The following is a 57671-nucleotide window of genomic DNA, read 5'->3' as shown; positions in this document are numbered from 1 at the left end:
AATCTAATCCACTAGCTTTGTAATGTTTGATGGCTTTGTTGACATTCAATTTTTGAGACTGTCCCACCATTTCTTTAAGTGTTCTAAAACCTAATTGCGCCATAATTTCTCTTAACTCTTCCGCAATAAAATACATGAAGTTAATGATGTGCTCCGGAGTTCCTTTGAAATTCTTTCTCAATTCAGGATCCTGCGTTGCGATACCAACTGGACAAGTATTCAAGTGACACGCTCTCATCATAATACAACCGGATGCGACTAAAGGTGCTGTTGCAAAACCAAATTCTTCAGCTCCAAGTAACGCAGCAATAGCTACATCACGTCCTGTTTTTAATTGTCCGTCACATTCTAGAACTACACGACTTCTTAAATCATTTAAGATTAAAGTTTGTTGCGCTTCTGCAAGTCCAAGTTCCCAAGGAATACCTGTATGTTGTAATGAAGTTAATGGTGCAGCACCTGTTCCTCCATCGTATCCTGAAATCAAAATCACATCGGCTTTTGCTTTAGCAACACCGGCAGCGATTGTTCCAACACCAACTTCAGAAACTAGCTTAACGTTAATACGAGCTTCACGATTGGCATTTTTTAAATCAAAAATCAATTGAGATAAATCTTCAATGGAATAAATATCGTGATGTGGCGGAGGCGAAATTAATCCAACATATGGTGTTGAATTTCTTACAGCGGCAATCCATGGCACTACTTTTTCTCCGGGTAATTGTCCACCTTCTCCAGGTTTTGCACCTTGAGCCATTTTTATTTGAATCTCTTTGGCACTTGTCAAATAATTGATAGATACACCAAATCTTCCGGAAGCGACTTGTTTAATGGCACTATTTCTAGAATCACCATTTAAGTCTTTTTGGAAACGTTTTGAATCTTCTCCACCTTCTCCAGAATTACTTTTTCCTCCAATTCTATTCATGGCAATGGCCAAGTTTTCATGGGCTTCCTGACTGATAGATCCATAAGACATGGCTCCAGTTTTGAATTTTTTTACAATTTCGGTCCAAGGCTCTACTTCGTCAATAGATATTGGGTCCAAATTATTGAATTCAAATAAACCTCTAATAGTCATTAGGTTTTTACTTTGGTCATTGACCATATCAGAGTATTCCTTATAACTTTCCGGACTGTTTAATCGTACAGCCTGTTGTAATTTAGAAATCGTTGTTGGGTTGAACATGTGTTTTTCACCAGTTCTTCTCCATCTGTAGACACCTCCAATTTCAAGCGGCAATAAATTGGCAACTTTTGAATTTGGGAAAGCTTTTTGATATCTTTTTTTGATTTCTTTTTCTACTTCATTTAACCCAATTCCTTCGATTCTAGAAGGAGTGTAAGGGAAATATTTAGAAGTGAATGTTTTATTTAATCCTAAAATTTCAAAAATTTGTGCCGCTCTATACGAATGTAAAGTAGAGATACCAATTTTGTTCATGATCTTAAGGATTCCTTTTGCAATCGCTTTATTATAATTTTTGATAGCATAATCCGCTTTTATACCAGTAATAAAACCTTGGTTAACTTGGTCATGAATGATTTCATTTACCATATAAGGATTTATTGCACTTGCACCATAACCAAATAATAGTGCAAAATGATGCGGTTCACGTGGTTCAGCAGATTCAATTATGATTCCAAATTTCGAACGAACTTGTAGAATATTTAGTGAATGATGAATATATGAACAAGCCAATAGCATTGGTATTGGAGCCATTTTTTCGCTTACACCCCTGTCAGAAATGATTACGATGTTACATCCTTCTGAAACCGCTTTAAAAGTAGCTTGAACTGCTCTTTCCAAAGCGCGTTCCAATCCATTTACTCCTTTTTCGATATCATATAAAGTAGAAATAGTCACCGATTTGAAATCAGCATGATCGATATTTCTTATTTTATCTAAATCTTCATTCGAAATAACTGGATTTTGAATCTTTAATTTTTTACAATGTTTAGGATCAACATCAAAAATATTATAATCACCACCAATTGCTAAACTGATATCAGTAATAATTTCTTCCCGAATACCATCCAATGGTGGGTTGGTAACCTGGGCAAATAATTGTTTGAAATAGTTGTATAAAAGTTGTGGCTGATCTGATAAAACTGCTAACGGAGTATCATTACCCATAGAACTTAAAGCTTCATTACCTTGAGCTCCCATTGGGTTTATGATTGTTTTTAAATCCTCAATAGTATATCCAAATAGACGTTGTCTTGTTTCAAAGTCAATGTTTTCAGTAGGTATTGGATTATTAGTGTAAGGAATTTGAGCTAATTGTAATAAATTCTCATCTAACCATTTTTTGTATGGACGTTTGGTAACTACTGAGTTTTTGATTTCATCATCTTCAATGATTCTACCTTCGTTCATATCAACCAAAAACATTTTCCCTGGCTCTAAACGACCATGTTGCACTACATCTTCTGGTTTGGTATCAAGAACACCAATTTCTGAAGACATAATTACGAAACCACTTTTTGTAAGTGTATAACGAGAAGGTCTCAAACCATTTCTATCTAATAAGGCACCGATAACGTTACCATCTGTAAACGGAATCGAAGCTGGACCATCCCAAGGTTCCATGATACAAGCATTATATTCGTAAAATGCTTTTTTGTCTTCCGACATGGTCTGGTGTTTTTCCCAAGCTTCAGGAACCACCATCATCATTGCTTCAGGTAAAGAACGTCCGGTCATCAATAACAACTCGACAACCATATCCATAGAAGCTGAATCCGATTTTCCTTCTAGTATGATAGGGAATAATTTTTTCAAATCATCACCAAATACATCACTTTGCATCAATTCTTCACGAGCACGCATTCTGCTAATGTTACCACGAAGTGTATTGATTTCTCCATTATGACACATGTATCTAAATGGTTGTGCTAATTCCCATGAAGGAAACGTATTTGTTGAAAAGCGTTGGTGAACTAAAGCTAATCTGGTAACTAAGTCAGTATCAGATAAATCAGTATAGTAACGACTAATGTCTTCTGGCATCAACAACCCTTTATATATAATGGTAGTTGTTGAAAAACTAGAGAAATAGAACATATGACTTTCTGAAGTTCTAGAATTTATTATAATATGCTCTGCAATTTTTCTTGCAGCAAACATTTTGGCGTTAAATTGTTGTTCCGTAAGGTCCAATCCATTTTTACCAACGAATACTTGTTTTACTGTTGGTTCTTTTTCAGCTGCAATTTGTCCTAAATTAGAAACATCTACAGGAACATCTCTCCATCCTAGAATTTCTAAATTTTGATTGCGAATAGAATCCTCAAAAGTTGTTTTACAAAAAGCTACTTGGTTTATGCTTTTTGGCATAAAAACCATTCCTACTGCATATTGTCTTGCTTCTGGTATTTCAAAATCACATACTTTTTTAAAAAAGATATGAGGGATATCAAATAATATTCCAGCTCCATCTCCAGTTCTTCCATCTGCACTTACAGCTCCACGATGCTCTAGCTTTATTAAGATATCAAGTGCTTTATGAATAATATCATTAGACTTAATTCCATTCAAATTACAAATAAATCCTGCGCCACAATTATCATGTTCAAATTCGGGCAAATAAAGGCCTTGTTCTTTAACTTTCATGCTTAATATTTTTTTTACAAAATTAAAGATTTAGTAACATATAATGAGTGTAAAAGCCAAATTGAATGTATTTTTACAGTAATAGTAGAAAAAGGTACGATAAATCACAATAATTGTATTTAAATACAGTTCAATTGATTTTTCTATAAAAAGAAAACAGATTAAAAGGACTTATGTCAATTATTTTGAGAGAATTATTTTACTGATGATTTTTGTTTTAGAATTATAACAAAATGTTTGTTATTTTTTATATTTTTTGCATCGACCAATGATTAGCCAGAAATATACAAATTTAGGCGCTACATTTAATAAAAAAAAATAGCAGTTAAGTTTAATTTTGCTATTTTTGTGCCACTTTTATTCTGAAATAAATTCAGAATCCAGACAAATTCTATATTATGAACATACACGAATATCAAGGAAAAGAGATTTTAGCTAGCTACGGAGTTCGCATTCAACGCGGAATCGTTGCTAATAGTCCAGTAGAAGCCGTTGCTGCTGCAAAACAATTAACTACCGAAACCGGTACAAGTTGGTACGTAGTAAAAGCCCAAGTTCATGCAGGTGGACGTGGAAAAGGTGGTGGAGTTAAGCTTGCCAAAAATTTACAACAAGTAGAAGAAATTGCAGAACAAATCATCGGAATGCAATTAATAACGCCTCAAACTTCTGCCGAAGGTAAAAAAGTACATAAAGTTTTAATCGCTGAAGATGTTTATTATCCTGGCGAAAGTGAAACTTCTGAGTTTTATGTTTCTGTTTTATTAAATAGAGCTACAGGTCGTAACATGATTATGTATTCTACTGAAGGTGGAATGGATATTGAAGAAGTTGCGGAACACACTCCACATTTAATTTTTACCGAAGAAGTTGATCCTTCTGTTGGATTACAAGGTTTTCAAGCAAGAAGAATTGCTTTTAACTTAGGTCTTTCAGGTAATGCTTTTAAAGAAATGGTAAAATTCATCGATTCTTTATACAATGCATATATTGGTTCTGATGCTTCGATGTTTGAAATCAACCCGGTTTTGAAAACATCTGACAATAAAATCATGGCTGTAGATGCTAAAGTAAATATCGATGATAATGCTTTATACAGACAAAAGAAATATGCTGATATGCGTGACGTTCGTGAGGAAAACCCAATCGAAGTTGAAGCAAAAGAAGTAGGTTTAAACTATGTTGATCTTGACGGTACAGTAGGATGTATGGTGAACGGAGCTGGTTTAGCTATGGCAACTATGGATTTAATTAAATATGCTGGTTTTGAGCCTGCTAACTTCCTTGACGTAGGTGGAACTGCTGATGCAAAACGTGTTGAAACTGCTTTCCGTATTATCTTAAAAGATCAAAACGTAAAAGCAATTTTGATTAATATTTTTGGGGGAATTGTTCGTTGTGACCGTGTGGCGCAAGGAGTTGTTGATGCTTACAAAAATATGGGTGATGCAATTAAAGTACCAATCATTGTTCGTTTACAAGGTACAAATGCAGCTATTGCAAAAGAATTAATTGATAATTCAGGAATGCCAATTTTATCTGCTGTTGAATTTCAAGAAGCAGCTGACCAAGTAAAAGCGGCACTTTCTTAATTAGAAAATTGTTATATATTTTTAAAAAATCCTGAGTGAAAGCTCAGGATTTTTTTATACAGTATACTTTACGGATGATGCTATAAATGGAATTTTAATATTATAAGCGAAACGATTTTAGTTATAAATTAAAATTATCAAAAGAGTTCTATTTAATGTAGGGTATCGAATATCTTTACATTATAATACCTACTGATTTTTATTTAATTCTTTTTAAAGATATGAAACTTCATTTGCAAAATAGTTTTATAAGCGAGTTGCCTGCTGATCCAAGTGAAAGCAATACGCCGAGACAGGTCCAGCAAGCTTGTTATTCGTTTGTACTACCTAAAAAACCTTCAAATCCTTCACTAATTCATGCTTCAACTGAAGTAGCAAATGCTATTGGTCTTTCTCAAGAAGATATACTTTCAACTGATTTTTTTAATATTTTTTCAGGAAGCACCGTTTATCCGGGCACGAAACCGTATGCTTTGAGTTATGCCGGACATCAATTTGGGAATTGGGCCGGGCAATTAGGTGACGGTCGTGCCATCAATTTAACCGAAGTTGTTCATAACAATGAAACATATACTTTGCAGTTAAAAGGAGCAGGGCCTACACCGTATTCCCGAGCAGCGGATGGTTTTGCAGTTTTACGGTCATCTATACGAGAGTATTTATGTGCAGAAGCGATGCATTATTTGGGTGCTCCAACAACACGTTCACTTTCACTAATGCTTTCTGGCGATCAAGTACTGCGGGATGTATTGTATAATGGAAATCCTGCCTATGAAAAAGGAGCAATTGTTTGCAGAGTGGCACCATCTTTTATCCGGTTTGGTAGCTTTGAATTGTTTTCTTCTCGAAAAGATTATGTTAATCTCAAATTATTAGCTGATTTCACCATTAAACATCATTTTCCTCATATTCAAGGGGATGGTGTTGGGAAATATCTGGACTTTTTTCATGAAGTTACCCAAACTACATTGAATATGATTGTGCATTGGCAACGCGTTGGTTTTGTTCATGGTGTTATGAATACCGATAATATGTCCATTCACGGCATTACCATCGATTATGGACCTTATGGTTGGTTAGAAGATTATAACTCGAATTGGACTCCCAATACAACCGATAGGCAGCATAAAAGATACCGTTTTGGCAATCAGCCTGAAATTGCGCTGTGGAATTTGTATCAATTGGCCAATGCTTTGTATCCTTTGATTCAGGATGCTAAACCTCTTGAAACTATTTTGGATGCTTTTAGTACGGATTACGAAAAGGAGTATTTGAATATGATGCAAAATAAACTAGGTTTCCAAATCAAAAAAGAAGAGGATGCTTTTTTAATTGAGAACCTGATTCAACTACTTGAACGTGCAGAAACGGATATGACCATTTTCTTTAGAAACCTGAGTAATGTCACTAAAGCAGATAATGCTACAACAGCTTTCAATACCATAAAAGACGCCTTTTATAATGAAAAGGATTTGAATGAAACGATCTTGAAAGAGTGGCACGATTGGTTTGAGAAATACAGTATTCGAATCAATGAAGAAACACTTTCGGATTCTGAAAGAAAAGGTCAAATGAATAACGTAAATCCAAAATACGTATTGCGAAATTACATAGCACAATTGTGTATTGATGACGCAGATAAGGGAGATTATTCGTTGTTAAATGAACTATTTGAAATGCTTAAAAATCCCTACGATGAACAACCGGATTTTCAGAAATGGTTTGCCAAAAGACCGGATTGGGCCAGAGATAAAGTAGGGTGCTCTATGTTAAGCTGTAGTTCTTAAAGTATTTTTTTGATAGAATATTATATATACTAAAAATCCTGAACTCTCGTTCAGGATTTTCTTGATTTATAGATTTATCGTAGAGAGGCACTGCAGTGCCTCTCTACATATTTACGATTTTTTATTCTTTCCGAAATTAAATTTCACTTTCTCCACTATTTGAACTTTTGGAGCTCCTTTTGAAAATTGTTTTTTGAACGGTTTCTTGGCAGCAGGTTTCGATTTTGAAGGACTTTCGTCACCTCTTGATTTTTCTTCGTCTCTTGGCTTTGCTTTAAATTCAGCTCTTTCAGAAGCTCCTTCTTTTACAGGAATTTGAGCTTTGTGTTTGGCTAAAACATCATTTGGGTTTTTTGGATTTTCTTTCGTTCCACGCAAGTGAATTACTAAAGCATTTAGGAAATTGCGCAACACTTGGTCGCCACATTCCATATAATTCTCATGTTTTTCATCACGGAAAAAAGCACCCAATTCTGATTTAGTGATTCTAAAATCTACTAATTCTAATATTTCAACTATTTGATCGTCACGCAACATTAAAGCTACGCGAAGTTTTTTAAAGATATCGTTGTTTGTCATCATATTCTAATTTTTTACAAAGGTACGGTTAAAAAGCAATTGCACCACAATTTTAGATTTAGAATTGGTTTTGGTTCAGAATGTGAATTATTTTATCCAAATCTTCTTTTTTGTGATTGGCAGTAATTACAATTCTATTTAAATCCTTAGTGTCAGTCGGGTATTTAAAATTGGTTACTATAATTTTATTCGCAGTGAAAATTTTATTTATTCCTTCGATTTCAGGATAAATTAAGGGATAATCTGGATCAAAACGAACTGCTTTATTTTTAATCAAATGAGCTTCTATATATTTTAAATTGTCTTTTAATTTTTGATGCTGTTGCAAATAGATTACTGACGCATCAGCCATAGTTTGTACAAATGCCGCATTCATTCCGGCACTGGAAACAAAAGTATCGTGAGCTGCCATCTGATTAATAAATTCAGAATCGCTGGCAATTACGCCTCCCGTCAATCCGAACGCTTTTCCCAAAGACGCTATCATGATTTTTCTTTTAATATTTGGAAGATTAATATTCGAAAAAATCCCACAACCATTCGTCCCTAAAATTCCAAGCGAATGGGATTCGTCTACAACCAAAGTAATTTCTTTATTGGGAGGAATTAAATTTAGAATAGAAAGATCAATTGGTTCTACATGAAAAGAAGGAACCACATCAGTTAGAATCGTAATTTTTTCGGTTGCGTTATCCAGCAAACGAGGATTTAATCCATTTCCAATAAAAAAAGGAAGACTATTTCCCGCTTTGATGGCAGTATGTGTATCAGGAAAATGAAAAAAGCAATCGGTTTGAGGAGTTAATTCCTCTATTACTAATTTCCCCGCCAACATGCCGGATGAAACGGTAAGAGCTGCGTCTGCTTTGATGTAATTAGCTAAAAAACGCTCTCCATTTTCATAAGCTGTCAGTTGAATGTTGGCGCTTCTGGAACTTCCGTAAGCCGTTCCCCATTGTAAAATATTTTTGATGAGCAGCTTTTGGAATTTAGGATGCGTTGGTAAACCCAAATAGGCCGTTCCGCCAAAATACAAATAGTCTTCATTGTTTATTTCTATTATTCGATCTGGAAATTGGTTGACTTTCATTTAGAACTACATTAAAGTTACACCCGTACCATTTAAGTCGGAATAGCTTATTTTTCCAAAATCTATGGTTACACCAGTTGCAATATCTTCCGCCAAAAGCAATGCGCCGTCCATATCGACATAATCCAATTGAGGCAATAAATGCGCAATCGCCGATATCCCTACAGTAGATTCGGTCATGCAACCCACCATCGTTTTCAACCCTAATTTCTTGGCTTCCTCAATCATTCGTCTTCCGGGAGTTAATCCGCCACATTTTACTAATTTGACATTTACGCCATGAAAATGATGGTGACATTTGGCCACATCTTCTTCTATGATGCAACTTTCGTCCGCAATTATAGGTAAAACCGAATGTTTAAAAACTTCCTTGTGTCCTTCCCAATTGTCCGCTTTCATGGGTTGTTCCAAGAATTCTACGCCTAGTTTTTTTAGTTCAACGGCATTATTTATGGTTTCTTCTACTCCCCAACCACAATTAGCGTCAATTCTAAAAATGGCATTAGTATGTTTTCGAAGTTCAGTTACAATGGCAATATCTTCTTTGGTTCCCAATTTGATTTTATAAATCGGCCACGGCAATTCCTTCATTTTAGCAACCATTTTTTCGATGGGTGCAATTCCAATGGTGTAATCGGTTAATGGATTTTTATCGATGGAATAATTCCATAACTCGTATAATTTCTTTCCTTTTTTACGAGCATACAAATCAGTATATGCCATATCCAAAGCGCACAAAGCAAACATATCGTCTTTTAAATAAGAATGAATTTTTGCCCAAAATTCTTGGGGTGTTTCATTTGCTGTAGTTTCAATTACAGAGCGGATTTTTTCTAAATCCTGCATCATCATTGGAACGGTTATCTTATAATATGGATTAGATGTCGCTTCGCCAAAACCTGAAAATCCTTCACTTTTTAATATTACAATCAAGGAAGGCTGGAAGTCAATCGATTCTCTTGAAATCGTAAACGTATGTTTTAATTTAAGGTTGTATTCTCTTAAGATTAGTTCCATTTGAATCTGATTTAGTACTTAAAATTAATGTATTTATTTTTTAAATTAATAACCGAGCCATAAAACTGCTTTGACAAAACCATCGCGCCATAACATTTCATTGTGTTGTCCTCCTTTTACTATTTTCTTTTCATTCAAATTTAAGCAATAACATCTTTTAGTATTTATCAAATATTCCATTTTATTGAGGTCGCTAATCATAGAATCATCATCACCTTCTTTATCTCCACAAAGGAAATAATATTTCGTTTTTTGCTTTTTATTTTTTTCTTCTAATTCGAAAATTTCCTTGCGATTAATCCATAAAGCGGGCGAAAAAATACCTGCTTTACCAAACACTTCAGGATATTTTAAAGTAGCGTAAAAGGAAGTCAAACCACCCAAAGAACTTCCCATGATAGTGGTGTTTTTTTTCTCAGATTTTGTTCTGTAAGTTTTATCAATTTTTGGTTTCAACGTTTTTACAATGAATTCTAAATAATCAGTTGCTTTTCCGCCACCATATTTTTCATTTTTATAAGGCGTTAATTCCTCTAAACGTTTGTCATTTCCGTGTTCGATTCCTATGACAATGACTTGTGCATTGAGACTGTCCATTTTTTCATCAACATTCCATTCACCAGAATAGGAAGTTTTAGCATCAAATAGATTTTGGGCATCATGCATGTATATCACGGAGTATTTCTTTTTTGAAATTAGGTAATTTTTAGGTAGATATACCCAGATTTTCTTTGACGTTTTAAGTTGCGGTGCCTCAATAGTAAAGGTAGAAACTTGTTTTGATGCGGTGCTTTGTTGAGCAAAACTTTTTACTGCCGCAAAAAGCAGTATAGTAAGAATTAACTTAAGCGGTTGAATCATTACTGATATTTTGTGTTTTTATTTAAAAAAATTAATATTTTAGCTAAAAATAATAATTTCATGGATACTTACGAGGAAAAAAGAAGCTTACTTTTAGAGATGATTGCTTTTTCTACTGTTGACGGACAATTGCATAAGAGAGAATACGATTTTTTGTTTATTGTTGCCAATGAATTAAACTTAGTAAAAGGAGGATTCAATGATTTGTTTCATCAGGAATTACCCCAATTACCCATTAAATCAGATTTTCAACGCATTCAACAATTTTATAGATTAGCTTTATTGATGCATTGCGATGGAATTTTGCATAAAAAAGAAACTATCGCTATCCAACAAATAGCAATTGACATGGGACTCAATCCAGAGGCAACAAAACGCATTCTTAAGTTAATGAAGGAAGCTCCAAATGCAATTATTGACGGCGAAGTTTTATTGAATATTTTTCAGGAAGAACAGAATTAAGTTAATTGTCCTTGCAACGCTTTTATTTCATCACGTAATTTTGCAGCTTGCATAAAGTCCAATTCCTTTGCCGCTTTTTCCATGTTTTTTCGTTTTTCACGAATGCGTTTTTCTATTTCTGTTTTTGATAAATATTCAATAACTGGTTCGGCTGCGGATGAAAGAGTATACCCTAATTCATAATCTGCCAAAGGATTTTTGGTAAAGGCGCTCTCGATTTTTTTATTTAAGGCTTGAGGAACCAAATTATTTGCAGTATTGTGATTAATTTGTTTTGTTCTGCGATAATTGGTTTCGTCAATGGTTTTTTGCATGCTTGCCGTAATTTTATCAGCGTACATAATTGCTTTTCCATTCAGGTTTCGTGCTGCACGACCTATTGTTTGCGTTAGCGAACGATGGCTTCGCAAAAAACCTTCTTTATCTGCATCTAAAATTGCCACTAGAGAAACTTCGGGTAAATCCAAGCCTTCACGAAGTAAATTCACGCCAATTAACACATCAAAAATTCCTTTTCGCAAATCTTGCATGATTTCTATGCGTTCTAAAGTATCTACTTCTGAGTGAATATAACGGCAACGAATATTGACTTTGGTTAAATATTTGGCCAATTCTTCCGCCATTCTTTTGGTTAAAGTCGTCACTAAAACCCGTTCGTCAATTTCTGCTCGAACCTGAATTTCTTCAATTAAATCATCAATCTGATTTAAACTTGGTCGAATTTCAATAATTGGATCCAATAATCCTGTTGGACGAATTACCTGCTCGACAACGACACCTTCAGTTTTTTGCAATTCATAATCGGCTGGTGTTGCCGAAACGTAAATAACCTGATTTTGCATTGCCTCAAATTCCTCGAATTTCAGCGGACGATTGTCCATCGCAGCCGGAAGTCGGAAACCATATTCCACTAAATTTTCCTTTCGGCTTCTGTCCCCGCCATACATGGCGCTAACTTGAGAAAGTGTCACGTGACTTTCGTCAACCACCATTAAGTAGTCTTTCGGGAAATAATCCAATAAACAAAAAGGTCTTGTTCCTGGTAAACGACCGTCCAGATAACGGGAATAATTTTCGATTCCGGAACAATAACCGAGTTCGCGAATCATCTCCAAATCAAAATTGGTGCGTTCTTCCAATCGTTTTGCTTCGAGAGGTTTTCCTATTTCCTTGAAATAATCGACTTGTTTGACCAAATCTTGTTGAATTTCCCAAATTGCACCTTGCAAAACATCTGGTGAAGTCACAAACATATTGGCTGGATAAATCGTCAGTTTATCAAATTTTTCAATGACTTTAGAATTCTTTGTGTCGAAACTTTCGATTTCCTCGATTTCATCACCAAAGAAATGAACTCGATACGCCTCATCCGCATAACTGGGATAAACATCCACTGTATCTCCTTTTATTCTGAAACTTCCGGGGTTAAAATCGGCTTCAGTTCTAGAATATAAACTTTGTACCAGTTGATGCAATAATTTGGTTCGGGAGATGATTTGTCCTTTCTCAATCGGAATTAAGTTTTTCTGAAATTCTATTGGATTTCCAATACCGTATAAACACGAAACCGATGCCACTACTAAAATATCTCTTCTTCCGGAAAGCAACGAAGCGGTTGTTGACATTCGCATTTTTTCCAGTTCTTCATTGATGGATAAATCCTTCTCAATGAAAACACCGGTTACGGGCATGAATGCTTCAGGCTGGTAATAATCGTAATAAGAAACGAAATATTCCACGGCATTATTCGGGAAAAATTGTTTGAATTCTGAGTACAATTGCGCTGCCAAGGTTTTGTTGTGTGCCAAAACTAATGTTGGTCTTTGTACTTCCTGAATCACATTGGCCACCGTAAATGTTTTTCCAGATCCGGTAACTCCCAATAAAGTTTGGAATTTTTCACCATCAATAATCCCTTGTGTCAATTTTTCAATCGCTTGGGGTTGGTCGCCTTTGGGCTGGTAATCGGATACTACTTGGAAATTCATTTAAAACAAGGGACAAAGGTTAAGAGAAACAAAGGTACAAAGTTTGGGTTCTTTTTTTACTAAAGTTTAAGCCAAAAAAAGCCATCAACAAAAGTTGATGGCTTTCCATGATGTAAAATGTTTTTCTAGAAGCTGAAGCTTAATCTGGCAAAAACAAAACGACCGTTTTGACCAAATTGAGATGTGTTTCTTGAATATACAAATTGATTTGCATTAGACAAATCGATTGAATTGTTTGAAGATGTAGTTGTTGAATAAATAACTGCTCCATTAGCATCAACTCCAGAAGCTCTTTTTGCAATTGTTTGAGGTCCTAAATTGTAAGTTGGATAAATATCAAAAATGTTATTAGCTCCTACAACAATTTTTGTTGCACTTGTAATTTTAAATCCTATAGACAAATCGGTAATGATTTTCGCTGCCCATACTGGGTGTTCGTTTTCAACTGCTTGATTATTTACAACAATAGCATTGATAGTCCCGTCATTATTTGCGTCAGCAATGTTTGGGTCAGTTACTTTACCAAAATAAACGTTTCTCAAGAAGAAATCGAATTTTTTGTAAGAAAGTGAGTTCGTTAAATTAGCTTTAACTCTTGGCACTGCTTCTTGAAGATAAATTCTTGAGGATTCAGAATAGTATTTGTTGATCTGACCTGCTGCTTCTAGTATTGGAGATGCATGGATGTCGCCTACTTTTTGGGTTTTAGAAATGGTACCAGATAAATCCGTTTTTAAAGATACCCCTTCACCAAAACTTGTTTTATGGCTAATTACAACATCAATTCCTTTTGATTCCGTGTCAATTGCATTCGCAAAGAAAGTTGCTGCAGTTGCTCCAGCGGCATCAAAGTAAGGTTTTGTAACAGCATTAGAAGTAAATTGATCGGTAAGAACTACTCTGTCATCAATTTTCACAACATAGGCATCAGCAGTTAAAGTAATATTAGCAGCTGGTATTTTTGCTGTAAATCCAATACTGGCACTTTTAGATTCTTCTTGTTTTAATGTTGGAATCCCCAAAGCCTTTGCTACTGGAGAGTCATTACTGAATGTACCAACTTCAAATGGCACACCACCTACGAATTGTGTAGCAGTTGAGTTAAAATAGATTTGGTGTAACGATGGTGCTCTAAATCCAGTTGAAACAGCACCACGTAAATTGATGTTATCTGTTAATTTATAACGAGATGCAACTTTGAAATTAGTTGTATTTCCAAAATCAGAATAATTCTCAAAACGAACCGCTCCATTAACTAACCATTTGTCAGTAAGATCTAATTCTAAATCGGTATAAACAGCTACACTGTTACGATCTTTGTCAATTGCATTTGCCGGTCTGAAACCAGGAAATACTTGTGAGCCATTTGGTCTTGCTGAACCAAAAAAGTCTGTAACTTTAATGTTTGCAGGAGTTGTTGCTGTAACTACACCTCCGTTGATATCATATAAATTATATGATTCTGGCTGACCTGCTGTGATAGCGAAATTTTCATGACGGTATTCCGCACCAAAAGCAACGTTCAGTCCTTTTAGTACATCAAATTTTCTGTTCATGTCAAAGTTAGTTGTGTTTTGGGCGAAAGCCAAACCACCAGCATCAAATTCAGTTGGAGAATTTTCTCTTAAAGAAGCATTTACTGTATTTTCAACTCCATAATCAAAAGCATTTCTTCCAAAAGTATTACTCAAGTCAAAATTCCAATTTTCGAATATAATACCTCTAAGACCAGCGGCAACAGAGGCGTCGTTGATTGTAGAATGTATTTCAGGTAAAAAACCGTTTGGATACAGACCTGTGTATGATCTGGCTTGATTAGGTCTTCTGTAAAAACCGGCTGCTTCTCCAGTTCTATAACTGGTTCCGCCAAAAGCATATACTTCCAATTTATCATTGATTGGATAAGCAGCGTTCAAAAAGAATTGAGCACTTTTCAAAGAAGATTGTCCCACTCTCATGTTGAAATCTTTTCTTTCAAGACTTCTATACGCTAATTCTCCTGCAGTAGCATCAAAGTTTAAGGCGCTTTGCATTTGAGAAATAGTAGCAGCACCAGTTATAGCAGTTTGTTGTGCCGTTGTAAAATAACCTACTTGTGGAGCATACTGTTTTATTGTGGTAAGTATTTGTGTCGTATTTGGAGTATTATTTATGTTTCCAAAAAGAGCATTAATATTTGTTCCGGCTTCGGCGGCTCTTTGTTCAACTGCATTATAGGCATTGAATAAATTACCCGTCACATCTTTTGCTCTGCTTGTAGCATCTCTAAGTTGAAAACTGGCCGTTGCATTAATAAAGCTTTTCTCTTTACCAAGACCAGTTCCGTAGTTTAAGTCTAATTGGTAATTACCACCATCAATGCCACCATCATGGTCGTTAGCACCTTTTGAAAGATTTCCTCCTCCAAAAAGGGCAACATCTAATTTGTTGGTGTTTTTCTTTACATTAATATTGATTACACCTGCAATAGCATCAGAACCATATTGTGCAGAAGCTCCGTCTCTTAATACTTCAATTTTTTCGATAGCAAAAGCAGGAATAGCATTTAAATCCGTTCCTACAGATCCTCTTCCAGGTGAACCATTAATATTTACTAAAGATGAAGTATGTCTTCTTTTTCCGTTTACCAATACCAATACTTGATCTGGTCCTAAACCTCTTAATTGTGCAGGGTCAATATGATCCGTTCCATCAGCTACAGTCGTAGTATTCGATGTAAATGATGGTGCAACCATGTTCAAGATTTGATTTAAGTTGACTTGAGGTCCTTGTGAAGCAATCTCTTTCATGCTGATTACATCAATTGGCACAGCAGATTCTGTTACTGTTCTGGTAGGGTTACGTGAACCTATCACAACAACATCTTGAAGTGTTTCACCGCTTCCTGTTAAAGTAACATTTACAATGTTTCCAGTTACAGTTACCGATTTAGTTTCTAATCCCACATAAGAAAATTGTAAAACATCTCCCATTTGAGCAGTAATGGTATAATTTCCATCTGCATCAGTTGTAGTTCCTTTTGTAGTTCCTTTTACAAGAACTGTTACACCGGGTAAAGGTTGTCCTCCATCATCAACTACACGACCTTTAATAATTTCAGCTGCTATATTTTCATTTAGTGTTGACATAGGGTCTCCATTCATACCCACTTTTTGGATACCTTCCTTTTGTAAAACAATTTGATTGCTTACTTCAGTATAATTAATTTTAAGTGGTTTTAAAATGCGCGTCAGCACACTTGATAATGCTTCATTATTAGCATAAACACTCACTTTTTGATTCAATTGTGACATTCTCGAATTGTACGAAAATTTCACATTTGCCAATTTTTCAAGTTTAGTTAACGCAGTATCTAAGTTCAAATCGGTTAGGGTAACAGTTACCTTTGTATCCAATTTTTTTTGTCCTCTGATAGTATTCGCTGTAGTGACACTTGAAAAAACAAGGGCTAAAACAAATTGAAATAAGGTTATTTTCATGATTCGAAAGAGTAATCTTTGTTTAAGGATAGTTTTTTTCATAATTTTGGTTTGTGTTTGTTAATATTCTTTTGTTTGGTTATTGAGAACGCAACAATTACTCTTTACAGAGAAGTAATTGATTTAATTCAAGGCGTCGGGAATGTTACAGCATTTTCGGCGCTTTTTTTTAGTGTTTTAATTCATAGGCTAAATAATGTTAATTGCATCCATCTGATATAATAATTATTTGGTTTCCATTCATTTCATAACTGCTGTTATTTCCAAGACTTTTACAGATAATTTTGAGTTTTTCTGGTAAAGGTTGGTCTCCCAAAGACGTGGTAAGATAACAGTCTTTTAGTTTTTCCTGAGAAAAATCAATTTTTACCAAATAAGCTTGCTCAATAGTTTTGAAAATTTGTGCAACTGGGATATCTGTAAATTCAAATCCCAATTGTTCGATAGTACTTGTGGAATGACTTAATGATTCATCTTGCGTTATATCGGTAATTTTATTAAAACTTAAGTTTTTTCGGACGAATCGTAAGGCTTGATTGGGTAATAATACAATCAATTCGTTTTTTGCGTTTGTAATTGATTGGTTTGATATTATCTTAACTTTACCGGTACGAACTACAACCTCTATATTTGGCTGATTAGCGTATGCTTTTATTTTAAAACTGGTTCCAACTACTTTAGTGACAATTTCATTTGCAAAGACAAAAAATGGCCTCTGAGGATTTTTACTAATTTCAAAAAAACCTTCACCAGATAAGTAAACCTTTCTTTCATTGCCAACAAATATTTTTGGATAACTCAACTTGCTATTAGGTTGTAATAATACGGAACTACCATCTGATAATGTTATTATTTGGGGTTTGTCGGAATTATTTGTTTGCTCAACCAGACCCTCGTCATTTTCATTGATCAATTCATTATAGGTAAGTGTCGAATTTTTAGTGCCGAAATGTTGGTTATAAAACCAGCCCGATAAAAGACCTATAACTAAAATGGCAGCTACTCTTTTAAACCATTGGTTTCTCCAAAGTTTTAGAATTGGCTGAGCTAATGCGTTTTTATTTTCTTCTTTTGTTTCAATTTTCATCCAAGTAGCTTCTAATGCATTTTGAACGGCCTCCGAAGATAAGTCACTATCAGGAGTTTTCATTGCTAACAGCCATAAACGGGCTTCTTCTACCAATTTAGCACGACTGGAGTTTTCTAAAGTCCATTCTTCCCAGTCTTGTTGGTCGTCTTTGAAACACACCCATAGATGGAATGATTCATCGGCTAAAAAGTCTTCTATTTCAGTATAATTGTTACGGTGTTGCATCAAAAAAAAGGTTACAATTATATAGAGGACAGTTTTTTTACTGGATACTCATTAAATCCTATTTTTTTTTGATTTTTTTTTTAAACCTAAAAAGCAGTTGAAAATAGTAATAAAATAAGGGAAATACTTCCTTTCCAATCTTTGCGCAGACACAATAAAGCACGATGTAAAAGATTGTTTGCGGATTGATAATTAATATCAAGCGTATGTGCTATTTGGTCTACAGTAAGTTCCTGGTTGTAGCGGAGATACAAGGCTTCTTTTTGGCGAGAAGGCAAATTATTAATTAATTGATTGAGGCGAGAGACTTTGTCAGCAGTTATTTCATCGGCAATGAGATGATATTCTATAGAAAAATCAAATAAAAATTTAATGGAATCTATAGAAGTACTTACGCGGAAAATACGATCACGTTCTTGCAATCTAGTAATGCGTTTACGAACACTGGATAATAAGTATGCTTTTACTACCACTGAATCATTTAGTTTATTTCTATAAACCCAAATATCTGTAAAAACATCTTGTACGCAATCCTGGACTTTTTCAGGAAAAGGAATAAATGAATTTCCATAACGAACTAAATGGGAATAATGCTTTTTAAAAAGTATTGAAAAAGCTTTTTCATCCCCTTTTTTTAGATTGCTCCAAAGTATGGAGTCATCTTGTGTTTCGGTATATAGTAGTTGCCTTTTCACAATTTAGTTGGATTAGTTCATTTTTTTTAATGTTTCTCTATTTAAAAATGAATGATTTTTTTGCTAATGTTTTGATGAATCGTAAAAAAAAATATCTTTTTGATTATTTAAGATTTTCGTAGCAAACTTACGTAAAACTATGTTAAAATTTATTTTTAAGCATAAAAATATAAAGAAATTCGATTTATAGTGAATATTTATATTATTTTTTTTGAAAACAATTTTTTTAGAACTTTAATTATTGATTTAATAATAGAAGCTTTTATTTATGGTTCATTATAAATAAATATTTTTTGTGGGTATCAAAAAACTACATGCCAATAAGTAAAGAGTATTATCGTCTAAAATGATTTAAAAGTATTTATAAGTGTTTTTTTAATTCTAAAATTTCCAAGCTTTTTGTTGTGCGTCGCTCAAAAATGTCCACGCTAAAATGCGGCTTGTTTTTTGGCCTTGAGCCATGTCAATTGTTTTTACTTCTACAGCACTAACTTTGTTTAAGGTTTTATAAAGACTGGAAAGATTTTCTTTTTTGGAAACCAAAGTTGTGAACCATAAACATTGCATAGGGTATTTTGCACTTTCGTAAATCATTTGGGTTACGAAACCTAATTCACCGCCTTCGCACCATAATTCAGTATTTTGACCACCAAAATTCAATACCGGATTTTTAGTTCTGGTATTTTCTAAATTATTGATTTTTCTTATGGAAGATTTTGTGGCTTCTTCTTTTGAATTATGAAAGGGAGGATTACAAATGGTAAAAGTAAATTTATCCTCGGGTGTAATTATGTTTTTAAAAATAAACCGACTTTCAGTTTGTAATTGCAGGCTTATGGCATCCATAAGATTTGGATTGTCTTGGATTATTTTTTTGCAATTTTGGATTGCTTTTTCATCAATATCAGTTCCTACAAAGCTCCATCCGTAAGTCGAATTTCCTATTATTGGATAAATACAATTGGCACCAATACCAATGTCTAGACCTTGAACCGTTTCACCTTCCGGGATGATTCCGTTGTTGCTGGACGCTAATAAATCAGCTATATAATGAATGTAATCAGCCCTTCCGGGTATGGGTGGGCAAAGGTAGTTTTTAGGAATGTCCCAATCCTGAATGTCGTAATGAGTTATCAGTAAGGCTTTGTTTAGCGATTTTACCGCTTCGGGATTGCTGAAATCAATAGTTTCTATTTGGTGTTCATTGACAGCGACAAAATGCTGCAATTCAGGATAATTTTTGATTAATTGTTCAAAATCATACCCAAATCTATCCAGATTTCTAGGATGCAAATTGGTTTTTTCGGTAATCGTTTTTGGTTTTATTTTTTCCATTTCGGCGCAAAGATAGTCAATCTCTTTCTGTCAAATTATAAGTTGGGATTATAAATAGGTTTTTCGGTATTAATCAATGCATTCCATCAACAGTAAATCGCCTTCACTATGTTCAATTGTAACGATGCCGTCCTTGATGACATGATTGCTGCTTCCGGTTCTATAGCCTATAGTTAGGCTGTCATCTTTTAAAGGATAAAATAAATTATCAGAATGAATTCCGGTAACATGTCCAATGGGTATTAGCGAAATGGGAGTATTTGAGGTGTACCATTTTTCGAATTTGTTAGGCAATAAAAATATCTTTGAATGGTCGTCTAAAATCACAATTTTCAATAGATTTCTGTATCGAACTATATTGGTAAGATTGGTAATGGTATGATCGGCTCTTCTTCCTGTTGCCCAAACGACATTTACAGCTGGGATTTTTCGGTGAATTAAATAATCAAAAGCTTTTTCTAAATCGGTTTTATTTTGATCTGGTGCATGGATAATCTCAATTGGATACTGCGAAGTTTGGTATTGCTCCGGATCGAATCCTCTGTCAAAATCCCCTAAAAGGACATCCACTTTTATGTCTAATTGCATAACTCTTTCCATGGCCGAATCTAATACAATTACCAGAGGGGACCATTCTAATAATTGTCCTAATAATTCTGGATTGCAGGATGCACCATTGGCAATTATTAAAGCCGGTTCTTGGTCGTCTCGAACGATGTGATGTGAGGACATGAAGTTTTTTGATTTAGGAATTTTGAATTTAGATTTCAGATTCTAAATTTGTTGTAAATGTATGAAAAATCTAAAATCTAAATTCAAAATTCCTAAATCTAAAATCCATAGTCCGGATTACTTTACTATACTTTTATTTTCATCGGAGTTCAGTGAACTTCGTTTGTGATGGATAGCTGGATTGGCTCCTAATTACTTAATTGTATAATTTTTAATATCAACTTCGCTAAGTGAAAAATAACCCAATGGATAATTTATTGAATTTGTGGTGTTGATTATATTTCCTCTTACCGTTGCTGGAGGGGATTGAAACGGACCTCCGCCGTTATTGCCTGCGATGCTTACTAAAACGATCATGTAATTGTAATAGGATTTTGAAATTCCATAATGACTGACTTCTATAACATCATCTGATTTTAAATCATCCTTTTGGGAAATACTAAAGAATTTATTTCCATCAAAGAACTCATCTTGATCCACGTAAAAATTAGATTTAACCTCATTAGAATAGATGTATCTGTACAAATAATAATTAGCTTCGTTGGCTGGATCCGTGTAATACGATTTGATTTCTTTATTTTTCCCGGTAAAGCCTCCTTCGTTATTTTGAATAATTTCAGTTATTTGTGCCACTGATTTTAATATTTCGGAGGCTTTGTATGTTACGCCTTCACTAATAACGGTTAAGGTGTAGGATTGATTGATGACTGGGATGAAATTGTTGCAGGTGTATTCTCCTTTGGTAGCTGATTCGGTAAATTGAAATGTAGTATTAGTGCTATTTTTAATGAAAATAGTGGCTCCGGAAACTGTTGGAATTTCGGTGCCGAAATAATCGGTGGTTGTGGTTAGTTTAATTTTTTGTTGGTTTCCATCTGTTCCTTTTTTCCAATTTATGGAAGCCTCAATAACTAGTCTTGGCGGTGCGGTATTTAGAGCTATTGGAACCACATCTTGGCAACTATTTAAAAAAAGTGCGACTGCAATCCCCAAAATATATATTATTTTTCTCATAATCATTAAAATTTGAAGTTATAGCTAACTGCAGGAACCACTCCAAAGATGGAAGTTTTAACAGCCTCATTAGTACCGGTATCTATATTTTGTCTGAAATTGATTGAAGCGGCATTTTTTCGGTTATACAAATTGTAAATGCTGAAAACCCATTCTCCCTTCCAGTTTCTGTCGTTGTTTTTGCGAGGGGTCAATGTTGCTGCAATGTCGAGATGATGATAAGCCGGAAGTCGGTTTTCGTTTCTTAAACCATAACTGGGAACGGTTACCCCAAGGTATTCGTATTGTCCATTTGGATACGTTACGGGTTGTCCGGTTTGTAATGCGAAATTAGCTCCAAATGACCACTTTTCGTTTAAATTATAAGAACTGGTAATAGCAATATTGTGCAGCTTGTCATAAACAGAATTATACCAATTTCCGTTGTTGATTCCTGTTTCGATTGGCGTTCTTCCCGGAGTTTGTTGTTCGGATTTAGATAAAGTATAGGAAATCCAACCGCTCAATTTTCCTTCGTTTTTACGGAACATGATTTCCAAACCGTAAGATCTTAATTGACCGTTTAAAATTATCTGCTCGATTGCTTTATTCGCAATTAAATCAGCGCCATCAATATAATCCAATCTGTTTTTTACTTTTTTATAATACGTTTCTACTTCTAAAGAATAGACTCCTTCTTTAAAATTTTTAAAATATCCCAAAGCCACTTGATCCGCAATTTGAGGTTTGATGAAATTATCACTTGGTGTCCAGACATCAAGGGGAGTAGGAGAGGAGGTATTGGAAATCAATTGTAAATATTGTACCATTCTGTTGTAACTGGCTTTTACAGATTGTTCATCGTTGATTTGATACGCCAATGAAAAACGAGGTTCCAAATAATTATAGCTTTTTAGGACTTTATTTTTCTCATAAAACTGGGTGCTTATTGGCGTCGCTTTTTCATAAATCTGTAAATCAGGATTGAAGGTTACAGGATTATTATCAGCATAAATATTTACAGTAGATTGCCCTAAACGGTAAAACATACTGTAACGAAGTCCATAAGAAAGAGCAATTTCATCTGATAGTTTATGATCCGCATTCATATATAAGGCTGGTTCGAATGCGTATTTTTTATCCAATTGATCAAAATTAATTCCAGATTCCATATCAGATGGTTTTATAGTTCCTGGATTAAAATCGTAGTAAATAGCGCTTACGCCATAATTTAATTTAAATGTATCAGAAATATAATTCTTGAAATCGTATTTAATATTGTAATTCTTGATTCCAGAATCCCATTTGAAACCTACGAAATCCAAATCCAATCCGTAATAATAGTCACTGTAGATTAACGATAAATTCGAAAATAATTTATCTGAAAATAAATGATTCCAGCGTAAGTTTAGAGTGGAGTTTCCATAAATATTAGTAAAGCTTTTATTTAGGCTAAAAACGTCTCTTCCAAAATATCCTGACAAATATAAATTGTTATTTGGATTCAATTTATAGCTCAACTTGGTGTTCAAATCATAAAAATAAGCGGTGTTGTTCTTTTGATCTTTGGATAGTTTCAAGAATAAATGAGCATACGAACTTCGACCGCCAATAAGGAAAGAACCTTTGTCTTTCACTAATGGTCCTTCGGCCAAAATTCTACTGGAGATTAATCCAATTCCTCCATTCACGTGAAATCCTTTACTGTTGCCATCTTTTTGATAAATGTCCAAAACTGAAGAAGCCCTTCCTCCAAAACGAGCCGGAATTCCACCTTTGTATAACTTTAAATCCTTTATCGCATCAGGATTGAAAACGGAGAAAAAACCAAAAACATGGGAGGAGTTATAAATAGTTGCTTCGTCCAACAGAATTAAATTTTGGTCTGCACCACCGCCACGTACATTGAAACCTGATGCGCCTTCGCCAGCATTAGTAACTCCGGGAAGTAATAAAATAGATTTGAGAACATCCACTTCACCAAGTACAGCCGGCATTTTTTTAATAGCAAAAATAGAGAGTTTGTTAACACTCATTTCTGGTTTCCGAATATCAGTTTTCGTTTTAGTATCAGTAATAACTACTTCTTTTAAAGCTGTTTCATTGCTTAATAATTTAAAGTTGTTTTTTGTGTTTTGGTCTAGATTTATGGATTCTTCAATAGTTTGATATCCTAAATAGGTGATTTGAACAATGTAATTTCCTTTTGGTACTGTAATCGAGTAAAAGCCATATTCATTGGTGGTCACGCCAGTTTTTAATTCTGGGATAACGATGTTTACGCCAATCAAAGTTTCGTTGCTGTTAGCATCAATAATAATTCCGCTGAGTGTGAATTTTTGTTGAGCGAAGGAAGAAATAGTGATTAATAATAGAATTAAAAAAGCACTTATTTTTTTTGGGGTCATTGTTTTGTTTTTTTCTAAATGAAGAAATACAAATTACACAAAATAGAGTGTCAATTAGTGTATAACAAATGTTAACGTATTGCTAAGGTAAAAAAAAAAGACGACCGTTTCCAGTCGTCTTTTTTACTATATGAAATTACTTTATTAAGCGATTTTTGCAGGAATAGCGATTCTGTTTAAAATAGTATTAAATGTTTCACTTGGACGCATTGCTTTTTCAGTCAATTCAGGATTTGGTTGGTAATGACCACCAATAGCTTGAGGTTTACCTTGTGCTCCAATTAACTCTGCATTGATTTTGGCTTCGTTTTCTTTGAACTCCACTGCAATAGGAGTAAAGATAGCTTTCAATTCGGCATTTTTATCTTGCGCTGCTAATGCTTCTGCCCAGTACATTGCCAAGTAAAAATGAGAACCACGGTTGTCAATTCCTCCAAGTTTACGAGCTGGGGATTTATCATTTGCCAAGAATTTCTCTGTAGCTACATCAAGAGTTTCAGCTAAAATAATTGCTTTAGAATTATTCAAAGTCTGGCCTAAATGTTCTAATGAAGCACCTAAAGCTAAGAACTCACCTAGAGAATCCCAACGTAAATAACCTTCTTGTGTAAATTGTTCGACATGTTTTGGAGCTGATCCGCCTGCACCAGTTTCAAACAAACCTCCACCATTCATTAATGGAACGATAGATAACATTTTAGCTGATGTTCCTACTTCCAAAATAGGAAATAAGTCAGTTAAGTAATCACGCAATACATTTCCTGTTACAGAAATAGTATCAAGTCCTTTAATGATTCTTTCTAATGTGAAGTCAGTTGCTTCAATAGGATTAAGGATGCGAATGTCTAAAGCTGTTGTATCGTAATCTTTTAAATATTTTGTTACTTTTTCGATTAACTCTCTATCATGCGCTCTGTTTTCGTCTAACCAAAAAACGGCTGGAGTATTGGATAAACGAGCTCTGTTTACAGCTAATTTAACCCAGTCTTGAATCGGAGCATCTTTTGCCTGACACATTCTGAAAATATCTTTTGCTTCAACTGCTTGTTCCATTAAAACGTTTCCATTAGTATCTACAACACGAACAACGCCGTCTGCACTCATCTGGAATGTTTTGTCATGTGAACCGTACTCTTCGGCTTTTTGTGCCATCAAACCTACGTTTGGAACACTTCCCATAGTTGTTGGGTCAAAAGCACCATGTTTTTTACAAAAATCAATAGTAGCAGTATAAATTCCAGAATAGCATCTGTCTGGGATAATGGCTATAGTATCTTGTTGTTTTCCGTCCTTATTATACATTTGTCCCGAAGTACGAATCATTGCCGGCATAGATGCATCCACAATCACATCCGAAGGAACGTGAAGATTAGTAATCCCTTTTTCAGAATTTACCATGGCCAATGCAGGTCCGTTTTCTATTGCTTGGTTTATTGCAGCTTCCACTTCAGCTTGCATAGGATGTCCTGCAATTTTTGCATATACATCACCTAAACCATTTCGGGTGTCAATATTCAATTCATTAAATAAAGCGGCGTATTTTTCGAAAACAGCGGCGAAATAAACTTCTACGATGGCACCAAAAATAATTGGATCAGAAACTTTCATCATCGTAGCTTTCAAGTGAACCGAAAGTAAAACGTTTTGCTCTTTGGCTGCTGCGATTGTTTTAGCAACAAAACTTTTCAAAGCATTCAAGTTCATAACAGAACTATCGATTATTTCGCCTGCTTTTAATGGAGTGCTTACTTTCAAAACAGTAGTTGAACCATCTTTGCCAACAAATTCTATTTTTACATCAGTAGCATCGGCAACTGTGATTGATTTTTCACTTCCGTAAAAATCACCACTTTCCATAGAAGCTACTTGTGTTTTTGAGTCAGATGACCAAGCTCCCATTGAATGTGGGTTTGCTTTAGCGTAATTTTTAACCGCTTTAGGAGCTCTACGATCCGAATTTCCTTCACGTAAAACTGGATTTACAGCAGAACCTAAAATTTTTGAATATTTAGCTTTGATTGTTTTCTCCGCTTCGTTTTGCGGTTCTTCAGGGAAGTCCGGCAAATTATAACCATGAGATTGTAATTCAGCAATTGCCGCTTTTAATTGAGGAACAGATGCCGAAACATTTGGTAATTTTATAATGTTAGCTTCTGGAGTTGTTGCTAATTGTCCAAGTTCTAATAAAGCATCTCCTGTTTTTTGATCTTCAGTCAAAAACTCTGGAAAGTTTGCTAAAATTCTTGCAGCTAAAGAAATATCTCTAGTTTCAATTTCAATATCAGAAGTTGATGTAAATGCTTGTACAATAGGTAGAAATGAATAAGTTGCCAATAAAGGCGCTTCATCAGTAAGGGTGTAAAAAATTTTTGATTTCTGTGTCATTTTTTTATTTTTATAATCGAATCACGGTTAAATGTAGCTTAAGTAAGGTGTTTCACTTGAAATAAGGCGGACAAATATATGAAAATCAGATGTAATAGAAGGCGCATTTTATATAGAAAAATACGAATTTTTAGATTACTAACTAGTTATTCTGAATTTGTTAATTTTATAAACCCTTAAATCCTAAATTATGAATTTATATGGGAAAAAATTAGCAAAAAAAAGTCCCAACATTGTTGGGACTTTTTTATAGTAAAGAGACAGTTGACTATCTTCTTTTGTCTTTAATTTTAGCTTTTTTACCAGTAAGTTCTCTGAAGTAGAAAATTCTAGCTCTACGAACTGCACCTTTTTTGTTGATTTCAACTTTTTGTAAAGCAGGTAAGTTTACTGGGAAGATACGCTCTACTCCAATAGCACCTGACATTTTACGAATAGTAAAAGTTTCTGTGTTACCAGAACCTCTTCTTTGAATAACAACTCCTTTAAAAAACTGTGTTCTAGTTTTTTCACCCTCTCTAATTTCGTAGTAAACTGTGATAGTATCACCAGCTCCAAAAACAGGAAAATCTTTTCTAGCTACTAATTCGTCTTGAACGAATTTCATTAAATCTGCCATGATAATTTTAATTATGGTTTTTATTAAATCAACATTCACGGATCTCGCCAGAGGTTAATCTAATCTGGGCGCAAAAGTACAACTTTTGTTTTAATCTACAAGTTTTTTTAGTCAGTTTTCAGTCGCAGTTTCAGTCTCAGTATATTTCGACTAAAAGAAATGACTAAATTTTACATCCAAATTTGTCAGGGTTATTAATCATATAATTAATTAGTCTTCCAATTTCAATAGTTTTGTTATTCAAATCATTATAGGTTTCAATATTTATATATTCGCATTTTAAAGAAAATTCCAGCCAGACATTTGTTTCTGAATTTTCAGCATCACTGTCTGTTAATTTGCTGATGAAATGATTAATATAACGTCTTTTTCTATATGCCTCAGCAATGTTTGCGGAAACACTTCTCGAAGAACGTCGAATTTGATCTGTGAGGGAATGTTTTTCTTCTTTTGGAAAAGATTTCGATAAGATAAAAATGTCCATTGCTAACTGAAACGACTTTTGAAATGCTAATAATTCTTTAAAATCCATGTTGTGTATTTAAGTTTTTAGTCCCAGTTTCCAGTCCCAGTTTTCAGAGATTACAAATTGTGCTTTGAAAACTGCGACTGTGACTGAAAACTTTTTTATTCATTCCTCCACTGAAAACTGAAAACTGCGACTGAAAACTTTTTTATTCATTCCTCCACTGAAAACTGCGACTGCGACTGAAAACTTTTTTATTCATTCCTACGCTGAAAACTAAAAACTGCGACTGAAAACTTTTTTATTCATTCCTACACTGAAAACTGAAAACTGCGACTGAAAACTGAAAACTACTCCTCCAGCAAATCCGGTCTTCTGGTCTTAGTATGTTCATACGCCATATCTTCCCGCCATTTATCTATTTTGGCAAAATTTCCGCTAGTCAAAACATCAGGAACTTTCCATCCGTTATAATCTGCTGGGCGTGTGTAAATAGGTCCGGATAATAATCCATCCTGGAAACTATCCGTCAACGCTGAGGTTTCATCACTTAAAACACCCGGAATCAAGCGGATTAAAGCATCCGATAATACCAAAGCACCCAGTTCTCCACCAGACAATACATAATCACCAATCGAAATTTCCTTGGTAATAAAATGGTCGCGCACCCGTTGATCTACACCTTTATAATGTCCGCAAAGGATAATAATATTTTCATACATCGACATCGTGTTCGCCATTTTCTGATTCAGGGTTTCCCCGTCTGGCGACATATAAATGATTTCGTCATACGTTCTTTCGCTTTTCAAATGCGTAATGCAAGCATCAATGGGCTGCACTGTCATCACCATTCCGGCACCGCCGCCATACGGATAATCGTCCACACTTTTCTGTCTGTTTGTGGTATAATCCCGTAAATTATGAAAATGGACTTCCACCAATCCTTTGTCGATGGCACGTTTCATGATCGAAGCCTCAAACGGACTTCGTAATAATTCTGGCAGAACGGTAACAATATCAATGCGCATAATTTTAAATCTTAGTTGGAAAGGTGCAAAGGTACAAAGTTTTTGAGACTCAAAATTTCCAAATAAGCGAATAACCAAATAAGCGATTAAACTTTTCATCAGGAGCTATTTCCAGCTTTTCACTCTATCTTTCCTTGCTTAAAGAAAGCAAGGAAAGGATGCCGTTTCAATCTGGGCTAGGATTTTGTGGAATTAGGAGGTTTTAATTTAAAATACGTTCTAAATTACATTCCTGTTTAAACCCCAAAACTTTCAAATAACCAAATCCGCAAATTCCCTTTTTAAAATTAATTTCGTAAATTTGCCCTTCAATAAAAATTATACAAAAATGGAAAACGGAATATATGCTAAATTCAACACCACAAGAGGTGCTATTTTAGTAAAACTAGAGCACGAATTAACACCGGGGACAGTTGGGAACTTCGTAGGATTGGCAGAAGGAAACATAGAAAATAAAGTAAAACCACAAGGGGTTAAGTTTTATGACGGATTAAAATTCCACAGAGTAATTCCTGATTTCATGATTCAAGGTGGTTGCCCACAAGGAACAGGTACTGGAGACCCAGGGTATAAATTTGATGATGAATTTCATCCAAGTTTGAAACACAACCGTCCGGGAATTTTGGCTATGGCTAATTCAGGACCTGGAACTAATGGTTCTCAATTTTACATTACACACATTCCAACAGAATGGTTGGACAACAAACATACTGTTTTTGGACATGTAGTAGAAGGTCAGGATGTTGTCGATGCGGTACAGCAAGGGGATGTTTTGGAATCTTTAGAAATTATCAGAGAAGGAGAAGAAGCTAAAAATTGGAATGCAATTGAAGCTTTTATCACTTTCAAAGGGTCACGTAATAAACGTGATGCCGCTTTAAAAGCAGATGCTGAAGCAGCTATGGAAAAACTGGCTGCAGGTTTCGAAAAAACAGAAAGTGGTTTGCGTTACCAATTCATCCAAAGAGGGGAAGGTAAAAAAGCAGAAAACGGGAAAACTGTTTCGGTACATTACACAGGACAACTTCCAGATGGTAAAGTTTTTGACAGTTCATATCCTCGTAAAAAACCAATCGAATTTCCATTAGGAAAAGGAAACGTTATTGAAGGTTGGGATGAAGGAATTGCGTTGTTGCGCGTAGGTGACAAAGCACGTTTCGTGATTCCAGCTCATTTAGGTTACGGATCTCGTGGTGCTGGAGGAGCAATTCCACCAAATGCTACATTGATTTTTGACGTAGAATTAATGGACGTAAAATAATCTAATTCAGATCACTGGTTTCAGTTGTCAGATAAAATTAAAAAACCCAAAACGAATAGTTTTGGGTTTTTTTGTGCAAATATTTTAAGGAATTCCTTATTTAGTTTTCTGAATTTAAAAATTCAAGCAAATCCTTGTTTAATTTGTCTTTTTCAATATAAAATAAACCATGTGGCGCTCCTTCATAAACAATAAATTTATTATCGGGGATTAGTTTTGTTGCTATTTCAGAAGTGATTTCAATAGGGACGGTTTTATCCTCATCGCCATGAATAATTAATGTGGGCACATTTACTGAAGCCATTTCTCTACGAAAATCGGTAGTGGAAAATGACTTGGCACACTCTAAAGTCGCGCGTGGTGACGCTAAAGAACACAGCATTCTATAATAATCTAATAAGGGAGTGCTGATGGGTTTGCTGATGAAACTCACTCCGAAAAATGTTTTCCCAAAACTATCCAGAAATCCAATTCGGTCGTCTTTAATTTGTTCCGCCATACCATCGTATTTTTCTTGTGGAACACCATCTGGATTAGAATCTGTTTTCAATTGAAATGGAGTTACGGAAGATATTAATACCGCTTTTGAAACTCCTTTTCCACCATGACGACTAAAATAACGTACAACTTCGCCGCCTCCCATAGAAAATCCAACAAGCGTAGCTTCCTTTAAATCTAATTGATCAATAATAGCTTTTAAATCATCTGTCAAAGTATCATAATCATAGCCATTCCATGGTTGTGAGGATTTTCCAAAACCGCGACGGTCATAAGCAATAACTCTAAAATTATTTTGAACCAAAGTATCAATTTGATATTCCCACATTTCATTAGATAGTGGCCAGCCATGAATAAGGATTACTGGCTTTCCTTCACCATAATCTTTTACATATAGTTTTACATTTGGTGCTGTTACAATGTATTTATCCGTGGACATTTTCGATCCAGAAAAATTATCTTCACTAAGTGATTCGCTTCTGTTAATTTGATTTGTTTCCATAATATGTACTGTTTTTCAAGATGAATTTAGTATTACTAGTCTTGTAAAATTAGATGTATTTGACAAAAATGGTATTATAGAATTTCTATAAATAGTTGTAACTTTTTTGTTTTTGCAACAAATAAAAAAATTATCCTATTGTAAGTCAGTGTGTTTTGTGTAAAATGGAATTATTTCCATTTTACATTACAGCCTATACTTGGTTTTTGATTGGGATTAATTATCCGATTATAAACCACGCCGTCAATCGCACCACGCAAATCGTTTCCACTAAGCGGAATTCCATTTCCCGGCCGGCTGTCGTCTAACTGACCGCGATAGACTAATTTATTTTGGTCATCAAACAGGAAAAAATCAGGTGTGCAAGCTGCGTCGTATGCTTTAGCAACTTCTTGTGTTTTGTCATATAGATACGGAAATTCCATTTTGTTTTCGAAAGCGAATTCTGTCATCAATTCCGGGGCATCTTCTGGATGTTTTGAGATATCATTGCTGGAAATGGCAATAACTCCTATTCCCTGAACGCGATAATCATTAGCAATCATAACAATTTCTTCAATTACATGGCGCACAAACGGGCAGTGATTACAGATGAATAGTACCAAAGTTCCTTTTTCGCCTTTTAAATCTGAAAAGGAAAACCATTCGTTTGAATTGGTGTCTTTCAAATAAAATTCTGGAGCAACAGTTCCAAGTGATACCATTTTTGAAGCAGTTTTTGACATTGAAGTTTTTCTCGTTTAGAATTTAAGGTTTAAAGTTAAGAAAAAAGGATTGTGTTTTAAATTTAATATGCTATTTTAGATTATAAAATAGTTTGTTAATAACTTTAAGCTTAAATAAAAATGATGCTAACTTGGTCCGAATTTGAAAGAGTAGAAATGCGCGTGGGAACTATCTTAGAAGTAAATGACTTTCCCGAAGCTAGAAAACCCGCCTATCAGTTAACAATAGATTTTGGTCCAGAAATCGGAATCAGGAAAACTTCCGCGCAAATCACCCAACGCTATCAAAAAGATGATTTGCTCAACCGACAAATTGTTGCTGTGGTCAATTTTCCTAAGAAACAAATTGGAAAATTCATGAGTGAATGTCTCGTTCTAGGTGCAGTAGGAGGTGAGGGAGATGTTGTTTTATTGGCTCCTGATTTTAAAATTGAAAATGGATTACAAATTGGGTAAAAAATTAATTGTTAATTTTATCAATCAATTGTTGCAATAGCATTTGTCCTTCTTCCCAAAATTCGAGATTTGATTCCGAATTCACATGTCCTTTTTGACCAATATTTATAAAATCACTTCCCCACATTTCAGCAAAATATTCTGCTCTTTGTGACGAAATATAGGGGTCATTTTCAGTTGTAACTACTATCGAAGGAAAGGGTAGTTTTGACAAGGGTATAGGTGAAAAGTTCCAAATTTTTTCTGGTGTATGTTCGGGAGAATCTACATCTGCGGGTGCAACCAGTAAAGCGCCTATTATGTTAGGATTGCTATTGGCAGAAGTCCAATGCATCACTAAAGAAACCGCAAGACTGTGTGCAACCAAAATTGTTGGAGAATCTAATTTCAGTATTGCTTCATTGAGTCTTTCAAGCCATTCTTCTCGAATAGGTTCATCCCAATTGTCCTGAACTACCTTAGTGGCATTTTTATATTTTTTGAGCCAATAGCTTTGCCAATGGTCTTCTCTGGAATCACCCAGTCCTGGGATAATTAATAATTTTATTTCCATTCTAAAATATTTAACTAGTATAAATTCGTCTACAAATATAAAAAGTGTTTAGAAGAATTATTTTGGAATAAAAATATATAATTTAAATCGAAATAAAAAAGACAACGATTATTTCTAATAGTTATAGTATAGGTAAATATAAAAAAAGTCCAAAAATCATTAAGATTTTGGACTTTTTCGTTTTGTAAGTAGGCAATTAATAATTAAATATCATCAAATTCTATATCCGTAAAAATTGATGTTTGTGGTAGGATTTCATCATTATCTGTTTTGTCAGATGCGTATTCTTTTTTGAAATCTTTTTGGTGTCTTTCAGAGATTACTTCTTCGCCCTTGTGGTTCAAAACGTAGGAAGTCATTTCGCCAAGAATTTCTGCAAAAGCAGCAAAGTCTTCTTTGTATAAATAAATCTTGTGTTTCTTAAAATGAAACGATCCGTCTTCTTCGGTGAATTTTTTACTTTCGGTAATCGTTATGTAATAATCATCAGCTTTTGTAGCTCTTACATCAAAGAAATAGGTTCTTCTTCCAGCACGTAAAACTTTAGAAAATATCTCTTCTTTTTCTAACATGTCATTTTCTCTCATAATCCTTTCTGTCAATTTTTTTATTTAATAGCAATCAAAAATCATAAAAATTTATTTATTATACAACAATTATAGTAATTCTTTTTCTGAAAGTTGTTTTAAATAAAGGGATGCATAATACCCTTCTTGATTTATCAATTGATTATGAGAACCTTGTTGAATAATTTTCCCGTCTTCAAGAATGATAATGTTATCAGCATTTTTAGCAGATGAAACCCTATGACTGACAATAATCGTGGTTTTGTCCTTGCAAATTTCATATAAGTTGTTCAAAATAGCTTCTTCGGTTTCCGTATCTACAGCCGATAAACAGTCATCAAAAAGTAAAATAGCCGGGTTTTTAATAATGGCTCGCGCTATTGAAACGCGTTGTTTTTGTCCGCCTGAAAGTGTGATTCCGCGTTCGCCAAGAATAGTGTCATACTGTTTATTGAAACCAATGATATTGTCGTGTACGACCGCATTTTTTGCAGCAGTTTCTACTTCCTTATCAGTTGCATTTTCTTTCCCAAATTTGATGTTGTTCTTAATACTATCCGAAAACAAAAAGGCATCTTGCGGAACAATCCCGATGCTGTTTCTTAAATCATAAAGGTTCAAAGTGCTTATTTCATTTCCATCAACTGATATTCTTCCATCAGTAACTTCATACATGCGAGAGATTAAAGAGGAAATAGTCGATTTTCCAGATCCTGTTTTACCAAGAATTGCCAGCGTTTCTCCTTTTTTTACTTTAAAGGAAATGTTTTTTAATGCTTCTATATTAGTGTCTTCATAGGTGTAGCTCACATTTTCGAATGAAATAGTACCTTCAATAATAGACTTATTTGGGTTTTTGTTTTTTATTTCCGGTTCGATTTTTAGGAATTCATTAAGACGCTTTTGGGAAGCTTCGGCCTCTTGAACCATTGACGAAACCCATCCTAATGAAGCAACAGGCCACGTTAGCATGTTGACATACAAAATGAATTCGGCTATAGTTCCAATGCTTTTTATTGTCCCGTTTATATACATTAAACCACCAAAATAGATTACAACTAAGTTGCTTATTCCTATTAGAGCCAACATTAAAGGACCAAATAAAGATTGCACTTTTGCCAAATCCAAACTCTTGCTTTTGCTTTCATTTGCCAAATCGACCATATTGTTCTGATGTTGGTCTTCTAAGGAATACGCTTTAATTACCCGGATTCCAGAAAATATTTCTTGTGAAAAACTGGAAACTTTCGACAGGTATTGCTGGAAAATAGTACTTCTTTTATTGATTTCCGAGCTTAATTTAAAGATGCAATACGATAAAACCGGCAAAGGGAGAATCGTGTATAATGTCAATCGCGGCGATACATTATACATATAACCAATTACAATTGCAAAACGGATAACCGTATTAATTGTATACATAACAGCGGGTCCCACATACATTCTTACTTTGGAAACATCCTCGCTGATGCGGTTCATCAAATCACCGGTGCGGTTTTGTTTGTAGAAATTTTGAGACAAGTTTTCATATTGTCTAAAAACTTCATTTTTTAAATCAAACTCGATATGGCGTGACATCACAATAAGAGTTTGTCTCATTAAAAAAGTAAGAAAGCCAGCAATAATGGTGGTGGCAATAATCAATAAAATATTTGAAACTAATTCCTGTTGGATGACATCCACAGTAACGGATTTGTCCTTTGAAAATGCTTCAATTGCTTTAAATGATTTACTAATCAATTTTGGTGTAAACAAAGAAAATATTTGTGCAATAATTGTAAATAAAATACCAAGGGAAAAGCTGTATTTATATTTGATGAAATATTTATTTAAATAACGTAATTCTTTCATTTTTTTTAAGATATTCTGTGTTGAAAAAGTTTTATTTTTTGATTAATATTCAATTTTTGATATTGCTTAAAATTAATTAGCTGTTTTATTTTATTGTGATATTGATAATTTAATGCATATATATTAGGATATGTTTATTTTTTATGTAAATTTGATTTGTCTTTTTGACGAATCCGTAATTTATCACTATGAAAATCAATACTTATGAATGCAGCTTTCACAACTGGAAAGGAACTTCAAAAAATGGATCCCGTTTTTGGTCAACTTTCATTTGACGATCACGAACAAATTGTATTTTGCAATGACAAAGATACAGGTTTAAAAGCAATTATTGGTATTCATAATTCGGTTATGGGCCCTGCTTTGGGTGGTACACGCATGTATAATTATGCCAATGAATGGGAAGCATTAAACGATGTATTGCGACTTTCTCGTGGTATGACTTATAAAGCGGCTATAACTGGATTGAATATTGGTGGAGGTAAAGCTGTTATTATTGGTGATGCCAAAACCCAAAAGACTCCTGAGTTGATGCGTAAGTTTGGGGAATTCGTTCATTCTCTCAGCGGAAGGTATATTACTGCCGAAGATGTAGGTATGGAAACTAGGGATATGGATATCGTAAGAGATGTTACGCCTTATGTTACTGGAATTTCTGAAGAAAGAGGCGGGTCTGGAAATCCATCTCCTGTGACTGCTTATGGCGTATACTTGGGGATGAAAGCAGCTGCAAAACATCAATTTGGTTCGGATGTTTTGGATGGTAAAAAAGTTTTGGTGCAAGGAGTTGGTCATGTTGGAGAAACTTTGGTTGATTATTTGACAAAAGATGGAGCGCTGGTAACAATAACTGATATTAATGAAGAAAGATTGTATGAAGTAGGAGCGAAGTACAACGCAAAAATATTTACAGGCGATGATTTATATAGTGCCGATGTTGATATTTATGCGCCTTGTGCCATGGGAGCAACTATAAATGATGCAACAGTACATAAAATTAAAGCGAAAGTAATTGCTGGTGCGGCTAACAACCAACTAGCAAATGAGAATATTCACGGAGCAATTTTACAGGAACGAGGAATTCTGTATGCCCCAGATTTCTTGATTAATGCCGGTGGAATTATCAATGTTTATGCGGAATTGGCTCACTATGATAAAGCCGAAATCATGCGTAAAACAGAGAATATTTATAACACTACGTTAGAAATCATTGATTTTGCTATTGCAAATAAGATGACCACGCACCATGCAGCTTTGACGATTGCCCAAAATAGAATAGATCAAAGAAAGATAGAGAATAGTAAGAAGTAGTTTTAATTTTTAGTATACAGTCGCAGTTTACAGTAACAGTTTTCGGGTATAACCGGAAATTATAACTGAATTCTGCGACTGTTTTCTTATAGGATAATCTAAATTAGAACCAAAAGCTTTTTTTAGCGTTTTAATTTTATTTTAAAAAATGAAATTCTTATTTTTGCAGACTAATTAATAAAAGTTCTTACAAGGTGGTAAATAGAAGACACATACGCGTTAAAGTTATGCAATCCATTTATGCGATGCATCAAAGCGGTTCAGATAATCTGGAAAAAGAAGAAAAATTCCTTTTTTACAGTATCGACAATATTCAAGATTTATACCTTATAATGCTTTCTTCCCTGATAGAAATTTGTAAAACAGAAACTGTCTTTTTACATAAATCAAGTCTTAAACATCTAGCAACTCCTGAGGAGCGCAAACCCAACGAAAAATTCATCAAAAATCAAATTTTTCAAATTCTTTCCGAAAACAATTCACTAAGTATTGCGCTGGAAAACCGTAAAATTAATAATTGGACTTTAAATGACGATTATATTTTATTGCTTCTTAATGATATAAAGGCTAGTAAATTGTATGAAAATTACATGAGTAATTCTATCAATACATTTGAAGAAGACAGGCAGTTTATCGTTGATTTGTTCATGGAAGTAATTGTACCTAATGAAAAATTGTACGAATATTTAGAAGATGATAAATTGACTTGGGTTGATGATATTCCTTTAGTGAATACACACATCATCAAGCAATTGAAAGTCATTAAATCTGGCGAGGATGATAATTTCAGAGTTCCAAAATTATACAAAGATAATGAGGATAAAGACTTTGTTAAAGATTTGTTTAGAAAAACAGTCTTAAACGAAAAGGAATTAGCCAAAGAATATGTTGATAAAACTCCAAACTGGGACAGTGATAGAATTGCCGAAATTGACACCATTATTCTTAAAATGGCAATTTGTGAATTTTTGAAATTCCCATCTATTCCTGTAAAAGTTACCTTAAATGAATATTTAGAAGTTGCCAAGGAATATTCTACACCAAAAAGTAGTATTTTTATCAACGGAATTTTAGATAATTTAGTAAAAGAACTGGAGGCAAGTAAAAAAATTATTAAAGCCGGTCGTGGTTTAATGTAATATTTATAAATAAAAAAAGAGAATTAAAATTATGGGACAATTAACTCAATTTGCGCCGTTTCTATTAATGTTTGTGGTAATCTATTTCTTTATGATCAGACCACAACAAAAAAAGGCTAAAAGCGAAAAAGAATTTGAAAGCACTTTGAAAGTAGGAGACAAAATCATTACTAAAAGTGGTCTTCACGGAAAAGTTTCTGAGTTAGCTGATACAACTGTTGTTGTTGAAACGATGTCAGGAAAATTGAAAATGGAGCGTTCCGCAATTTCTATGGAAATGAGTGCTACTCTAAATAAAAAGTAATTTTCACTTTAATGAATTAAAAAAGTCCCAACCGATTATTATTCGGATTGGGACTTTTTTTTAAATAAAAAATAACAAAATTATTTTTTATTCTTCTTTGCTTTCTTTGCTTTTTTAGATTTTGCTTTGGCTTTTTTAGCTTTTAGCTTTGCTTTGACTTTCGCTTTTTTAGCTTTATCTTTTTTGGCTTTTTTTGCTTTCTTGGCTTTTGCTTTCGCTTTTTGTTTTGCTTTTTCTTTAGCGTCGGCTTTTTTAGCCTTTTTCTTGTCTTTGTCTTTCATTTTAACTTTCTTTTTAGTCTCGTTTTTATTTTTTTTCTTAGTAGAAACTTCACTGTCATCCTCGGGATTGATGGCATAAATTTCTATAGTTTCCGTTATGATTTCTTCAATTACCGGTTCTATAATTTCAACTGGTTCTTCCGAGGGTTTGGTCACTTTAGTTTTTTTAGCGCTAACGGGCTTATCAATTTCAGGTTTTTCGGGAGTTACTGGAACAGTTTCCGCTTCTTTCTTTTGAATCATAAATTTGTAGTTTTAGTATTATTTGATACAATTAAACCTATAGTTGTTCTTGGTGTTAATAAATTATTAAGCGATTGTAAGTAAATATAGTGATTTATTACACTTGCTAATGTTAAGTTTTTCAGAATGGTTCGCATAATTTATTCTGATTGCCATAAATACTAAGTAACGAAGAGCGTTTAAATTAGCAAGGTTTCTTTTCAAAAGCTTCAGGAGCTGTTGTTAAAATGAATCTCGTATAGAGAGCTATTGTGCAGTGATTGTGATGAGGTTGAATAAAAAAATCCCAACCTGAAACTTCAGAATTGGGATTAGATTTTATCTGTATTTGTCGTTTAAACCAATGTTGGCTAATATCAGTGGTTTTATTTTATTGATTCTAGAACGTTTGGTTTCTTCTCGTTTCGCGGTTTCAATATATTCTAAAAATTCATATTGTTTGTAAGGGGAGAATTTTAGAAAAGCTTCCGCTAAATTCACATCAGCTTCTAATTCCTTTTGTAAAAGTTGAGAAACGATACTTTTTCCTTTTTCAGGTTTAAGATTTTTTCCTTGATTGTTATTTTCTATGGCTTCATGAATATAATTTAAAACGGCTACTTCATCGACTTCATCTTTGGATGAAAAACGCCATTGTCGCAAAGATTTGGTAACACCTTCTTGCGCATAAACCAAAACTTGTTTTTCATCTTTCAGGAAAACACCATTAAAAAACCAAATCGTGAAATATTTTTTAAATCCCCCAATTCCAAGCACATTCTTACCATTCAGCACATAAACACAACCGCCCCATTTTGTGGTTGCGATGAGTTCGGTTTTAGCAATAATTGATTTCAGAAATTCTAATTCTTCTGACCAACTATTGTTTTTATCCCAAATGTGTGTATTGGTTTTTAGAGGTTCCAATTATTTTTTATTTTTAGCTATTTCTTCCGTTTTAGTGAAATCACCAGCAGCAGTCAATTCGGCAATTTTTACAATTACGTTAACTGCTTTTTGCATACTTTCTACAGGGACATATTCGTATTTTCCGTGAAAATTATGGCCACCGGCAAAGATATTAGGGCAAGGCAACCCTTTATAGGATAATTGAGAACCATCGGTTCCACCACGAATCGCTTTTATAAGCGGTTTTATATCCAATTCTCTCATTGCTTTTTCTGCGATATCCACAATATGTTTTACAGGTAAAACCTTTTCTTTCATATTGTAATATTGGTCTTTTATCTCAGTAATAACGATGTCTTCGCCAAATTGTTTTGCAAATTTCTTATTGATTTTCCGAGTGATTTTCTCAATCAATTCTTTGCGTTTCTCAAATTTTTTCTTGTTATGATCCCGAATGATAAGTTCCAAAACTGTTTCTTCTATACTTCCTGTTAAGTGATGCACATGAAAAAAGCCTTCGTAACCCCTAGTTTCTTGGGGTGTTTCATCTTTTGGTAATTCATTTATAAAATTATTGGCGATCAACATGGAGTTAATCATTTTACCTTTGGCGTAACCGGGATGAACGCTTTTTCCTTTGAAAATAATTTTGGCACCAGCCGCATTAAAATTTTCATATTCCAATTCGCCTACTTGGCTACCATCCATAGTGTATGCCCATTCCGCTCCAAATTTAGCCACATCAAAATGGTGGGCCCCGCGACCAATTTCTTCATCTGGTGTAAAGCCAACTCTGATTTTTCCGTGTTTGATAGTTGGATTTTGGATAAGGAATTCCATTGCGGTGACAATTTCGGTAATTCCGGCTTTATCATCAGCTCCCAATAGGGTTGTTCCGTCAGTAGTAATCAGCGTTTGTCCTTTATAAAGCAACAAATCTTTAAAATAACTAGGTGATAATACAATGTTTTTATCGGCATTTAACACGATGTCTTTGCCATCATAATTAGGAACAATTTGGGGTTTCACATTTGCACCACTAAAATCTGGAGAAGTGTCAAAGTGAGAAATAAATCCAATCACAGGCACTTCATGGTCTACATTACTTGGCAAGGTAGCCATGATATAGGCTTTGTCATCTATTGTTACTTCTTGCATTCCAATAGCTTCCAATTCCTGCACTAGTTTATTGGCTAAATTCCATTGTTTCTCTGTGCTTGGCGTAGTTTCTGAGTTGGAATCAGATTCGGTATCTATAGTTACATAACCAATGAAACGGTCAATAATATGTTGCATAAAGTATATTTTAATGAGATACAAATATACAGTTTATTTAGAGAATCATTTTATTGAGAATAGTTTGTCTTTTCTTTATTTCTAATAAAACAAACTGAAACGAATGCGTTAAAAAAAACGAAGGTTTAATTAAATACTTAGCATAATAAATGAAGATATTACATGCTTTTTTAATGATTATAAAAGCTATAATTGGATCTAAACCGTTTTAATAGATTTTTATTTTGCAGTATTTTTTTTCATTTCTTGCAACATGGTAATAATTACATCTAATTTCTCTACCTCTAGTTTATTTAATTTTATTGTCAAAGCTTCTATTTCCAGTTTTGCTTCTATATTAGTTTGGTAATCCGCTTGCGCTTGAACTCTGTCTCTATCATTTTGTCTGTTTTGGGACATCATAATAATAGGTGCCGCATAAGCTGCCTGAGTTGAAAAAAGCAGGTTTAGTAAAATAAAGGGATACACATCCCAGTGATACATAAACCCAACCAAATTCAATGCCATCCAAACGACTACTAAAATTGTTTGAACAATAATGAATCTCCAAGAACCCATTCCTTTTGCGACCGAATCTGCTAAACGACTGCCAATGTTTAATGTTTCAACGTGTTTTTCGTGCCAGTTTTTTTTGTGATTAATCATATTGGATTGAATTTAGTTTAATATAAAAAAGTATTCGTAATTATAATTTAAAATTAAATTTAGCTAATTGTTTTCTATAGATGTAAAACCTATGTTTATCTAAAGTACAAAATATTTACTCGAAATGTATTTCGAGTAAATATATGTAATTTAACGAATGCAAAAAATCTTATAAGGCATCAGTTTTTTTAGTTTAATAAAAAACACTAATAATAGTTAATTGGATAAAATGTTAAGTGGTGTTTGTGCAATTAATCATTTTTTCAGTAAATGAAAAATGATTTATAAAATTATTTTCCAAATATTTAATTATCGAATAGATAATTCTATTTTTGCACCACCAAAATAACAACCATGTATAAATTACTTATTCGCCCGATACTTTTTTGTTTTGATCCAGAAAAGGTTCATTATTTTACTTTTTCATTGATTCGTTTTTTGTCTAAGATTCCAGGATTTTCATTTATTTTTAAATCGCTTTATGAGGTAAATGACCCAAGATTAGAAACAGAAGTTTTTGGATTAAAATTTAAAAACCCCGTAGGTTTAGCTGCTGGTTTTGATAAAGATGCCAAGTTGTATAAAGAATTGTCTAACTTTGGTTTTGGTTTTATCGAAATTGGTACTCTTACCCCAAAAGGACAAGAAGGAAATCCTAAAAAGCGGTTGTTCCGTCTAAAAGAAGATAACGCAATTATAAACAGAATGGGTTTTAATAATGGTGGTGTTCAGGAAGCTGTAGAACGATTAAAAAGCAATAAAGATATTTTAATCGGTGGGAATATTGGGAAAAACAAACTAACACCAAACGAAGAAGCAACTTCAGATTACGAAATTTGTTTTGATGCGTTGTATGATTATGTGGACTATTTTGTGGTGAATGTGAGTTCGCCAAATACGCCAAATCTTCGCGCTTTACAAGACAAGGAACCGTTGACACAATTATTGCAAACCTTGCAAAATAAGAATTTGGCTAAGCCAAAACAAAAGCCAATTCTCCTAAAAATAGCTCCTGATTTAACGGATGAACAATTACTGGACATTATTGATATTATCAAAGAAACCAAAATCGCTGGAGTTATTGCTACTAATACTACTATTTCAAGAGAAGGATTGCAATCCGTAAACAAAACAGAAATGGGTGGATTGTCAGGAAAACCATTGACAAAACGTTCCACCGAGGTCATCCGATTTTTATCAGAAAAAAGCAATAAAGCCTTCCCTATTATTGGAGTTGGAGGAATCCATTCTGCTGACGATGCTATAGAAAAACTGGAAGCAGGAGCGTGTTTAGTACAGTTGTATACCGGTTTTATTTATGAAGGGCCAACTTTAGTAAAAGCAATAAACAAGAAAATTTTAGAAAGATTATAGGTTTTAAATTACCAAATGATGTAATATTTTTAATTATTACCTATATGTGTAATAATGTCAATTTAGCGAAATTTAAAATTCATAATTTAAAATTCATAATTGTTTTTCTATCTTTGGATTTCTATGGAGCCAATAAAAATTATAGAATGTCCACGCGATGCCATGCAAGGCATTAAACAATTTATTCCTACAGATCGAAAGGTGTCTTACCTACAGTCTTTATTGCGCGTAGGATTTGACACCATAGATTTTGGGAGTTTTGTCTCGCCAAAAGCGATTCCACAAATGCAGGACACCGCAGCAGTTTTGGAACAACTTGATTTGTCTCAAACCAGAAGTAAACTTCTTGCGATTATTGCCAATACGCAAGGTGCATCTTTAGCTTCTGTTCACCCTGAAATACACTATTTAGGTTTTCCGTTTTCAATTTCTGAGAATTTTCAAATGCGAAATACACACAAAACAATAGCAGAATCTTTAATCACGTTACAAGAAATTCTAGAAATTGCTGATAATAGTAGTAAAGAAGTGGTAGCGTATCTTTCTATGGGTTTTGGTAATCCCTATGGTGATCCTTGGAGCACAGATATTGTAGGGGAGTGGACCGAAAAATTATCTGATATGGGGGTGAAAATTCTTTCGCTTTCGGATACGGTGGGGAGTTCTACACCAAATACAATTTCCTATTTATTTTCAAATTTAATTCCAAAATATCCCAAAATAGAGTTTGGTGCACATCTTCATACCACGCCTGATAAATGGTTTGAAAAAATTGATGCTGCTTATAAATCGGGCTGTCGACGTTTTGATGGAGCAATCCAAGGTTTTGGCGGATGCCCTATGGCCACGGATGATTTAACAGGAAATATGCCTACAGAAAAATTATTGTCTTACTTTACTTCACAAAAAGAAAATACAAATAGTAGTCCGATGAGTTTTGAAAGTGCTTATAATGAGGCTTCTAAATTATTTGGAGAATTTCATTAGAAAAAAGAAGGATTTTAAATTTTATCATATCTGTAAATAATAATAATAATAAGAACTTTGATGCGTTCGGAGTTTATAATAATTAGATTGATTTTAATGAATAATAATATGAAACCACTGGTTTTTAATAGGATTTTTGGAATAGTAGTTCTAGTCCTATTTTCCGCTTCATGTACAAGTGATCTTGATTTTAATCAGGTCAATGATTTCAAATTAGAACCTATTTTTATTTCAAATCTGGCTTATTTTGATATTCCCGCAAATCAATTTGTGACTAATGGTGTCGAGCAACCTATAAGTGCTGACACACCAACTATTGATATTTTTAATGATACTTTTTTTAAAGATAATTTAGCAAAAGCTGAATTCTTTTTTGAAATCAATAATACGATAAAGAGAGCCTATACTATAGATTTAGTCTATCTGGACAAAAATAATCAGGCTCTTTATTTTACTAATTTTGCTATACCTGCTTATGCTGGCGTTGAAAATTTGGTCACTAAAACTGATGTGTTTGCAAATGCGAAACTTGATTTGTTGAAAAGAACCACTAAAATTGCTTTTATTCTTAGAATGCTGCCTGGTCCAATATTAAGTGAGAGTAGTACCGGAAGTTTAAAATTGCGTTCAAGTGTAACCGCTTATTTAGTTGTAGAATGAAAAAAATAATATTGCTTTTTGTTCTATTTGTATCGGTTGAATGCATTTCTCAAAACAAACAAATTTTATATAATTTCACTTCGGTTCCTCAGTCTTTGATGACTAATCCTGGTTCTGATGTGAAGTATAAATGGTATTTTGGAATTCCGTTATTGTCAGGTGTTTCTGCAAATATTGGCTCCAGCGGATTCTCTGCCTATGATTTATTTGCAAATGACGGGGTTAATTTTAACGTAAAATTGCGGAATATCGTATTCTCAACTACCAGAAGGGATAAAGCTGCAATAAACGAACAGATAGAATTATTTAATGGCGGTTTTCAAATAGGGGATTGGCAAAACAAAGCCTATGTTTCTTTTGGGATGTATCACGAATTTGATTTTCTGAGCTATATGCCTAAAGATTTAGCTATACTTGCCTTGGACGGAAATAGTGATTATTTAGGAAAAGTGTTTGATTTGGGAGATTTGAATGTAAAGGCTGAAATGGTTTCGGTTCTTCATATTGGATATCATAAAAATATAAATGAGAAATTAATTGTTGGGGTTCGAGGAAAAATTTATTCCAGTGCTTTTAATGCCACTTCGACTAAAAACGCGGGATATATTTATACGATTCCTTCTAATGAAGGGATTTACGAGCAAGTTATTTCTTCTGATTTACAACTCAATACTGCTGGGATTTCAAAATATATCGATGAGAATTATTCCGGAGATGTGGTAAAAGATATTTCTAAAAAAGCGTTATTTGGAGGTGATTTAGGACTTGGTTTTGACGCTGGACTTACGTATTATCCCAAAAAAAATATTCAGTTTACCGCAAGTATTGTTGACGTTGGATTTATAAAACATACTAAGGATGTAGAGAGTTTTACACTTAAAGGATATTACAAATACGATGGAATAACTCCAAAATTTACAAATGGAGGTTCTGCAGGGAATGTATATCAGGAATTTAAAGAAGCTATTCCATTAGATACATTATACACTAAATATACTACTTGGCGTCCCGCGAAGTTTAATTCGTCTATTCAATATTCATTTGACGATTCAAGAAGTGAAGACTGTAATTGTAGCGGCACTGATTCCGAATATCGAAATGCTGTGGGAGCTCAATTATTTGTTATGTCAACTCCACGAACGCCTTTTATGGCTTTTACGACCTATTACAGAAGAAATATTCTCCATAATTTACAAATGAAAGCTACCTATACCTTAGATTCTTATTCTTATAAGAATATAGGTTTGGGATTATCAGCACAACTTGGAAAACTCAATTTATATGTTCTGGCTGATAATCTTTTAGAATATAATGACCTGTCAAAAGCCAATAGTCTTTCTTTTCAATTTGGACTTAATGTTATTTTTAAGGATCATGAAGGATTTTTTAAAGAAGAAAAATAGATTAATATCATATTGTCTTTTGTGTTGACGTAGTTTTAGGTATGATTTTTTCTTTTGAACTATTTGTAAATTGCTGTGCAAGCACCGAAGCAAATCCCACTAAAATACTCCAGTCTATTTGAAACCAGAAACCATTTCGAACTAAAAAAAGGCGCAAGCAGGAAAAAAACCGTAGTAAAAAACTTTTAATTGTTGTTTATTTTCCGTCAGGGAAAAAGAATAAATCAAATTTATAGCTAATAAACAAGTGGGAAAAAGTATCTAATTTAGATGCTTCCTATTGCAATTTTATCATTTATTATAATAGGTAGTGGTTTTTTGCTTAAGATTGTGTATATTTGCACGCAATTTAACTACAACTACAAATTGCAATGATCGCACACAATTCTAAGATTATCGGCGAAGGATTAACTTACGATGATGTACTATTAGTTCCCAACTACTCAAATGTTCTTCCACGCGAAGTGAGTATCCAATCAAAATTTTCAAGAAATATAACACTTAACGTTCCTATTGTATCTGCAGCTATGGATACCGTTACCGAAAGTGCAATGGCAATTGCTATGGCGCAAGAGGGAGGGATTGGTGTTTTACATAAAAACATGACTATCGAGCAACAAGCTGCGAAAGTTCGTAAAGTAAAAAGAGCTGAGTCTGGAATGATTATAGATCCAGTGACTTTACCATTGACTTCTACAGTTGCTGATGCTAAAAATGCAATGAAAGAATACGGAATTGGAGGTATTCCAATTGTTGATGAAAATAAAATATTAAAAGGTATTGTTACCAATAGAGATTTACGTTTCGAAAAAAACAATGCCAGACCTATAATCGAGATAATGACAAGTGAAAACTTGGTAACTGTTGCCGAAGGTACTTCTCTTGAACAAGCCGAAGTAGTTTTGCAAGGGTATAAAATCGAAAAACTTCCAGTAGTAAATGCAGATTATAAATTAGTTGGTTTAATTACGTTTAGAGATATTACCAAATTAACTCAAAAACCAAATGCAAACAAAGACAAATACGGACGTTTACGTGTTGCGGCTGCATTAGGTGTTACTGCAGATGCTGTTGAAAGAGCGACTGCTTTGGTAAAAGCCGGAGTAGACGCAGTTATAATCGATACCGCTCACGGACATACAAAAGGAGTGGTGGATGTACTAAAATTAGTGAAAGCTAAATTCCCTGACTTAGACGTTATTGTTGGTAATATTGCTACTCCTGAAGCAGCCAAATATCTTGTTGAAAACGGCGCTGATGGTGTGAAAGTAGGAATAGGACCTGGTTCTATCTGTACTACTCGTATTGTTGCGGGTGTTGGTTTTCCACAGTTTTCTGCAGTACTTGAAGTTGCTGCAGCGATTAAAGGTACCGGAGTTCCCGTAATTGCTGATGGTGGAATTCGTTACACAGGTGATATTCCTAAAGCGATTGCTGCAGGTGCTGATTGTGTGATGTTAGGTTCGTTACTAGCCGGAACAATGGAGTCTCCTGGAGAAACTATTATTTTCGAAGGTAGGAAATTCAAATCATACCGCGGAATGGGTTCTGTTGAAGCGATGCAAGAAGGATCTAAAGATCGTTATTTCCAAGATGTGGAAGATGACGTTAAGAAATTGGTGCCGGAAGGAATCGTAGGACGTGTGCCTTATAAAGGAGAATTGAATGAAAGTATGCAACAATTCATTGGTGGTCTTCGTGCCGGAATGGGATATTGTGGCTCAAAAGATATTCCAACTTTACAAGATACGGGTCGTTTTGTGCGTATCACTGCAAGCGGAATCAATGAAAGTCATCCACATAATGTGACAATTACTAAAGAAGCTCCGAATTATTCGAGATAAAATAGTCTCAAAAAAAAATGTAAAAAAGTGCAAGATGATTTTCTTGCACTTTTTTTATGTCTAATTATGAACCAAATCCGCTAATAATTTCTTATCACCCACAATCCAAAGAATATCATTTTTTTCAAGAATAATATTGGATTCCGGATTGAGAATTCGGGTTCCTTTCTTTTCTATTCCTACAATCAGTCCACTAGTTTTTTCTCGTAATTGGGATTGACGAATACTTTTTCCTATGAAAGCTTCGTTTTTCAATTCTATTTGACGCAATACGATTTCAGTTTCGGTTAGCGTATCCGGAACATCTATTTCATGCTGGTCTAAATACGATTTAAATGCTGTCACCTGAGAATCTGTTCCTATCACACATATTTCATCGCCAGGAAATAACCGTTCATTCTTATTGGGAATATTGATCATAATATCACCTCGCTTAATAAAAGCAATATTTATTCCTATTTGCTCTCTAATTTTCAATTCTTCCAATGTCTTTCCTGCAATATTTGACTCATTTGCAATATCGAAAAAAGTCATGTGACCGTCCCAAGGGGATAAATCGCTTCGGCTTCTTTTAGCTTTTGTCATTTCTCGGGCATTTAGATTTCTTAAGAAATGACTTTCAATTTTATGGTATTCTGCATTTAATCTTTTTTGGAAAACAAAATAAACGACTAAAGCTACAATCAACGTTAAGAAAGCAACAATTGGAGAGAAGAAAATATTTAATAAAAAACCAATGAAAAAGATGGTTAACAGCACTCTAAAAAGAAACATCATCACAATTGGCCCGCGATATTTTCTTTCTTCCAACAAAATAGCTACTTCATTTACAGCGACACGGCGCAAAGAAAGTGCCCATAAAAAAGGAGAAAGTACCACCAAAGTAATTAATGCTCCTAATGCCTTGCCAAATTTAAAATCAGTAACCAAAGGCAATAGATATTTTGACGAAAGTAAAATGGCTGCAAATATAATTACGGAGTACACAATGACTTGAACGATATAAGCATTTATTACAATTTGCCAATTGCTGACTGATTTAATGGCTTGAGCATTTGCGCTGTAACGTTCAATTCTTTTGATCCATCTTCTAGGTAATTTTTTAGATAAATATTCTGAAAATGGAGTAGACATTTTTATCATAAATGGTGTGGTAAATGTTGTTACCGCCGAAACCGCCACCACTATAGGATACAAGAAAGAACTTGTTACATTCAGTGTCATTCCCAGTGTTGCAATGATAAATGAAAATTCACCAATTTGTGACAAACTCATTCCTGTTTGTACTGATTGTTTTAGAGGCTGCCCGGAAAGTAATGCTCCGATTGTTGAACTTATCGATTGACCAAAAATGGTAACGATTGTCAAAATCATTACAGGAATTGCATGTGCATATAAGGTTTGTGGATTGATTAACATCCCTACTGATACGAAAAAAATTGCGCCAAATAAATCCTTAACAGGCTTCACTAAATGTTCAATATGTTCGGCTTGGGTCGTTTCGGCAATGATGGAACCCATGATAAATGCACCAAGAGCTGGTGAAAAGCCAACATCTGCTGCCAGAATTACCATCATCAAACATAGGGCGAGTGAAATTATAAGCAACATTTCATCTGATAATAAATGCTTCGCTCTTTTGAGTAATGTTGGAATAAAAAAGATACCCCCAACAAACCAGATCGTTAAGAAAAAAACCAATTTTAAAACAGATAAAAACAATTCACTACCTGAAAATTGTTGGCTCACAGCAACAGTAGAAAGTAAAACCATCATCAAAATGGCAATAATATCCTGAACAATAAGTGAACCGATTACTATGCCGGCAAATTTTTGTGCTTTTACGCCTAATTCATCAAAGGTTTTTAGAATAATTGTCGTTGATGAAATCGAAAGAATAACGCCTAAAAAGATGCTGTCCATTTTCGACCAATCCATCCATTGGCCTACAATAAAACCAACTAATAACATAGTTAAAATTTGAGTAATTGCTGTAATAGAGGCAGTTCCGCCTACTTTCATCAGTTTCTTAAAACTGAATTCCAGTCCCAAGCTGAATAATAAAAAGATTACCCCAATTTCTGCCCAAACCTCCACACTCTTAATATCATTCACTGATGGGAAAAAATCAAAATGATTTCCTGCCAAAAATCCAGCAATCAAATAACCCAAAACCAGAGGCTGCTTGATTTTTTTAAACAATAAAACGGCAACTCCTGCTGTCATGAGGATTAGTCCCAAATCGCTTATTAATGGCTTCAAATGATGCGATACTTCCGCCACTGCTGCTGCTGTGCTCATAGATTTTGTTTTTTAGGGGCTATTCCAGCCCTATGTTTCATCCCGACGCTTCGGGACTCAGTCACAATCATTTTTTCTATTGCACTAGCAGGAACTTCCTTTGGTCGCTCTGCCAGTACAAGAAAAATAGCTTTATTTTCTCGCGGCTTTTCACTGCTGTCTGGGCTATTTTGCCAGAAGCATTTGTGTTTTTATAAAATTAATACATTTCACTGTTGGAATGAAATGTTATTTTATTTTAAATTATTTAATTCAGATAAAGTATAAAAGGTCATATTATGTTGTTTGACATAATTGCAAATCAGTTGTAATGTTTCCATTTTGGTCTGATAATTGGCTGTAACATTCACGACGGGTTTATGACCAAACAATAGTAGGATTTTATGTTTTCGTTTGGCATAATCTAATAATTTTATAAGATACGGAATGCTGAAATTAGGATGATCCGTATCAATGCCTATTGCAAAAACTAATTTTGTATTATTAAAATAGCAATTTTGGAAAAAAGGATCTTCAGCGCCGTAAGTTGTTCCTCTGATAATTTTAAATTTTTTAAAAAGGGCAGCATCTATAGCTGAATTTCTATAGCCAAAAGGATATGCAAATGAAGTTACTTTTAAGGAATAAAAATGCATGATGGCAAGCATCGGATTTATTTCCTGATCCATGTAGGCGCCAATTCCATTTTTTGCAACGAATTTAGGAGCATCAAAGTGATTAAGGCTATGTCCTGCAATTTCATGTCCCTCCTTTTGCAATTCCAAGAGTTCCTTTATTTCAGAATGATTTAACGTGTTTATTTTAGAAACACAAAAAGTAGCTTTCCAAGAATATTGCCGCAATATTTTATCCGCCTGGTACCATTCATTGACACTTGTGTCGTCAAATGAGATTACAACTCCAGGATTAATCTCTTTGGGTTTGCTTTTTTGGGAAGGTTTTTTATTCTCACAGGAAAATAAAAAAAAAGTGCAAAGTAATATGAATTTTAAAATTTTTTTGTTCGTATTGCTTTGCACTTTATAGGTGTTTTTTGTTTAAATTCCCAAGAAATTACTTGGAGTGATTTGCATTAATTCGGCTTTAATTTCATTCGAAACCTCTAAGGTTGCTATAAAACCATGAATCGCTTTTTTATCAATCGCTTCATTGGTTCTGGTTAATCCTTTCAACGCTTCATACGGATTAGGATAGGCTTCGCGACGTAAAATAGTTTGAATCGCTTCGGCAACAACTGCCCAGTTTTTCTCTAAATCTTCGTGGAATTTAGGTTCGTTCAATAACAATTTGTTTAATCCTTTCAAAGTAGCTTCAAAAGCGATTATCGTATGACCCATCGGTACACCAATATTTCTCAAAACCGTGCTGTCTGTTAAATCACGTTGTAATCTTGATAATGGTAATTTAGCTGATAAATGTTCGAAAACAGCATTTGCAATCCCTAAATTTCCTTCTGAGTTTTCAAAATCAATTGGGTTTACTTTGTGTGGCATCGCTGATGATCCTATTTCTCCCGCTTTGATTTTTTGTTTGAAATATTCCATCGAAACATACGTCCAAACATCTCTGTCTAAATCAATGATGATCGTATTTATTCTCTTTAACGCATCAAAAAATGCTGCGAAATGATCGTAATGCTCAATTTGCGTAGTTGGGAAAGAGTGGTGTAACCCAAGATTTTCTTCAACAAATTTGCCTCCAAATTTTCTCCAGTCAATTTGTGGGTACGCCACGTGATGCGCATTATAATTTCCTGTTGCTCCGCCAAATTTAGCCGCAAAAGGAATGTTGAATAACAAACGCATTTGCTCTTCTAAGCGTTCTACAAAAACACCAATTTCTTTACCCAAACGAGTTGGAGAAGCCGGTTGTCCATGTGTACGGGCAAGCATTGGAATGTCCTTCCATTCAACACTTAAATCTTTCAATTTTGATGTTAAAGCAATCAGGGAAGGCATGTAAACTTTCTCGAAAGCTTCTTTTGTAGAAAGCGGAATAGCTGTGTTATTAATATCTTGAGAAGTCAATCCAAAATGGATAAACTCTTTGTATTCAGATAAACCTAGTTTTTCAAAAGCATCTTTAATGAAATATTCAACCGCTTTTACATCGTGATTGGTCACTTTCTCCGTTTCTTTGATCCAAAGTGCATCTTCAGTAGAGAAATTTTTATAAATGTTGCGCAAACTTTCGAATAAATTTGGGTTTACATTTTTTAGTTGCGGCAAAGGAACTTCGCACAAAGCAATAAAATATTCAATTTCAACCAATACGCGGTATTTGATTAAAGCTTCTTCAGAGAAAAATGGAGCTAAAGAAAGGGTTTTACTTCTATATCTTCCATCAATAGGAGAAATAGCATTCAATTCGTTTAAAGTAGTCATTGTTTTGTTGTTTGTTCGAAAGGCGCAAATATAAACCTTTCGTGACAAAATAGAAAACGAATGGTTTTTAAATAAAGCTGATAAGCTTCTTTTTTAGTATTTTCATTCCTTCAGAGGCCACTTTAGGAATGACATCCAATTGATTTCTAAGATTTGAGATTTTTATGGGTTTTGGATCAATATAAAAAATAGGTGTTTCACGGGCTATAAAATCGATTAATCCAGCCGCAGGATATACTTGCAGAGACGTTCCAATAACAGCAAAATAATCTGCTTTTTGTGTTAGTGCAATAGCTTCGTCAAGTGCAGGAACTTCCTCGCCAAACCAAACGATATGAGGGCGCAATTGATTTTTTTGTTCATCTAAATCGCCAAAATTTAAATCGTCCTGCCAATCCAGAATGTAACTTGGATTTTTAGAGCTTCTCACTTTCAATAATTCTCCATGAAGGTGCAAGACATTCGAGCTTCCTGCACGTTCGTGTAAATCGTCAACGTTTTGGGTAATAATAAAAACATCAAATTCATTTTCTAATTCTGCTAAAATTTGATGGCCTAAATTCGGTTGTACTTCCTTGAGTTGTTTTCGTCTTTGATTATAGAAATCAAGCACTACAGCAGGATTTTTATGCCAGCCTTCAGGTGTTGCGACATCCATAACGTTTTGCCCTTCCCAAAGTCCGTCACTGTCCCGGAAAGTTTTTATACCACTTTCAGCACTAATTCCCGCTCCTGTCAAAACCACTAATTTCTTTTTCATATTTATCACAACTATACTATTTATTTGATGTATTCAAAGATAATCAAATGATAAATTTTTCAAACTAAATACTTATTTTAGCCACTATCAAATTATATAAAAATTGGCAACAGAACTTAAAGTAAAAATTAAAAGAAGCTTTTTAGACAATTATCATAGACCCTTGCATCTTCATCCTGAATTTATTCAATTTGAAGATAAAGATTTAGTTAATGATAGTTTTACTTCTTTTAAGACTTCAGATATTAAGGATTTTCGGTGGGGAGTTGTTTGGTATAAATATTATTTTGTTTTTGGAAGGGAATATCAGTTTTATATTAGAAATTGTAATAACGAAATTTTAAAAATTAACTTTAATACTTACTTTGGAATAAAGAAAAAAGAATGTCATGATCTTTATGTCAGCATAATTGATTCGCTTTGGGATTTATATTTTAATAACCAAGTGAATGACTTTGTACAAGAATTCGGAACTGGAGAATCATTTTATATAGGAGATGTTGTTGTTAATCCTGAAGGTGTCATAATTTCAGTTTCTAAACTTTTGAAACAGGAAAAGGTTCAAATTCCTTGGGAATATTTGAGATATAGATTATATGGCTCGTATTTTTCTATTTATTCTAAAGAAAACCCAAAAGATATTAATCGAGGATTTTCGTATAAAGAAGATTGGAATACCTTTGTATTATACAATGTGATTAAAACTATTCTTGGCAATAAAAAAATAAATAATGATTGATATCGATTATCTTAACTTTCTTGAAAATATACTAACCGATAACCGTAAAGAAAAATTTCTGAAAGTATTGGAAAACAGAACCAATCATTTTACCATTGCTGTAGAAGATATTTTTCAGATGCACAATACGAGTGCGGTGATGCGCAGTTGTGAGATTTTTGGAATTCAGGAATTGAATGTTATTGAGCAGCGTTATGGGAAAAGTATCGATAAGGAAATTGCGATGGGTGCTCAAAAATGGGTTGATATCAATACATTCGACAGTATTACTAATTGTTTGGATACCTTGAAAAGTAAAGGCTACCAAATTATTGCCACGACGCCGCATGAAAATGATTGTTTAATGGATGATTTTGATATTTCAAAGCCAAGCGCATTGTTTTTTGGGACGGAAAGAGACGGATTATCCGAAGAAATTTTGCAACGCGCCGATGGTTTTCTAAAAATTCCCATGGTAGGTTTTACTGAAAGCTTGAATATTTCTGTTTCCGCTGCGATAATTATTCAAAACTTGACCAATCGATTGCGTAATTCAAACATCGATTGGCATTTATCTGAAAATGAAATCTTAGAAAAGCGTTTAGCTTGGGCCAAAAACTCCATAAAAGATATTAAACGAATTGAGGAACGGTATTTTGAGGAGCATTAAAACGTTGTTTCACTCTCTAATTGTATGTCTTTTATAGTATTTGGATTCATTTTATAGCGATATACGCCGTTGTTGCCAATGGCAAACAATGTGTTTTCTCGTATAATTAAATCAAAACAATTTTTGCCAATAGAATGGACTAAAATAGGTTCTGCAGGATTTTGAATGTTAAATATTTTGATAACATCATCGCAAACCAGTAAATAGTCAGTAGTATAAAAACTGATGCCCTTAGGTTGCGTCAGTGTTCTGCTGTGAATTAATTTTGGATTCGTAAGATTTTTGGTGTCATAAACCTGCAAAACGTTAGTGTTGTTGCCGCAGGTTGTGTTCGAGTTCAATGTTACATAGGAGTGCGTACTATTGGCAATGACAGGATCACAAGCTGTAAAGTGTTGTACGCTTGATAATTTCGTTGGGTTTTCAGGATTTGTAATAGAATAGATAAACATTCCGTTTCGAGATCCAATAAATAAATTATCACCAAATGAAAATAAGGTTTCAATGTCAAAACCTATTGGAATCTCATTGACTTTTACTGGTTTTTCGGTATCGATTAACGAGAATACATTCAATTTCATTTGATCAACGCCGTATAAATAATTGCCTTTTATGGCAAAAACTGCAAGTGAACCAGCTTGTCCTATGTCGCCGTTTTGTGCGCTATCACTTTCCGAGCAACCGATTATAAACACTAATAAAAAGAAGGATATAATTTTTTTCATTTGTTACTGGATTAAAGTCCAATCGATAATTATTTGATTTTCTTTAGTGTAGCCTTGTAAGCCGTTTGGTGCTTGCTTTTGTGGAAACACATTTCTATTTCTGTTGGTAACAGTGAATTTTTTAGTGGCAGGATTGAAAGTCGCAGTGACCAGATCTACTGCTTGATTGATGTACATGGTATTGCCTTTGATGGCTAGGTCTGTAGCACCCGGAGCTTTTAAAAAATGCAGGCGGATAGGTTTATTGGGATCAGTGTAATCATAAACATGAAAACCTTTATTGACATCATTGATAAACATCAAATCGTCCTTGATGTAAATTTTTCCCGCTTTGATAATGGGTTGTGAATTTTGAAAGGCAATGGAACTTTCAAGAGCGGTGCGGGTTATTATTATAGGTTCATATTCTTGGCGTGAAAATTCACCATTATCTATAGTTGGCCAACAAGAAACGAATAGAAATGAGACCAGCAGGAGAAGTACTATTTTTTTCATTGGGAAATGTTTTTATAAAGATAGCAAAAAGGGTATTTGGTTGCGTTATGACAGTGTTATTGTTCGTGATGCGCTTGCAATAAAACTTTAGCTGCTGGCCCAGTATTTTATTTTATTTTTCAATTTTTAGAAAATCCCACATTTTCAATTCTACTATTTTGTTTAATTATTTTTACGAGTTTTTCCAAATTATTACTTTCCATGTTATGGATTTCGAATACTTTTTCGCGTCCGGATTTCTGAATTATTTTTAAATTATTATTTTCTAATTCCGCATTCAACTGATTGTTTGATCGACGATTTTGATATTTCGAAACCAAGCGTTTTATTTTTTGGAACCGAAAGAGATAGGTTGTCAGAAGAAATTTTGCAACATGTTGATGGTTTCTGAAAACTCCCATGGTAGGTTTTACTGAAAGCTTGAATGTTTTTGTTTCCGCTGCGATAATTATTCGAAACTGGACCAATTGATTGCGTAATTCAAGCATCGATTGGTATTTATCTGAAAATGAAATCTTAGAAAAGCATATGGCTAAGGCCAAAAACGCATAAGATATTAAACGAATTGAGGAACGTTATTTTGCTGAAAACTTAAAATTGTTCTTTTTTAGATTGTTATATTAATGTTATTTATTACAAATAATAACATACTACTTGTAATGTTTTAGTAAATTCGTAGCATGAAACAAGAAATAAAATCGGAGTTGACCAGACAATTAATTATCGACAAAGCATTTGTGTTGTTTTATAAAAATGGATTTCATCCTACAAGTGTTGATAAGGTAATGATTGAAACCAAATTGACTAAAGGTGCCTTTTACCATCATTTCAAAAATAAAAAAGAATTAGGAGTCGCAGTAATTAGTGATAGAATTCAAAAACGAGTTTTTGAAAGTATGATAATCCCTTTGTCAGAGGAAAAAGATCCGATTTTAATTTTAAAGGAAGTTTTCTCTACACGAATCCAGTCATTTACTACTGCTGAAAAACAATCCGGATGTCCAGTTAATAATCTGATAAACGAAATTTCAGAGCGAGAAATAGCTTACCAACTTGCATTGCGTAAAATTATAGACGATTGGAAAAAGGCACTTATTGATTTGTTAGAGCGCGGAAAAAAAATGGATTGTATCCATAAGGAGGTTCATTCTCCATCGGTGGCAATTTTTTTGATTAGTGCTTTTGAAGGGGTGAGGGGTATTCGTAAACTGTATACAGATGATAGTATTTTAGATAATTATTTAATTTCGTTAGAAAACTATATCAATCAATTGAGGTAATTTTTTTACACAATAACATACTTAAAGGTATGTTATTATTTAACGCATAATTTAAAAAGAACAGTAATGAAAGAATTTAAAAAGAGCAGACGAAATTTTATAAATAATGCATTAGCAATTGGGGGAGCAGGAGTAATTGCACCAAGTTTGATTTTAAATGCTGATGCAGCTACTATTCCGGTAAATAGTGGTGCTTTTTTGCAGAGACCTAAGGTTTTATTTTTTGATGTAAATGAAACATTATTGGATCTTAGTGTAATGAAAAAAAGTGTTGGAGTAGCTCTTGGGGACCACCCTGAATTGATGTCGTTTTGGTTTACAACAATGCTTCAATATTCATTGGTTACAACAGTAGCAAACCAATATCAAGATTTTGGGAAAATCGGAGCTGCTACACTAACAATGGTTGCCCACAATAATGGTATTGCTTTATCCGATAAACAAGCTAAAGATGCTATTGCACCAATTTTATCATTGCCCGCACATCCAGAAGTGAAAGAGGCACTATTTCTTTTAAAAAAAGAGGGCTTTAAATTGGTTTCCTTCACTAACTCGTCCAATAAATCTGTAGAAACTCAACTTAAGTATGCTGGGATTCATGATTTATTTGACGCTATCTTAAGTATTGAAGATATAGGTAAATTCAAGCCACATATAGATACTTATAATTGGGCATCCAGAAAAATGGGGTTAAAACCTGATGAATGTATGTTGATAGCGGCACATGGTTGGGATGTTGCGGGTGCAAATTGGGCTGGTTGGCAAACTGCATTTGTCAGCCGCCCGGGACAGCAATTGTTTCCTCTTGCGAATTTGCCTGAAATTAATGAAAAGAATATTTTATCCGTTGCGCAAAAACTAATTTTAGTTTGATTTTTTAACCTCTTGGATAAGATTGCCACGACCTTAGCATAGTGCTGCGTTTTTCGCGGTAACTGCAATGAAAAAATCCCCAACTTTCGTAATTGGGGATTTTAATTTTAAGGAATGTCTAGTCCTGAAATAGCGATACACAAAAAAGTATTCTATGGAATCCGCACAAGAAACACGGTATGTTAAGCGTACCCAAAAAGACTACACTATGTCTTTAAAGTTAGAAATCGT

At 34.1% G+C, this 57671-nt stretch carries 49 protein-coding genes and 1 pseudogene (1 of these 50 running past the window's edge); 18 read left to right on the top strand and 32 right to left on the bottom strand.

Annotated features, from left to right (window positions below):
- Window positions 1-3616, bottom strand: the 5' portion of a protein-coding gene (gene gltB / locus ACNQGG_RS15980) for a glutamate synthase large subunit (RefSeq protein ID WP_417965634.1). The gene continues 899 nt to the left of window position 1, outside the view; only the first 3616 of its 4515 coding nucleotides appear in the window; the start codon lies at window positions 3614-3616; its stop codon lies off the left edge, out of view.
- A gap of 398 nt (window positions 3617-4014) precedes the next feature.
- Here gltB and sucC point away from each other — a divergent pair, with 398 nt between their 5' ends.
- Together sucC and ACNQGG_RS15970 are read left to right on the top strand one after the other, a co-directional pair.
- The gene (gene sucC, locus ACNQGG_RS15975) at window positions 4015-5208 is read left to right on the top strand and encodes an ADP-forming succinate--CoA ligase subunit beta (RefSeq protein ID WP_416855251.1); all 1194 of its coding nucleotides are present in this window, start codon (window positions 4015-4017) and stop codon (window positions 5206-5208) included.
- Window positions 5209-5429: 221 nt separating this feature from the next.
- Window positions 5430-6995, top strand: a complete 1566-nt coding sequence (locus ACNQGG_RS15970; protein ID WP_417965632.1) for a protein adenylyltransferase SelO — start codon at window positions 5430-5432, stop codon at window positions 6993-6995.
- Between the two features lie 111 nt (window positions 6996-7106).
- On the opposite strand, the gene ACNQGG_RS15965 is transcribed toward ACNQGG_RS15970, so the two are convergent.
- Genes ACNQGG_RS15965 through ACNQGG_RS15950 form a run of 4 tightly spaced genes read right to left on the bottom strand, consistent with a single transcriptional unit; the run spans window position 7107 to window position 10542 of the window.
- A complete protein-coding gene (locus tag ACNQGG_RS15965) occupies window positions 7107-7574 on the bottom strand; it encodes a DUF1456 family protein (RefSeq protein WP_417965643.1) in 468 nt (155 codons plus the stop codon).
- A gap of 58 nt (window positions 7575-7632) precedes the next feature.
- On the bottom strand, window positions 7633-8664 hold the full coding sequence (locus tag ACNQGG_RS15960; RefSeq protein ID WP_417965630.1) for an aminotransferase class I/II-fold pyridoxal phosphate-dependent enzyme: 1032 nt from the start codon (window positions 8662-8664) through the stop codon (window positions 7633-7635).
- Between the two features lie 6 nt (window positions 8665-8670).
- Complete coding sequence (locus ACNQGG_RS15955; protein WP_417965628.1) at window positions 8671-9681, bottom strand: dipeptide epimerase; 1011 nt, start codon at window positions 9679-9681, stop codon at window positions 8671-8673.
- A 45-nt stretch (window positions 9682-9726) separates the two neighbouring features.
- On the bottom strand, window positions 9727-10542 hold the full coding sequence (locus ACNQGG_RS15950) for an alpha/beta hydrolase (RefSeq protein ID WP_417965626.1): 816 nt from the start codon (window positions 10540-10542) through the stop codon (window positions 9727-9729).
- A 60-nt stretch (window positions 10543-10602) separates the two neighbouring features.
- Here ACNQGG_RS15950 and ACNQGG_RS15945 point away from each other — a divergent pair, with 60 nt between their 5' ends.
- Window positions 10603-11004 (top strand): excinuclease ABC subunit B, encoded by a 402-nt coding sequence (locus ACNQGG_RS15945; protein WP_417965625.1) that lies wholly within the window; start codon window positions 10603-10605, stop codon window positions 11002-11004.
- Here ACNQGG_RS15945 and uvrB read toward each other — a convergent pair.
- The 12 genes from uvrB to trmD all read right to left on the bottom strand — a co-directional run bounded on the left by uvrB (window position 11001) and on the right by trmD (window position 28447).
- Window positions 11001-12992 (bottom strand): excinuclease ABC subunit UvrB, encoded by a 1992-nt coding sequence (gene uvrB, locus ACNQGG_RS15940; protein WP_417965623.1) that lies wholly within the window; start codon window positions 12990-12992, stop codon window positions 11001-11003. The two genes, ACNQGG_RS15945 and uvrB, sit on opposite strands and share 4 nt — an antisense overlap.
- A 125-nt stretch (window positions 12993-13117) precedes the next feature.
- Complete coding sequence (locus tag ACNQGG_RS15935; RefSeq protein ID WP_417965641.1) at window positions 13118-16135, bottom strand: TonB-dependent receptor; 3018 nt, start codon at window positions 16133-16135, stop codon at window positions 13118-13120.
- 535 nt (window positions 16136-16670) lie between these two features.
- Window positions 16671-17786 carry a FecR family protein gene (locus ACNQGG_RS15930; RefSeq protein ID WP_417965621.1) on the bottom strand — a complete coding sequence of 372 codons (1116 nt, stop codon included), beginning with the start codon at window positions 17784-17786 and terminating at the stop codon, window positions 16671-16673.
- A gap of 86 nt (window positions 17787-17872) precedes the next feature.
- A complete protein-coding gene (locus ACNQGG_RS15925) occupies window positions 17873-18481 on the bottom strand; it encodes an RNA polymerase sigma factor (protein ID WP_417965619.1) in 609 nt (202 codons plus the stop codon).
- 381 nt (window positions 18482-18862) lie between these two features.
- Complete coding sequence (rlmF, locus tag ACNQGG_RS15920; RefSeq protein ID WP_417965617.1) at window positions 18863-19816, bottom strand: 23S rRNA (adenine(1618)-N(6))-methyltransferase RlmF; 954 nt, start codon at window positions 19814-19816, stop codon at window positions 18863-18865.
- A gap of 69 nt (window positions 19817-19885) precedes the next feature.
- Window positions 19886-20548 carry a thiamine diphosphokinase gene (locus ACNQGG_RS15915; protein WP_417965615.1) on the bottom strand — a complete coding sequence of 221 codons (663 nt, stop codon included), beginning with the start codon at window positions 20546-20548 and terminating at the stop codon, window positions 19886-19888.
- Between the two features lie 192 nt (window positions 20549-20740).
- On the bottom strand, window positions 20741-21562 hold the full coding sequence (locus ACNQGG_RS15910; protein ID WP_417965613.1) for a DUF4249 domain-containing protein: 822 nt from the start codon (window positions 21560-21562) through the stop codon (window positions 20741-20743).
- A gap of 5 nt (window positions 21563-21567) precedes the next feature.
- Window positions 21568-23949 carry a TonB-dependent receptor gene (locus ACNQGG_RS15905; protein WP_417965611.1) on the bottom strand — a complete coding sequence of 794 codons (2382 nt, stop codon included), beginning with the start codon at window positions 23947-23949 and terminating at the stop codon, window positions 21568-21570.
- A gap of 144 nt (window positions 23950-24093) precedes the next feature.
- A complete protein-coding gene (locus tag ACNQGG_RS15900; protein WP_417965609.1) occupies window positions 24094-26334 on the bottom strand; it encodes an NADP-dependent isocitrate dehydrogenase in 2241 nt (746 codons plus the stop codon).
- 268 nt (window positions 26335-26602) lie between these two features.
- Window positions 26603-26953: a 50S ribosomal protein L19 gene (gene rplS / locus ACNQGG_RS15895; RefSeq protein ID WP_416843693.1), complete on the bottom strand. Its 351-nt coding sequence runs from the start codon at window positions 26951-26953 to the stop codon at window positions 26603-26605.
- Window positions 26954-27116: 163 nt separating this feature from the next.
- Window positions 27117-27485 carry a four helix bundle protein gene (locus ACNQGG_RS15890; protein WP_417965607.1) on the bottom strand — a complete coding sequence of 123 codons (369 nt, stop codon included), beginning with the start codon at window positions 27483-27485 and terminating at the stop codon, window positions 27117-27119.
- A 284-nt stretch (window positions 27486-27769) separates the two neighbouring features.
- Entirely contained in the window at window positions 27770-28447 is a 678-nt protein-coding gene (gene trmD / locus ACNQGG_RS15885) for a tRNA (guanosine(37)-N1)-methyltransferase TrmD (RefSeq protein ID WP_416856786.1), read from the bottom strand.
- Window positions 28448-28775: 328 nt separating this feature from the next.
- Between trmD and ACNQGG_RS15880 the strand changes: the two genes are divergently transcribed.
- A complete protein-coding gene (locus ACNQGG_RS15880) occupies window positions 28776-29708 on the top strand; it encodes a peptidylprolyl isomerase (protein WP_417965605.1) in 933 nt (310 codons plus the stop codon).
- Window positions 29709-29808: 100 nt separating this feature from the next.
- Here the strand turns inward: ACNQGG_RS15880 and ACNQGG_RS15875 are convergent, their stop codons facing one another.
- Together ACNQGG_RS15875 and ACNQGG_RS15870 are read right to left on the bottom strand one after the other, a co-directional pair.
- A complete protein-coding gene (locus tag ACNQGG_RS15875; protein ID WP_417965603.1) occupies window positions 29809-30708 on the bottom strand; it encodes an alpha/beta fold hydrolase in 900 nt (299 codons plus the stop codon).
- Between the two features lie 170 nt (window positions 30709-30878).
- Window positions 30879-31433: a thioredoxin family protein gene (locus ACNQGG_RS15870; protein ID WP_417965601.1), complete on the bottom strand. Its 555-nt coding sequence runs from the start codon at window positions 31431-31433 to the stop codon at window positions 30879-30881.
- Between the two features lie 120 nt (window positions 31434-31553).
- On the opposite strand from ACNQGG_RS15870, the gene ACNQGG_RS15865 reads away from it, so the two are divergent.
- The gene (locus tag ACNQGG_RS15865) at window positions 31554-31889 is read left to right on the top strand and encodes a tRNA-binding protein (protein ID WP_417965599.1); all 336 of its coding nucleotides are present in this window, start codon (window positions 31554-31556) and stop codon (window positions 31887-31889) included.
- Between the two features lie 4 nt (window positions 31890-31893).
- Here the strand turns inward: ACNQGG_RS15865 and ACNQGG_RS15860 are convergent, their stop codons facing one another.
- From ACNQGG_RS15860 to ACNQGG_RS15850, 3 genes are all read right to left on the bottom strand, one after another.
- On the bottom strand, window positions 31894-32442 hold the full coding sequence (locus tag ACNQGG_RS15860; protein ID WP_417965597.1) for an RBBP9/YdeN family alpha/beta hydrolase: 549 nt from the start codon (window positions 32440-32442) through the stop codon (window positions 31894-31896).
- A 203-nt stretch (window positions 32443-32645) separates the two neighbouring features.
- Entirely contained in the window at window positions 32646-33029 is a 384-nt protein-coding gene (locus tag ACNQGG_RS15855) for a PUR family DNA/RNA-binding protein (RefSeq protein WP_417965595.1), read from the bottom strand.
- A gap of 69 nt (window positions 33030-33098) precedes the next feature.
- Complete coding sequence (locus tag ACNQGG_RS15850; RefSeq protein ID WP_417965593.1) at window positions 33099-34859, bottom strand: ABC transporter ATP-binding protein; 1761 nt, start codon at window positions 34857-34859, stop codon at window positions 33099-33101.
- 204 nt (window positions 34860-35063) lie between these two features.
- Here ACNQGG_RS15850 and ACNQGG_RS15845 point away from each other — a divergent pair, with 204 nt between their 5' ends.
- The 3 genes from ACNQGG_RS15845 to yajC all read left to right on the top strand — a co-directional run bounded on the left by ACNQGG_RS15845 (window position 35064) and on the right by yajC (window position 37613).
- Window positions 35064-36170: a Glu/Leu/Phe/Val family dehydrogenase gene (locus tag ACNQGG_RS15845; protein WP_417965591.1), complete on the top strand. Its 1107-nt coding sequence runs from the start codon at window positions 35064-35066 to the stop codon at window positions 36168-36170.
- Window positions 36171-36397: 227 nt separating this feature from the next.
- On the top strand, window positions 36398-37309 hold the full coding sequence (nusB, locus tag ACNQGG_RS15840; protein ID WP_416856811.1) for a transcription antitermination factor NusB: 912 nt from the start codon (window positions 36398-36400) through the stop codon (window positions 37307-37309).
- A gap of 31 nt (window positions 37310-37340) precedes the next feature.
- Window positions 37341-37613, top strand: a complete 273-nt coding sequence (gene yajC / locus ACNQGG_RS15835; protein ID WP_417965589.1) for a preprotein translocase subunit YajC — start codon at window positions 37341-37343, stop codon at window positions 37611-37613.
- 80 nt (window positions 37614-37693) lie between these two features.
- On the opposite strand, the gene ACNQGG_RS15830 is transcribed toward yajC, so the two are convergent.
- The 4 genes from ACNQGG_RS15830 to ACNQGG_RS15815 form a co-directional block, all read right to left on the bottom strand.
- On the bottom strand, window positions 37694-38137 hold the full coding sequence (locus tag ACNQGG_RS15830) for a hypothetical protein (RefSeq protein ID WP_417965587.1): 444 nt from the start codon (window positions 38135-38137) through the stop codon (window positions 37694-37696).
- Between the two features lie 318 nt (window positions 38138-38455).
- Complete coding sequence (locus ACNQGG_RS15825; protein ID WP_417965585.1) at window positions 38456-39043, bottom strand: YdeI/OmpD-associated family protein; 588 nt, start codon at window positions 39041-39043, stop codon at window positions 38456-38458.
- Window positions 39044-40321 carry a peptidase T gene (gene pepT / locus ACNQGG_RS15820; RefSeq protein WP_417965583.1) on the bottom strand — a complete coding sequence of 426 codons (1278 nt, stop codon included), beginning with the start codon at window positions 40319-40321 and terminating at the stop codon, window positions 39044-39046.
- Between the two features lie 219 nt (window positions 40322-40540).
- Window positions 40541-40966: a DUF1003 domain-containing protein gene (locus ACNQGG_RS15815; protein ID WP_417965581.1), complete on the bottom strand. Its 426-nt coding sequence runs from the start codon at window positions 40964-40966 to the stop codon at window positions 40541-40543.
- A gap of 354 nt (window positions 40967-41320) precedes the next feature.
- On the opposite strand from ACNQGG_RS15815, the gene ACNQGG_RS15810 reads away from it, so the two are divergent.
- From ACNQGG_RS15810 to guaB, 5 genes are all read left to right on the top strand, one after another.
- Window positions 41321-42340: a quinone-dependent dihydroorotate dehydrogenase gene (locus tag ACNQGG_RS15810; protein ID WP_417965579.1), complete on the top strand. Its 1020-nt coding sequence runs from the start codon at window positions 41321-41323 to the stop codon at window positions 42338-42340.
- 123 nt (window positions 42341-42463) lie between these two features.
- On the top strand, window positions 42464-43327 hold the full coding sequence (locus ACNQGG_RS15805) for a hydroxymethylglutaryl-CoA lyase (protein WP_417965577.1): 864 nt from the start codon (window positions 42464-42466) through the stop codon (window positions 43325-43327).
- Between the two features lie 108 nt (window positions 43328-43435).
- Window positions 43436-43987, top strand: a complete 552-nt coding sequence (locus ACNQGG_RS15800) for a hypothetical protein (protein WP_417965574.1) — start codon at window positions 43436-43438, stop codon at window positions 43985-43987.
- Window positions 43984-45390, top strand: coding sequence for a DUF5723 family protein (locus tag ACNQGG_RS15795; RefSeq protein WP_417965572.1), 1407 nt, complete (start codon window positions 43984-43986; stop codon window positions 45388-45390). Before ACNQGG_RS15800 ends, ACNQGG_RS15795 begins: the two co-directional genes overlap by 4 nt.
- Before the next feature lie 371 nt (window positions 45391-45761).
- On the top strand, window positions 45762-47234 hold the full coding sequence (gene guaB, locus ACNQGG_RS15790) for an IMP dehydrogenase (protein WP_417965570.1): 1473 nt from the start codon (window positions 45762-45764) through the stop codon (window positions 47232-47234).
- A 60-nt stretch (window positions 47235-47294) separates the two neighbouring features.
- Here the strand turns inward: guaB and ACNQGG_RS15785 are convergent, their stop codons facing one another.
- The 4 genes from ACNQGG_RS15785 to ACNQGG_RS15770 all read right to left on the bottom strand — a co-directional run bounded on the left by ACNQGG_RS15785 (window position 47295) and on the right by ACNQGG_RS15770 (window position 52679).
- Window positions 47295-49535: a cation:proton antiporter domain-containing protein gene (locus ACNQGG_RS15785; RefSeq protein ID WP_417965568.1), complete on the bottom strand. Its 2241-nt coding sequence runs from the start codon at window positions 49533-49535 to the stop codon at window positions 47295-47297.
- A 233-nt stretch (window positions 49536-49768) separates the two neighbouring features.
- Window positions 49769-50554 (bottom strand): polysaccharide deacetylase family protein, encoded by a 786-nt coding sequence (locus tag ACNQGG_RS15780; RefSeq protein WP_417965566.1) that lies wholly within the window; start codon window positions 50552-50554, stop codon window positions 49769-49771.
- An 18-nt stretch (window positions 50555-50572) separates the two neighbouring features.
- A complete protein-coding gene (gene purB / locus ACNQGG_RS15775; RefSeq protein ID WP_417965564.1) occupies window positions 50573-51919 on the bottom strand; it encodes an adenylosuccinate lyase in 1347 nt (448 codons plus the stop codon).
- A 67-nt stretch (window positions 51920-51986) separates the two neighbouring features.
- Window positions 51987-52679, bottom strand: coding sequence for an SIR2 family NAD-dependent protein deacylase (locus tag ACNQGG_RS15770; protein ID WP_417965562.1), 693 nt, complete (start codon window positions 52677-52679; stop codon window positions 51987-51989).
- Window positions 52680-52782: 103 nt separating this feature from the next.
- Here ACNQGG_RS15770 and ACNQGG_RS15765 point away from each other — a divergent pair, with 103 nt between their 5' ends.
- Window positions 52783-53418: a hypothetical protein gene (locus tag ACNQGG_RS15765; protein ID WP_417965560.1), complete on the top strand. Its 636-nt coding sequence runs from the start codon at window positions 52783-52785 to the stop codon at window positions 53416-53418.
- On the top strand, window positions 53411-54067 hold the full coding sequence (locus tag ACNQGG_RS15760; protein ID WP_417965558.1) for a TrmH family RNA methyltransferase: 657 nt from the start codon (window positions 53411-53413) through the stop codon (window positions 54065-54067). The genes ACNQGG_RS15765 and ACNQGG_RS15760 overlap by 8 nt, the downstream gene beginning before the upstream one ends.
- Here the strand turns inward: ACNQGG_RS15760 and ACNQGG_RS15755 are convergent.
- Both ACNQGG_RS15755 and ACNQGG_RS15750 read right to left on the bottom strand, forming a co-directional pair.
- Entirely contained in the window at window positions 54064-54792 is a 729-nt protein-coding gene (locus ACNQGG_RS15755; protein WP_417965556.1) for an LVIVD repeat-containing protein, read from the bottom strand. The two genes, ACNQGG_RS15760 and ACNQGG_RS15755, sit on opposite strands and share 4 nt — an antisense overlap.
- Window positions 54793-54795: 3 nt before the next feature.
- On the bottom strand, window positions 54796-55287 hold the full coding sequence (locus ACNQGG_RS15750) for a hypothetical protein (RefSeq protein ID WP_417965554.1): 492 nt from the start codon (window positions 55285-55287) through the stop codon (window positions 54796-54798).
- Between the two features lie 271 nt (window positions 55288-55558).
- On the opposite strand from ACNQGG_RS15750, the pseudogene ACNQGG_RS15745 reads away from it, so the two are divergent.
- From ACNQGG_RS15745 to ACNQGG_RS15735, 3 genes and pseudogenes are all read left to right on the top strand, one after another.
- Window positions 55559-55839 (top strand): annotated as a pseudogene (locus ACNQGG_RS15745) (TrmH family RNA methyltransferase); the annotation flags it as partial.
- A 128-nt stretch (window positions 55840-55967) separates the two neighbouring features.
- Window positions 55968-56567, top strand: coding sequence for a TetR/AcrR family transcriptional regulator (locus ACNQGG_RS15740; protein ID WP_417965552.1), 600 nt, complete (start codon window positions 55968-55970; stop codon window positions 56565-56567).
- Between the two features lie 66 nt (window positions 56568-56633).
- Window positions 56634-57440, top strand: coding sequence for a haloacid dehalogenase type II (locus ACNQGG_RS15735; RefSeq protein WP_417965550.1), 807 nt, complete (start codon window positions 56634-56636; stop codon window positions 57438-57440).
- Window positions 57441-57671 lie beyond the last annotated feature (231 nt).

The sequence above is a fragment of the Flavobacterium esculini genome, from assembly GCF_048284325.1.
Taxonomy (GTDB): Bacteria; Bacteroidota; Bacteroidia; order Flavobacteriales; family Flavobacteriaceae; genus Flavobacterium.
Note: the sequence above shows the minus strand (reverse complement) of the source record. Positions and strands in the feature narration are given on the sequence as shown.

What these genes read in the sequence shown, in the direction of transcription:
- ACNQGG_RS15915 (WP_417965615.1), bottom strand. Translation starts at nt 20,548, where the DNA reads ATGTCCTCACATCACATCGTTCGAGACGACCAAGAACCGGCTTTAATA.
- ACNQGG_RS15740 (WP_417965552.1), top strand. Translation starts at nt 55,968, where the DNA reads ATGAAACAAGAAATAAAATCGGAGTTGACCAGACAATTAATTATCGAC.
- nusB (WP_416856811.1), top strand. Translation starts at nt 36,398, where the DNA reads ATGCAATCCATTTATGCGATGCATCAAAGCGGTTCAGATAATCTGGAA.
- ACNQGG_RS15850 (WP_417965593.1), bottom strand. Translation starts at nt 34,859, where the DNA reads ATGAAAGAATTACGTTATTTAAATAAATATTTCATCAAATATAAATAC.
- ACNQGG_RS15910 (WP_417965613.1), bottom strand. Translation starts at nt 21,562, where the DNA reads ATGAGAAAAATAATATATATTTTGGGGATTGCAGTCGCACTTTTTTTA.
- ACNQGG_RS15905 (WP_417965611.1), bottom strand. Translation starts at nt 23,949, where the DNA reads ATGACCCCAAAAAAAATAAGTGCTTTTTTAATTCTATTATTAATCACT.
- ACNQGG_RS15750 (WP_417965554.1), bottom strand. Translation starts at nt 55,287, where the DNA reads ATGAAAAAAATAGTACTTCTCCTGCTGGTCTCATTTCTATTCGTTTCT.
- ACNQGG_RS15960 (WP_417965630.1), bottom strand. Translation starts at nt 8,664, where the DNA reads ATGAAAGTCAACCAATTTCCAGATCGAATAATAGAAATAAACAATGAA.
- ACNQGG_RS15970 (WP_417965632.1), top strand. Translation starts at nt 5,430, where the DNA reads ATGAAACTTCATTTGCAAAATAGTTTTATAAGCGAGTTGCCTGCTGAT.
- trmD (WP_416856786.1), bottom strand. Translation starts at nt 28,447, where the DNA reads ATGCGCATTGATATTGTTACCGTTCTGCCAGAATTATTACGAAGTCCG.
- ACNQGG_RS15770 (WP_417965562.1), bottom strand. Translation starts at nt 52,679, where the DNA reads ATGAAAAAGAAATTAGTGGTTTTGACAGGAGCGGGAATTAGTGCTGAA.
- ACNQGG_RS15860 (WP_417965597.1), bottom strand. Translation starts at nt 32,442, where the DNA reads ATGGAAATAAAATTATTAATTATCCCAGGACTGGGTGATTCCAGAGAA.
- ACNQGG_RS15875 (WP_417965603.1), bottom strand. Translation starts at nt 30,708, where the DNA reads ATGGAAACAAATCAAATTAACAGAAGCGAATCACTTAGTGAAGATAAT.
- guaB (WP_417965570.1), top strand. Translation starts at nt 45,762, where the DNA reads ATGATCGCACACAATTCTAAGATTATCGGCGAAGGATTAACTTACGAT.
- pepT (WP_417965583.1), bottom strand. Translation starts at nt 40,321, where the DNA reads ATGCAACATATTATTGACCGTTTCATTGGTTATGTAACTATAGATACC.
- ACNQGG_RS15955 (WP_417965628.1), bottom strand. Translation starts at nt 9,681, where the DNA reads ATGGAACTAATCTTAAGAGAATACAACCTTAAATTAAAACATACGTTT.
- ACNQGG_RS15785 (WP_417965568.1), bottom strand. Translation starts at nt 49,535, where the DNA reads ATGAGCACAGCAGCAGCAGTGGCGGAAGTATCGCATCATTTGAAGCCA.
- ACNQGG_RS15855 (WP_417965595.1), bottom strand. Translation starts at nt 33,029, where the DNA reads ATGAGAGAAAATGACATGTTAGAAAAAGAAGAGATATTTTCTAAAGTT.
- ACNQGG_RS15945 (WP_417965625.1), top strand. Translation starts at nt 10,603, where the DNA reads ATGGATACTTACGAGGAAAAAAGAAGCTTACTTTTAGAGATGATTGCT.
- ACNQGG_RS15815 (WP_417965581.1), bottom strand. Translation starts at nt 40,966, where the DNA reads ATGATTAATCACAAAAAAAACTGGCACGAAAAACACGTTGAAACATTA.
- ACNQGG_RS15755 (WP_417965556.1), bottom strand. Translation starts at nt 54,792, where the DNA reads ATGAAAAAAATTATATCCTTCTTTTTATTAGTGTTTATAATCGGTTGC.
- ACNQGG_RS15880 (WP_417965605.1), top strand. Translation starts at nt 28,776, where the DNA reads ATGGAAAACGGAATATATGCTAAATTCAACACCACAAGAGGTGCTATT.
- ACNQGG_RS15760 (WP_417965558.1), top strand. Translation starts at nt 53,411, where the DNA reads ATGATTGATATCGATTATCTTAACTTTCTTGAAAATATACTAACCGAT.
- rlmF (WP_417965617.1), bottom strand. Translation starts at nt 19,816, where the DNA reads ATGGAAAAAATAAAACCAAAAACGATTACCGAAAAAACCAATTTGCAT.
- ACNQGG_RS15930 (WP_417965621.1), bottom strand. Translation starts at nt 17,786, where the DNA reads ATGCAACACCGTAACAATTATACTGAAATAGAAGACTTTTTAGCCGAT.
- ACNQGG_RS15965 (WP_417965643.1), bottom strand. Translation starts at nt 7,574, where the DNA reads ATGACAAACAACGATATCTTTAAAAAACTTCGCGTAGCTTTAATGTTG.
- ACNQGG_RS15805 (WP_417965577.1), top strand. Translation starts at nt 42,464, where the DNA reads ATGGAGCCAATAAAAATTATAGAATGTCCACGCGATGCCATGCAAGGC.
- yajC (WP_417965589.1), top strand. Translation starts at nt 37,341, where the DNA reads ATGGGACAATTAACTCAATTTGCGCCGTTTCTATTAATGTTTGTGGTA.
- ACNQGG_RS15890 (WP_417965607.1), bottom strand. Translation starts at nt 27,485, where the DNA reads ATGGATTTTAAAGAATTATTAGCATTTCAAAAGTCGTTTCAGTTAGCA.
- ACNQGG_RS15830 (WP_417965587.1), bottom strand. Translation starts at nt 38,137, where the DNA reads ATGATTCAAAAGAAAGAAGCGGAAACTGTTCCAGTAACTCCCGAAAAA.
- ACNQGG_RS15935 (WP_417965641.1), bottom strand. Translation starts at nt 16,135, where the DNA reads ATGAATGGAGACCCTATGTCAACACTAAATGAAAATATAGCAGCTGAA.
- ACNQGG_RS15865 (WP_417965599.1), top strand. Translation starts at nt 31,554, where the DNA reads ATGATGCTAACTTGGTCCGAATTTGAAAGAGTAGAAATGCGCGTGGGA.
- ACNQGG_RS15810 (WP_417965579.1), top strand. Translation starts at nt 41,321, where the DNA reads ATGTATAAATTACTTATTCGCCCGATACTTTTTTGTTTTGATCCAGAA.
- uvrB (WP_417965623.1), bottom strand. Translation starts at nt 12,992, where the DNA reads ATGAATTTCCAAGTAGTATCCGATTACCAGCCCAAAGGCGACCAACCC.
- ACNQGG_RS15845 (WP_417965591.1), top strand. Translation starts at nt 35,064, where the DNA reads ATGAATGCAGCTTTCACAACTGGAAAGGAACTTCAAAAAATGGATCCC.
- ACNQGG_RS15800 (WP_417965574.1), top strand. Translation starts at nt 43,436, where the DNA reads ATGAAACCACTGGTTTTTAATAGGATTTTTGGAATAGTAGTTCTAGTC.
- ACNQGG_RS15900 (WP_417965609.1), bottom strand. Translation starts at nt 26,334, where the DNA reads ATGACACAGAAATCAAAAATTTTTTACACCCTTACTGATGAAGCGCCT.
- ACNQGG_RS15870 (WP_417965601.1), bottom strand. Translation starts at nt 31,433, where the DNA reads ATGTCAAAAACTGCTTCAAAAATGGTATCACTTGGAACTGTTGCTCCA.
- sucC (WP_416855251.1), top strand. Translation starts at nt 4,015, where the DNA reads ATGAACATACACGAATATCAAGGAAAAGAGATTTTAGCTAGCTACGGA.
- ACNQGG_RS15950 (WP_417965626.1), bottom strand. Translation starts at nt 10,542, where the DNA reads ATGATTCAACCGCTTAAGTTAATTCTTACTATACTGCTTTTTGCGGCA.
- rplS (WP_416843693.1), bottom strand. Translation starts at nt 26,953, where the DNA reads ATGGCAGATTTAATGAAATTCGTTCAAGACGAATTAGTAGCTAGAAAA.
- ACNQGG_RS15795 (WP_417965572.1), top strand. Translation starts at nt 43,984, where the DNA reads ATGAAAAAAATAATATTGCTTTTTGTTCTATTTGTATCGGTTGAATGC.
- purB (WP_417965564.1), bottom strand. Translation starts at nt 51,919, where the DNA reads ATGACTACTTTAAACGAATTGAATGCTATTTCTCCTATTGATGGAAGA.
- ACNQGG_RS15735 (WP_417965550.1), top strand. Translation starts at nt 56,634, where the DNA reads ATGAAAGAATTTAAAAAGAGCAGACGAAATTTTATAAATAATGCATTA.